We start from the raw sequence: 54,772 nt of genomic DNA on the forward strand, positions 1-54,772 counted from the left end.
GTACGCCGCAGACGCTGGACGACCTGCAGCAGCACCTGTGCCTGCCGTTTGTGATGCCGCGTACCGGGCGGCTGGCGCCGTGGGTGTTCCGCGACGGCGGGCGCGACGTGGACTGGCTGCCGCGTTCGTCCATCGAGACCTCCGACGATGTGCTGGGCGTGGTGTCGCTGGCCGAACAGGGCATCGGCATCTGCCAGAGCTATGCGTTCATCGTGCGCGAGCGGTTGCAGCGTGGGCAACTGGTGGAAGTGCTGCCACAGTTGCGCGGGCGGTCCAGGCCGTTCTCGGTGATCTATGCGCCGCATCGGCGGCAGTCGGCAGCGGCACGGGCGATGATTGAGTTGCTGGTGGGGAATGCGGCTGAGGATGGCATCGGTTGAAGCCGGGAGCCTTATTAATGGTGTCGGGTTTGAACCGCTTTTCGGGCTATGCGGCTGATCGCGCGCCGTTGCTTGGCGAGGCGGACTAAGAACTGTTGCAAAGCAGGCTGTCGCGCTATTCGCTTGTAGCGTGGGCGATTGCGCCAGTTTGAATCGCCATCAGCAAAGCAGTTGCGCGAATGCGTCTGCTGGCGTCGCGTGCTGCACGAGAGGTGCGTGCAACAATAGTTCTTCGCTTTCGGATTCCGCGTTTCCTTCGCGAATTTCTATTGGCATTCGAGGCGGCTGCGTAAACACCATGGCGCGCCACCGACAACGGGTGGCCCCGGGTCTGCAAACCCGTTTGATGCACGCGCAAGTTGTTTACGCTTGCCCGTCGGCACCGTCCTTAACCGGTGCCGGCGGGCAATCCGTCGGCCTTTCTGGCGGGCGGTGCGTGGGAGTCTTCGGACTCACCGGCCAATAGCGCTGCATCAACCGGTTTGCAGCCACGCATCGTCCGCCACCTCTTCACGGTGGCGCTGTTAAGCACAGCCACGGAAGCCGACGCCATGAACGAATCCGACACCTTCTCCTCGTACACCGTTGTTGAACCCATCAACGACGACACCTCACGACCCGACCTGAACTCCCTGCTCGGCATCCTCGAGCGCATGCGCGGCTGCGAGGGCGCCGATGGACTGCCCTGGCCGGAGAACGACGTGTCACCCGGCCGCCGCGTGAGCCTGGCGAGGAGCGAGCGCGCGATGGTGGGAGCGCTGACGGTGCTGGAGCTGCTGCACGCGGCGGACCGCTGCCGGGTGGCAGCGGAGCCGGAGCGGCATTTGGATGAGGGGGTGGTTGATGGGTTGTTTCTGGCTTGCCGGGGGTTGGTTGAGTGGGCATGTCATGAGGTTAGGCCGGAGTGAGGCCAATAGTCCTTCAAGATCAACTCACTCGCGGATAGAACAACAAGCGAAGGCTTCAAAATGCGATGCGCAAACACTGAATTTGCTCCAAGTTCGACTTCTAAGCGCCGGCAGACCTCACATACGCACATCAAGCCAGATGCAACGCAAGCACTTTAGTAACCAAGAGAAAAACTCAAAATGCACACCAATTCAAATGCAGATGCCGGGCACAACACTCGGTCGAACTTAAATACAACTAGTTAACCCAATTCTCGAGCCCACCAAAACTACCAACCAAACGCTTTACATTTGCATGTCCGATGGCACTCCCAACACTAGTGAGTGAAAGAGACTTCATTGCTGAATTTGACCACTTTTGGAATAGCACCTCAGTCGCCGGACGAATTCTCAACACCTTGGCCCGAACTTCCTCTTCAGTCATTAGATTCCGCTGATAGATTGATTTTACCCGATCAATAACATCCAGCGGAATACCCTGACGAGAAAGATCGGGCTCGATATCCGCGTATCGCATTACACCAACCTGATACTTACTTGCATCATTCAGGCAAGGAATGAAGATTCGCGAATCCACACCACCAGAGAAACCCATCTCTTCAATTTCATCGCGAGAAAGACCTGCAACAAACAATGCAGGGTAGTCCTTCAGGAGGATGCCCTCCACGGAAATCTCCATTAGCAAAGATGTTGATCCACACCCGGCAAATTCCAGATATGTGAACGAGGAATCGCTTACCGCCAGCGCCTCCACAAATGGAAGTATATATCTATCTAGATATGCCCCCAGTGCATTATCAGACTTAATTCCGACACTTTCTGTGTATCGAAGCACGAAGACCACTGCAAGATTTGCCAACTGACCTTCGGTCAGCTTGGGGGCAGTTGCCAACGATTCGTCCAAAACCAGCTGAAGGAGATCTCTCTGCTCCTGCTTTGATCGATCAACCAATAGATCAACAAGCAAATCAGCCAAATTTTCATCCCCGGCTCTAGCGTGCTCCTTTTGTACCGTGTAGAGAGCATGCTGGAAAGAAGGATCATTAGCTTGACTGAAGCCAGACGGATTCTCATTCATAAGTCTACTTATGAATTTCTCTGTTATGTATTCTGCCCGACGGGTAGCCTCCTCCCGGGCGACAGCTGAGAGTCGATAGAAGTTAGCCTCAAAAAGGTCGTGCGCCACCTGCCTAACGTCTTGATATGTCATTCCCTGCTGAAAATTGATATCCCTTCCCGCCTGAAGGGCAGTCGAATTTTCAGTCGACGTCTGACTCTGATCGTTACTGGTCATGATTTTCCCTCGCATGGCCTGAATTCAACTCACCGCTCACCTTGATATCGCGTCCCGCCTGAATCGCGACCCCGCCCTTGGAGGCCCGCTGCACTTGGGCCGGCCTCTCTTGCTCGCGACCTACCGGAGAAATCACTCGCGCCTTGCTTCGCATTCGCCGCACCATCTTCACGATGTACAAGAATACGCCTGCGGCAAATCCAAGAATTCCCGCTATGGCGGCCCCTACCTCCAGAACGTCTTTGATCGTCGTATCCACAATCCCTCCTTGATCATTCCATTCCATGCCAGAAGCCAACGTCAAGCTTCGTAGCTGCCCCCAGGCCCTGCACCTCACCGAGCATCCATTGCCGTCCATGATGCCCTTCCGACATGGCAATAGCGGCACCATGGCATCTACTCTTCGCAACGAAGCTGTGATTGCAACACTGGAAAGAGTTTACAGCCAGCCGAGCCCAGCCTTGCGCGCCTCGGTCAGCATACATCAGGGCACCATCACCCCCTCAGCGTCGAAAGTCTCCGAGTGCTTCGTCGGATACTTCGAGGCAGAATAGTTTATTGTGCACGTGAATTTCCATGTGAGACTAGGCGATTGCTGGTCCATGATGGAATTCATAAGCCACACGGTTGATCACTAAACGATTAATACTATCGACCTCCACCATTCCCTCTGCGATTGGATAGCCAAACAGAGCCAGATTGGGGACGCTCAATGACCGCTCATAAGCCTCGGCGCCGCTGAACCGACGGCGAGTTATTCCATAGACGGTCTGGAATGGTCTCTCACCGTGATAGTGACTACTAAAGTACGAGGGATACACCAGACCATCGTAGCCACCGTCCTTGGCTGCACGCGCAATCGCCCGCGCTGCGTCGTAGGCCCCCCTGCCGCCAAGAAAGAGCATATGGACCGCCATGTCGAGACTTTCGAACTCTGTCGCATCCTCCTCCAGAACTACCGTCAGGTCTAGGAGGCGCAGTTGACGTCGTGGATTAAGGGAGGCGACGAACAAGTCGTCCTCTATGGTGTAACGGCACTCATGCACGCACAAGTCGATCAAAGGAGAGGCATACATGACCGGCAATCCATCGGAACTTAGTCGTCCATCCTGCGGGACGTTTGAGGGTGGCGTGTCGTATTCGAGGGGATTGATAACTGAGCCGGGACTCTTCCGCACTCGATAGAACGTCTCATCCGTCCCGACCGTCCTTGTCGGGTACTCGGCCATGATCCGCTCAATGACGGCTGTACGCTTCCCGTCATCTAGTAGGGCTTTCAGTGGCTCAACCTCGCCAATCATCCACAGCCGAGGGCCATAATAGAAGAACCCCACTCCCAGCAGCCTCTCGAAAACTCCTATGTCATCCGTCAGCACAGCATCAATATCGATGCTGGTTTTCTGGTGTTCGTTCAACTGAATGGCAGGAGCTCCTCCAAAGTCATACTTGTGGAAGGATCCGTCGACGAAGAAGCGTTCGGCCAGGTAGGCCAGAGGCGCTCTGCCAAGTTTGATGCCATCCCCCCGTCCGCAATTGGGACATAATCCCACCTCCTCTCTGCCATATTGCATGGCATCGAGTATCAGGCCACGATTCTTGAAGCAGCGACTGCAGGCAATTGCAATTAGTTCTTCTGGAATCTCCGAAGATTCACTCACAATACCACTCCATATGGATTTGCAAGGGTAACCACATAACGACTAAGCCCGGCTAACCGACCGCAGCGATTACGACGAAGTATCCCCCCCCGGAACCGCCAATCGCAAGAAACAACCTCCTTATATGATATCCAGTGAATTCACAGCAGCGAAGGATCAATTCATAATTTATCTATCCGATCCATAACAAAATCTCCGTCCTGGTAGCCAGTGACCACGGACCAACCGGCAAACAATTCCCAAAGGAAGTTGGCCAGATACTCGACGTCCGAGTTTTCGGATCCATCTCGAAGAACTACAATCGCGCGGTTCAGCCTTTTGAGAAAAGCATAGACTTCGTCTTCGCCAACATCTATCGCGGCGAGCGTGTACTTCAGCTCCTCAGCCAAGATTCCCAATTCTACGACGATGGAGCTGACGTGCCCTGCCTCCAGACCATTCATAACGTCGTACCACTTCTCTCCACCGGACGGCCCGATGGCAGCGAAGTAGGCCCTAAATTTCTTGATGTCCGCAAGATCTTCAACCACCTTAGGGTCAGCAGCCCCATCGCTCGCGAACAGCAGTTGGTAAATACACTGCTCTTTGAATAGAGCATAGTGGTGCTGAAGGTTCTTTCGGATTCGCTTTCGTTTGGCATTTGCCGGCAACCAAACCACGAGCATATACATAATCTGACTGACGAGAACGCCAATCGCCATGTTGAAAACAATCTGATTTCCAACAGGAAACGACGTCAAGACGACCTCGATCCAAGTGCCCTGCAATGGACCGATCAATGGTTCCTCGCTGGCTTTAAACATCAACAGCGCACTGACGCCAAACAGGGCCCACAGCGTTCCTCCTAGCGCATGCACCCTTACGCACCTTGTGAAGGCTTGGCCTCGGCCTGAATGCCGTGGAGTCGAATTCATCCTTCTTCCTCCCTAATAACTCCAGCGCGGAACACCACCGACAGCGCAGCATTTGTTCAGTGTTGCGTCAGGCCTTTCAATTCGTCAACGGTATGAAGGAACGCGGAGGCAACACGCCATGATTACGCCATACCGATCACCCACTCACCGACCGGCCTGTCAGAAGATAATTCTCCCCCTAATCTAAGCCCCCCCCCCTCGTAGTTTCGGGCTACAACGCCAAAAGCTTGCCAAGTAATACATTCCAGCAAGCACCACGCTGATCCCGCACAGAAGATGATAGATGCTCCAAACAACAAGGGCGCCTCTCGGCGCCCTCGTTCTTTCAACTCATTCCCACTCAATAGTAGCCGGCGGCTTCCCCGAGATGTCATAAACCACCCGCGACACCCCCCGCAACTCATTGATGATCCGGTTGCTCACCGTACCCAGGAACTCATAGGGCAGATGCGCCCAATGCGCCGTCATGAAGTCAATCGTCTCCACGGCCCGCAGCGCAATCACCCACTCATAAGCCCTCGCGTCGCCCACCACGCCAACCGACTTCACCGGCAGGAACACGGCAAACGCCTGGCTGGTCTTGTCGTACAGGTCCGCCTTGCGCAGCTCATCAATGAAGATGGCATCGGCCTTGGCCAGCAGCTCGGCGTACTCGCGCTTCACTTCACCCAGGATACGCACGCCCAGGCCCGGGCCCGGGAACGGATGGCGGTAGACCATGGTGCGCGGCAGGCCCAGCTCAACGCCCAGGCGACGCACTTCGTCCTTGAACAGCTCGCGCAGCGGCTCCACCAGGCCCAGCTTCATGTGCTCCGGCAGGCCGCCCACGTTGTGGTGGCTCTTGATCACATGCGCCTTGCCGGTCTTGCTGCCGGCCGACTCGATCACGTCCGGGTAGATGGTGCCCTGCGCCAGCCACTTGGCGTTCTTCAGCTTGTTCGATTCTTCGTCGAAGATCTCAACGAACAGGTTGCCGATGATCTTGCGCTTGGCTTCCGGGTCGCTCACGCCTTCCAGCGCGGCGAAGTAACGGTCGGCGGCATTCACGCGCACCACCTTCACGCCCATGTGCTCGGCGAACATCGCCATCACCTGGTCGCCTTCCTGCCAGCGCAGCAGGCCGGTATCCACGAACACGCAGGTCAGCTTCTCGCCGATGGCCTTGTGCAGCAGCGCCGCCACCACGGACGAATCGACACCGCCGGACAGGCCCAGGATCACTTCGTCATCGCCCACCTGTTCGCGCACCCGGGCGATCTGATCGTCGATGATGTTGGCGGCGGTCCACAGGGTCTGGCAGCCACACACGTCCACCACGAAGCGGCGCAGCAGCGCCTGGCCCTGCAGGGTGTGGGTCACTTCCGGGTGGAACTGCACGCCGTACCAGCGCTTTTCTTCGTTGGCCATGGCGGCCACCGGAATGCGGTCGGTGGTGGCGGTGACGGTGAAGCCCGGGGGCGCAACGGAGACGTGGTCGCCGTGGCTCATCCAGACATTCAGCTTCGGCTCGCCGCCGTGGTCGCTCAGGCCCTTGAACAGCGCATCGGGGTTGATCACGTTCACTTCGGCGTGGCCGAATTCGCGCTGGTCAGCCGCTTCGGTGGCACCGCCCAGCTGCGCGGCCAGGGTCTGCATGCCGTAGCAGATGCCAAAGATCGGCAGGCCGCTGTCGAACACCTCCTGCGGCGCGGCCGGGGCGCCCGGCAGCGTGGTCGATTCCGGGCCACCGGACAGGATGATGCCCTTGGCGCCAAACGCGGCGATCTCGGCCGGGTTGTGGTCCCAGGCCCAGATTTCGCAGTAGACGCCCAGCTCGCGGATGCGGCGGGCGATCAGCTGCGTGTACTGCGCGCCGAAATCGAGGATCAGGATCTTGTCGTTATGGATGTTGGTCATGGCGCCCTGGCAATGCAGTAGGGAAAACGAAAACTTCGAATACTTTTTCAACAGCAGATAGAGAAAGAGGAACGGGAATCAGCTTCCTCGTTCCTCTTTGCCCGGCCCGCGTCAGGCGCGGTAGTTCGGCGGCTCTTTGGTGATGGTCACGTCGTGGACGTGGCTCTCACGCTGGCCGGCGCCGCTGATCTTCACGAACTTGGGCTTGCTGCGCATGTCTTCGATGGTGGCGCAGCCCACGTAGCCCATGGTGGCGCGCAGGCCGCCCATCAGCTGGTGGATGATGCCGCCCACCGGGCCGCGGTACGGCACGCGGCCTTCGATGCCTTCCGGCACCAGCTTGTCGGCGGTGGCGGCGTCCTGGAAGTAGCGGTCCTTCGAACCCTTTTCCATGGCGGCCAGCGAACCCATGCCGCGGTAGCTCTTGTACGAACGGCCCTGGTACAGCTCGGTCTCGCCCGGCGATTCCTCGGTACCGGCCAGCAGGCCACCGACCATGATGGTCGAGGCACCGGCGGCCAGCGCCTTGCCGATATCGCCCGAGTAGCGGATGCCACCGTCGGCGATCAGCGGGATGCGGTCCTGCAGCGCTTCGGCCACCAGGTCGATGGCGGTGACCTGCGGCACGCCAACGCCGGCGACGACGCGCGTGGTGCAGATCGAGCCCGGGCCGATGCCGACCTTCACCGCGTCCGCGCCGCTGTCCAGCAGCGCCAGTGCGGCTTCGCCGGTGCAGATGTTGCCACCGATGACCTGCACGTTCGGGAAGTTCTTCTTGACCCAGCTGACGCGGTCCAGCACGCCCTGCGAGTGGCCGTGCGCGGTATCGACCACGATCACGTCCACGCCGGCGGCGACCAGCGCTTCCACGCGGCGATCGGTGTCGCCACCCACGCCGACGGCAGCGCCGACCAGCAGGCGGGTCGACAGATCCTTGGCAGCGTTCGGGAAGTCGGTGTTCTTCTGGATGTCCTTGACGGTGATCAGGCCACGCAGTTCGAACGAATCGTTGACCACCAGCACCTTTTCGATGCGGTTGCGGTGCAGCAGCTGCAGCACTTCGTCAGACGCGGCGCCTTCCTTGACCGTGATCAGGCGATCCTTCTTGGTCATGATGTGGCGGACCGGATCATCCAGTTCGGTCTCGAAGCGCATATCGCGGTGGGTCACGATGCCGGCCAGCTGGCCGTCGCTGCCCACCACCGGCACGCCGGAGATGTTGTGCGCCTGGGTCAGGGCCAGCACGTCGCGGATGGTGGTTTCCGGACCGACAGTGATCGGGTCGCGGATGACACCGGCCTCGAACTTCTTGACCTTGGCCACTTCCGCGGCCTGCTGTTCCAGGCTGAGATTCTTGTGGATGATGCCCATGCCGCCGAGCTGTGCCATGGCGATGGCCAGGCGGGCTTCGGTGACGGTATCCATGGCTGCGGACAGGATCGGAAGCTTCAGCTTCAGGTCGCGAGTCAACCGCGTTTCGAGGTTGACGTCCTTGGGCAGGATGGTCGAGTGGGCGGGGACGAGCGAGACGTCGTCGTAAGTGAGTGCTTCAGCCTGGATGCGCAGCATCGGCATACCCGAGATGTGGGGAAGCGCGACATTTTACCCCTTTTTCGCGCCCTGTGGCAGGGGGTAGATGCGACGCAGTGTCGCGCGGGCGGCGATTGGTTCAGGGGGCCATCCGGGCCGGCGGCATACTGCCTTTGGTAGGTGCCAACCTTGGTTGGCACCTACCAGGAGCGAGTCATCGGCCTGCCTTTGGTGGGTGCGGACCGTTGGTCCGCACTACCCTTCAGACACCTGTGTCTCCTGCATTGTGCCGACCAACGGTCGGCACCCACCTTAAGAGGATCACTCGGGCCAGCCCTGGAGCGCCTTTGGTAGGTGCCAACTTTGGTTGGCACAAACAGCCAGAGGCCTTCACCCCACCTGGGGTCCAGGTGCCGGACGGATCGTGCCAACCAAGGTTGGCACCTACCAGGAGCGGGTCATCGGCCTACCCCGGCATTGTGCCGACCAACGGTCGGCACCCACCAACAGCAGATCTCCCCAATCGCAGGTCAGCTCAGCGCTTCCGCCGCTTCCAAGGTGTTCTGCATCAGCGTGGCCACGGTCATCGGGCCCACGCCACCCGGCACCGGGGTGATCCAGCTCGCCCGCTGGGCCGCAGCCTCAAACCCGACGTCGCCCACCAGCCGGCCGTCGTCCAACCGGTTGATGCCCACGTCGATCACCACCGCGCCCGGCTTCACCCATTCGCCCGGCACGATGCCCGGGCGGCCCACCGCCACCACCAGGATGTCGGCGTTGCGCACGGCCTGTTCCAGCACGTCCTTGGGGGTGAACTTGTGGCAACTGGTCACGGTGCAGCCGGCAATCAGCAGCTCCAGGCCCATCGGGCGGCCGACGTGGTTGCTCACGCCCACGATGGTGGCGTTGCGGCCGCGCACCGGCTGGTCGGTGTGGCCCAGCAGCGTGGTGATGCCGCGCGGCGTGCACGGGCGCAGGCCGAATTCACGCAGGGCCAGGTGGCCGACGTTCTCCGGGTGGAAACCGTCCACGTCCTTGCGCGGGTCGATGCGCTGGATCAGCCGGCGCGCGTCGGGGATGCCCGGCAGCGGCAGCTGGATCAGGATGCCGTTGATCTTCGGATCGGCGTTGAGCTGGTCGATCAGGTCGAGCAGCTCGGCCTCGGTGGTACCGGCCGGCAGATCGTAGTCGTGTGCTTCGATGCCGACCTTCTCGGCGGCACGGCGCTTGTTGCGCACGTACACCGTCGAGGCCGGGTCGCCACCGACCAGCACCACGGCCAAGCCCGGACGGCTGCCGCCAGCGGCCACGCGGGCGTCGACGCGCACCTTCAGGCTGTCGAGCAGGTCCTCGGCGATGCGGCGGCCATCAAGGATGCGGGCAGGATGCTGGGAGGCGGAATCGGTCATCGGGAGCGGGCGTGGGGCGGCGGGGACGCTATTGTCCCTGATTCAGGCCCCCTCGCCCACCGCCGCACGCCGGTAGTGCCGGCCGCTGGCCGGCAACTCCATGACGTCGGAACGTTTCCGTATCTGCCGGCCAGCGGCCGGCACGACCAACCGCCGGCTTCGGCAATTCCCCGCGCGGGTAGTGCCGGCCGCTGGCCGGCAACCTCATAACGTCGGAACGATTCCGTATCTGCCGGCCAGCGGCCGGCACTACCAACCACCGGCTTCGGCAATTCCCCTCACGGTAGTGCCGGCCGCTGGCCGGCAACTCCATGACGTCGGAACGTTTCCGTATCTGCCGGCCAGCGGCCGGCACTACCAACCTCCGGCTCCGGCAATTCCCCGCACGGTAGTGCCGGCCGCTGGCCGGCAACCTCCTGACGTCGGAACGCTTCCATATCTGCCGGCCAGCGGCCGGCACTACCAACCACCGGCTTCGGCAATTCCCCGCACGGTAGTGCCGGCCGCTGGCCGGCAACCCCATGACGTCGGAACGCTTCCGTATCTGCCGGCCAGCGGCCGGCACGACCAACCATCGGCTTCGGCAATTCCTCACACGGTAGTGCCGGCCGCTGGCCGGCAACCTCATGACGTCGGAACGTTTGCGCATCTGCCGGCCAGCGGCCGGCACTACCAACCGCCGGCTTCGGCAATTCCCGACCCGGGTAGTGCCGGCCGCTGGCCGGCAACCTCATGACGTCGGAACGATTCCGTATCTGCCGGCCAGCGGCCGGCACTACCGGGCTTTACTCTTCCTCTTCCGGCACGTCCTGCGGGTTCAACGTCTTGCTCGCCCGCTTCGGCGCGGTGAACGGCGTCGGCGTCGGTACGCCCTGGCCGGAGTTGCCAAACACCATCTTGGCGCCAGCATTCAGACCACCACCGGCAATTTCCAGCTCGAAGCGCTCGGCATCGCGGCGGCGGATCTGCTCGGCAATCTCGATCGCGTCGTCCTCATCCGCACCCAGCTCCACCAGCGCGGCCTGGCCGAACAACACCGCCGATTCAAACGTCTCGCGGATCTGGAAATCGACGCCGGCATGGATCAGCCGCAGCGAATGTTCGCGGTCGAACGAGCGCACCATCAGCTTGGCCTGCGGGAACTCGTGCGACACCAGTTCAACGATGCGGTCGGCGGCCTCGGCCTTGTCCACGCACACCGCAATCGCACGTGCGGTGGCCGCGCCCGAGGCATGCAGCACGTCCAGTCGCGTACCGTCGCCGTAGTAGATCTTGAAACCGAAGCGCGCCGCGCTCTGGATCATCTCCACATCGTTGTCGATGATGGTCACGTCCACGTCGCGCGCCAGCAGCGACTGGCTGGCGACCTGGCCGAAGCGGCCGAAGCCGATCAGCAGCACGCTGCCGGACAGACCCTCGGCCTCGTCCACGCCGTCCATGTTCACCGTCGGCTTCGGCGCCACGCGCTTGTAGAGCAGCACCACCAGCGGGGTCAGCGCCATCGACAGCACCACCACGGCGGTGAAGTTGGCATTGATCTCCAGGTTGATCACGCCGGCCGATGCGGCGGCAGAGAACAGCACGAAGGCGAACTCGCCGCCCTGCGCCATCAGCACGCCACGATCCAGCGCCTGCGCGTGGTCGCTGCCCATGATGCGCGCGACTACGTAGATGCACAGCGCCTTGGCTGCCATCAGCGCCAGCACCAGGCCGAGGATCAGCTGCCAGTTGCCAGCCACCACGCCCAGGTCCAGCGCCATGCCCACGCTGAGGAAGAACAGGCCGAGCAGGATGCCGCGGAACGGTTCGATGTCCGCTTCGATCTGGTGGCGGAAGGTCGATTCGCTCAGCAGCACGCCGGCCAGGAACGCGCCCATCGCCATCGACAGGCCGGACAGCTGCATCAGCAACGCCGCACCCAGCACCACCAGCAGCGCGGCGGCGGTCATCACCTCGCGCGCCTTCGATTCGGCCAGCACGCGGAACAGTGGGTTGAGCAGGAAGCGGCCGACCAGCACCAGGCCAACGATGGCGCCGACGCCGATCGCCACCGACAGCCAACGCGAACCCTCGCCATCGGCGCTGCCCGCGCTCGGGCCCATCCAGGCCACCAGCGCCAGCAGCGGCACGATCAGCAGGTCTTCGAACAGCAGGATGGAGACGATCTTCTGCCCCGACGGCAGCGCGATGTCACCGCGCTCGGCCAGCAACTGCATCACCACTGCGGTGGAGGTGAGCACGAAGCCGGTGGCACCGATGAAGGCCACCTGCCAGGGCAGGCCGAACAACTTGGCAATGCTGGTCAGCACCACCGCACAGGTAACGATCTGCAGCGTGCCCAGCCCGAAGATTTCCTTGCGGAGGCTCCACAGATGCGAGGGCCGCATTTCCAGGCCGATCACGAACAGGAACATCACCACGCCGAGCTCGGCGGTATGCAGGATCGCCTGCGGGTCTGAGAACCAGCCCAGCCCGAACGGTCCGATCGCCAGGCCAGCGGCGAAGTAGCCCAGCACCGAGCCCAGGCCGGCCCGGCGGAACAGGGGCACCATCACCACCGCCGCGCCCAACAGGGCGACGACTTTGACCAGCTCGCTGGTCGCTGCTTCTACCGCCATGCGGTGTGTTCCCCAAGATCCAGAATCGGGTTCAACAATAGAGCAATGCCGATGACGGCAATAGCACGCATGTTGCGCCGGATTGTCTTGGAGGTGGAACGATGCAGGGAGTGACCCCCGGCATCATCCCGAAACCATGCATTCGCGTCGGTGGGTGCCACCATGCACCCGCTTCGGTAGGTGCCAACCTTGGTTGGCACGAAAACGCCGACCAAGGTCGGCATCTACCAAGGCATTCCCCGGCCAGCCTCACCCACCCCGGCAGAACGCGGCGTAATCGATATACCCCGGGAATGGCACGTCCGGCGCGCACACCCGGCACTGCGGGTCCGGCCGGATGCCGGTCTCGCGGAAGCGCATGCCCAGCGCGTCGAAGCGCAGCAGCCGACCGACGAGTGGTTCACCGATGCCCAGCAGCAGCTTCAGCACCTCGGTCGCTTGCAGCACGCCGGCCAGGCCAGGCAGCACGCCCAGCACACCGGCCTCGGAACAGTTCGGCGCGAACTCCGGCGGCGGTGGCTCCGGGAACAGGCAGCGGTAGCACGGCGCCACGCCGCGCTGGCGGCCGGCGTCAAACACGCTTACCTGGCCATCGAAGCGCTCGATGGCGGCGTACACCATCGGTATCGCGTGCTTGATGCAGGCGTCGTTGAGCAGGTAGCGCAGCGGGAAGTTGTCCGAGCCGTCCAGCACCACGTCCACGCCGTCCAGCAACGCATCCACGTTCTCGGAGGTGACCCGCTCCGGCACCGCCTCGACCTCGATCGAGGGGTTGAGCGCCAGCAGCCGCTCACGCGCGGAATCGACCTTGAGCTGGCCCACGCTGGCTTCGGTATGCACGATCTGCCGGTGCAGGTTGCTGCGCTCCACGCGATCGTGATCGGCGAAGCGCAGGTGCCCTACCCCGGCGGCGGCCAGGTAGAACCCCGCCGGTGCGCCCAGCCCACCCGCGCCCAGCACCAGCACGCGCGACTGCTGCAGCCGGCGCTGGCCGGCCTCGCCCACCTGCGGCAACAGCAGGTGGCGCGAATAGCGGTCGTAGAAGTCGCGGTCGGCGGCGCTGGCCAGCGGCTGCACCAGCGGCAGCGACTGCTCGCGCCAGGCCACGGTACCGCCCGTCACGGAAGCGACGTTTGTGTAGCCGGCCTGCAGCAGGAACTGCGCGGCATCGGCCGAGCGCTTGCCGCTCTGGCAGATCAGCAGGATCTCCTGGTCGTGCCGCGGCAGGTGTGCGGCCGGGTCGGCCTGCAGTTCGCCCTTGGCCACGCCGCGCGCGCCCTCGGCCATCCCGCCGGCCCGCTCGTGCGCCTCGCGCACATCGATCAGCACCGCGCCATGGGCCAGGCGCTCGCGTGCCTGCGCGGGGGAAAGCTCTTGGATGCTCATGGCGGCATTATCGCGCAGACACCCTCGACGCGCCCTGCCCCGAACATGGCACCATGCGGGCGTTGCCCCTGCATCCCGGAACCGCTGCATGCGCTCTGCCACCGAATTCTGGCGTGACCCGCGCATGCCCTTCGTCGAAAGCCGACGGGCGTGCGACAGCCGCGCCTGCCATCGCCCGCACAGCCATGACACCTTCTCGATCGGCGCCGTGGACGCCGGCAGCAGCCTGTTCACCGGCGCTGCGGCAGGACCGCGCCTGCTGCAGCCCGGCAGTCTGGTCGGCGTACCCGCAGGCCGTGTGCACGCCTGCAACCCCCTGCCCGGCCAGGTCTGGAGCTACCAGATGCTGCATCTGGACCCGCGCTGGATGGCCGAGGTCCGCGCCGAGTATGACGACCTGCCCGAACCCGACTGGCAGCAGGAACCGATCCGGATTTCCAACCATCGCCCGCGCTACCAGCAGTACTGCCAGCTCAACGAGACGCTGTTCTCCGACGATCCAGTCAGCGTCAAGGAAGCGGCCCTGATCGCGTTCGTCGGCGATCTGGATGAACACGATGGTGTTGCCGTCGCCGGCCCGCTTGAAGATGCCGCGTTACAGCAGCGCTTGCAGCCGGTGATGGACGTTCTGCGCCAGCGGCTCGAACACACCCCGGCCCTGCAGGAGCTGGCATCGCTGGCAGGCATGAGCCGCTACCAGCTGATCCGCGCCTTCCGACGCGCCACGGGCCTGACCCCACACGCCTGGCAGATCGACCAGCGCATCCAGGAGGCCCGCCGGCGGCTGTGCGAAGGGCAGGCACTGGCCGTGGTCGCGCATGCGCTGGGCTTTGCCGACCAGAGCCATTTCCAGCGGGTCTTCAAGGCCCACGCCGGTGCGACCCCGGGCCAGTACCGGCGCTGAGCCTGCAATAACGTTCAATACCGTCGCGCGGCGCATCCCCAGACTGGCGCCCCAGCCAGCCGCCGCCGCCGGACCCGATGGAACAGTTCCTGGTCATCGCCACCGTACATTTTCTCGCCCTGCTCTCACCCGGCCCCGACTTCTTCCTCGTTGCACGCACCGCGATCACCTCGGGCTGGCGCACTGCCAGTGGCGCCTGCGCAGGCATCGCCGTCGGCAATGGCGTCTTCATCGTGGCCGCTTTCACCGGAATGGCCATGCTGCGCGCAGGCAGCGCAGGGTTCATTGCGGTGCAGTTGGCGGGCTGCGGGTTCCTGCTGTACCTCGGCACGTTGTTCCTGCGCCATGCGGGTTCGACGACGCTGCAGGCATCTGACGCTGCCCCAGGATCGCCAGCGGGTGGTGCCCACGGATGGTGGAAGGCGGCAGGGCTGGGCGCCCTGTCTGCGCTGCTGAACCCGAAGAATGCGCTGTTCTACGCGACGCTGGCGGCGATGCTCAACGGTCCGCAGGCCGCAACGAAGGTCTTCTATGGCGCGTGGATGTTCGGCATCGTCCTGCTATGGGATCTGCTGGTTGCCGCGCTGGTTGGCCACCCGTGGGTGCTGGGTCGATTCGCGCGTGCCCTGCCGTGGCTGGAACGGGCCGCAGGGCTGCTGATGATTGCGCTGGCGCTATGGATCGCCGTGTCGCTGTGGCTGGGCTGATGCCGGTAATTCGCGCCTGTCGCAATAGCGTTCAATACGGCGCGTCCAGCGCAGCCCACACTCGGCACTTTCTGTAGTTTGGTGGCAGGTTTTCGTGCAGCAGTTCTTCATCGTCGCGGTGCTGTACGGCTTCGCCATGCTCCTGCCTGCGTCGAATCACGCGAAGATCCTGCGCACCGCGATGGGCGCGGGCGGGCACGCCGCCATGGCCGCATCGTTCGGTATCGCCATCGGTGCGGGCACCATCTGCGCCACGGCCTTCGTTGCGGCGGGCATGCTGGGAAACCGCGGCCTGTGGACGCTGGCGATGGAGTGCGCGGGCTGCCTGCTGCTGCTGCGCCTGGCTGGCATGTGCCTGCGCGACGCCGGGCTGACCTCCCTCTCTCCGCTTTCCCTGCAGCTGCCCCGGGGCCTGAAGGCCCGCTCCCGTTGGCCGCACGCCGAGGCTGGATGCCTGTTGGCGCTCGCCAGCATCAACAACTGGACGCTGCAGTTCGCGGTTGCAGCCCTGGTCAGCGGCCTCGTTGCCGACATGGATACAAAGGCCGCCTACGTGGCCTGCCTGGGCGGCGTCGCGCTGTCGCTCGGCCTGCTGATGGCGTGGCTCGGCAGCCATCCGCGCTGGGCACAGGGGTGTTGCCGATTGCTTCCGTGGCTGGAGCATGCCGCGGGCCTGGTGATCGGCGCGGTGTCGGTGGCGTACCTGGCAGGGGTACTGGGTACCACCCTGGTCTGGGCAAGCCTCACGGGGCAGGCGCAGCTGCCCGAATCGATGATGGCCGCGCCCCGCAGCGCCCCATGCGCGTTGCCGCATTGCCGCGCTCGTCGCAACAGTTCGCCATGATCGAGGACTGTAGACGTAGGGGTAGTACCGGCCGCTGGCCGGCAACCTCGTGAACACGCCAGGCATCATCGGGTTGCCGGCCAGCGGCCGGCACGACCACAGACAAGAAAGGCGGCCCTGCGGCCGCCTTCCCGTGAATCACTTGCCCTTGACGTGCTTCATCAAGCGCCGCTTGGCCTTGACCTGCCGCTCGGTGAGGACGTTCTTCTTGCCCTCGTACGGGTTGGTACCCTCGCGGAAGATGAAGCTCACCGGCGTGCCGATCAGCTTGAAGCGCTTGCGGAAGAAGTTCTCCAGGTAGCGCTTGTACGACTCCTGCAGCTCCTTCAGGCGGGTGCCGTGCACGATGAAGGTCGGCGGGTTGGAACCGGCCGGGTGCACGTAGCGCAGCTTGGAGACGTGGCCGCGGATGGTCGGCGGCGGATTGGTCTCGTACGCCACTTCCAGCGCCTTGTTCACTTCGCTGGTGGTGAAGGTCTTGTTCGCCGATTCGTGCGCGCGGTGCACCGCACGGAACAGCTCGCGCAGGCCCGAGCCGTGCTTGGCCGAAATGCGCACCGATTCGGCCCAGGGCACGAAGCCCAGCTTCAGCGACAGCATGGTTTCAGCCTGTTCGCGCTGGTACTCGGTCAGGCCATCCCACTTGTTGATGGCGATCACCAGCGCGCGGCCGGCGTCGAGCACGGCACCGAGCACGGTGGCGTCCTGGTCGGTCACGCCTTCGGTGGCGTCCAGCATCAGCACGGCGACCTGGCACTGCTCGATCGACTGCATGGTCTTGACCACCGAGAACTTCTCGACGACCTCGTCCACGCGCGAACGGCGGCGCAGGCCGGCGGTATCGATCAGCCGGTACTCACGTCCATCGCGCTCCAGGTCCACCGCGATCGAGTCGCGGGTGGTGCCCGGCACGTCGGAGGCGATCATGCGCTCCTCGCCGAGGATGCGGTTGACCAGGGTCGACTTGCCCACGTTCGGACGTCCGACGAAGGCGATGCGGATACGGTTCGGATCGTTGTCCAGCTCTTCGCCGCTGCCTTCTTCCGGCAGGCGCTGGATCACTTCGTCCAGCAGGTCGTCCAGGCCCTGGCGATGCGCGGCCGAGACGGTCAGCATCTCGCCGAAGCCGTAACGGGCGAACTCCGAACGGACGCTGTCCTCGTCGGTGCCGTCGATCTTGTTGATCAGCAGCAGCGTCGGGCGCGACAGCTTGCGCAGCCAGGCCAGGATCTCGTCGTCCAGCGCCGAGGTGCCCTCGCGGGCGTCGACGACGAACAGGATCAGATCGGCTTCGGCCGCCGCAGCCCGGGCCTGGCGCGTGGTGGCACCCGCCAGGCCTTCGTCTTCCCCGGCAATACCGCCGGTATCCACGACGAGGAAATGGTTGTCCTCGTCGAGGCGGCAGACGCCGTAGTTGCGGTCACGGGTGACGCCGGGCTGGTCATGGACCAGCGCGTCGCGGGTGCGCGTAAGCGCATTGAAAATAGTCGACTTGCCGACATTCGGCCGTCCAACCAGGGCGACCAAAGGCAGCATCGCGATTACTCCAATTTTTAATTTGCCAACCGGAAGGCGGTCAGCTTGCCATCCACGTTCTGCACCAGCAGCACCCCGTCGACGACGACCGGCTGGGCCAGCAGGGCGTCACCGCCACTCTTCGCCCGTGCCGCCATCGCACCATCGGAGGTCTTCAACCAGTGCACGTATCCCTTGTAGTCGCCGACGACCACGTAATCACCGTGCAGCGCCGGGCCGGTCAGCGAACGACGCGCCAGCTCGGTCTGCGACCACATGGCAGCGCCGGTCGCCTTGTCCAGGCCGAACACGCCACCCTTGTTGTCGGTGACGAACACATTGCCCGACGACACCGCCACGCCACCTGCACCGCCATGGTCGCGCGCCCACAGCGGGCGACCGGTCGGGCCTTCGATGGCCATGGTCTGGTTCTTGAAGCTGCTCACGAAGAGGGTGTTGCCCTCCAGCACCGGAGCACCGTCGACATCGGCCATGCGGTCCAGCTCGGTACGGCCTTCGCCGTTGCCAAGGTTCTGTTCCCACAGGGTACGTCCATCCTGCATGGCCAGCGCGGCAACCGCGCCTTCGTCCTTGCCGATGAACAACACGCCCGGACCGGTGACCACCGGCGCGTTGCCGCGCACGGTCAGCGCCGGCAGTTCGCTCGGGTTGAACCACTTCTGCGTGCCGTTGCCGGCATCGAACGCGGTGACGCGGCCGTCGTTGCTGCGCACGAACACCAGGCCCTGGGCCACGGCCGGCGCGGCAATGACCTCACCCGGAACACGGGCGCGCCACTTCTCGCTGCCGTCATTGATGTCCAGGGCGATGACCTGGCCATCGAGCGTGCCGATCACGACCAGGTTCTCACCGACACCCGGGCCGCCGGACAGGCGCAGCTTCGGCTTCTTCTTTTCCTTCTGCGGCTCCCAGGTCCAGACCTTCTTGCCGGTCTGCAGGTCGATGGCGTGCACGCCGCCGGTGATCGCCGCAGCGAACACGTGGCCATTGGCAACGGCCGGGCCCTGGCGCACGCCGATGCGGCGCTCGCCCTTGCCGAGGTTGACCGACCAGGCCTTGTTGACCTTGACGCTCGGCTCGAACTTGACCAGCTCAGCCGGCTCCTGGGCCTTCTTCGCTGCCGCGTCCTTGCCGGCGAACCAGCCCTTCATGGTGCTGCAGCCGGTCAGGGCCATGCCCATCAGGAGCACGGTGGCGACGCGGGTGATCATGACCTTCTGACTCATCAAACCGACTCCGCAGGGGCGGCGACCGTGCCGCCGGCATCCATAACCTTGGTTTCCAGCAGGCGCCGCTGCGGCGCTGCCACGTCAAGCGACTTCAGCGCCTTCTCGTACTGTGCGCGGGCGTCATCGCGCTTGCCCTGCGCCATCAGCGCATCGCCATGGATTTCCAGGCTGCTGCTGTCGGTGGCGCTGCCTAGCAGCTTGATCGCCTCGTCGCTCTTGCCGGTGGCCACCAGCAGGCGGGCCACACGCTGGTCGACCACGCGCTGCAGGTCGCTTTCGACCTTCACGGCGCGCAGGGTGGCCAGCGCTTCTTCGTTCTTGCCGGCGTCGACCTGGGCCTTGGCCAGCTGCAGCGCCGCGAGGTCGCCATAGATGCTGGACGGGCCCGCTTCGAGCGCCTTCACTGCCTTGGCAGCGTCGTCGAGCTTGTTCTGCTGAAGACCGACCAGGGCCTTCTGGTATTCCACGTTGGCCGAGGCCAGCTTGCCGCCCTGATCCTTCTGGTACCACTGCCAGCCGGCAATGGCACCGATCGCGATGGCTACGCCACCGAGGATGCTGGCGCCATTCTTCCGCAGCCAGCTGCGGACGCGTTCACTTTGTTCGTGCTCGTCGAGCAGATCGTCGATCGCCATGCGTACTCTCGCCCCGCCCATCGGGAGGGACCATTGGGTTTAATCGAAGGTGGTGAAACCGCGCCTCAGTGCGAAACCGGGACTACGGAGCCTTCAGAGGATACCTGAAAGCGTGCCACGTTGGCTCGCTGGTAGGGGGTCAGATCGACGATAGCGCCGTTCTGCTGAACCTGGACCGCCGAGGCGTTGCCCAGGGTCACCCGGGTCACCTGGCCCGGCGTGAAGCTGCGGCTCTCGCCGGACTTGATCAGCGCCTTTTCGACCGTGGCGCCGTCCGGACCACCGATATCGACCCAGCTGTCGCCGCTGAACTGCATCTCCAGCGTATTGGCGGCTGCGGGCGCAGCGGGTGCCGAACGCGGCACCGGGGACAGCGAAGCGACATACGGGGTTGCGGCCGGCTTGCTGGCCGGGGCACTCGCGACTTCAGCCGGGGCTGCCGGCTCGACACCCGCAGCGGACGGGGCCACCGGCACAGCGGCCGGGATCGCGTCCAGCGAGGCCGTGTTCGGCGACGGCGTGGCACTGCCATCGAAATGGCCGCGGGTGGCGAACCACACCGGCACGGCCAGCACGGCGGTGATGCCGACGTACAGCACGCGCCGGCCGAGATTCTCGGCAATGCGGCGCGCACGCGGGGTATGGGTATGGCTGACCAGGGTGGGCGGCACGACAGGACCCACCTGGGCCTGCTCCAGCAGCTGGCTCACATCGACGTCGAGCAGGCGCGCGTAGCTGCGCAACTGGCCGCGCACGAAGACGGGCGCGCCCAGCTTCTGCCACTGCTCTTCCTCCAGCGACCTGACCACCTGGACCGGCATGCGCAGGCGCGAGCCGACATCCTCAAGGGTCAGTCCGGCCGCTTCACGGGCCTGGCGCAGGCGGGTGCCGCAGCCGGCCGCAGTCTCGAGAGCGCTCACAGTCTGGTCATCAATCACAATGCATCAACCCTGGAGTTAGGAGCCCGCTTCCTGCGGAAATTCCTGTCGAATGCGCTGAAGATAGCGGTCAGATGCCGCCCGATCACCCAGCCGCGCTTCGATTTGAGACGCAAGTTGTAACACGGAACGCGTTGCGGGTGCAGCCGCAATCCTACGTTCGGCGAAGGCCCGGGCCTCCATGTAGCGGCCCTGGCGGAAGCTGAGCTGGGCCATGGCCTCCAGCGCGACCGGGTTTCCCGGCAGCGCCGACAGCGCCGCGCGCAGGTCGCGCTCGGCACGCTCGAACTGGCCTGCATCCAGCGCACAGCTGCCGGCATTGGACTGCGCTTCGGCGACGGCGGGATTGCCCGGCGCCCGCTGGGCACGATCGAACCACACCAGCGATTCGGCCGCCTGGCCCTGCTGGCACAGCCAGGCACCATAGTTGTTGAGCACGTCGCCACGTTGCGGCGCCAGCTCGGCAGCCTTGCGGAAGTTCTCGCCGGCCTGCTGGCTGCGGCCGCGACGCTCGTCGATGCCCGCAAGCAGGACCAGGCCGTCGGGGGCCGTCGGCACCAGCTTCTGGGCTTCGCGCGCCTTGCGCTCGGCAGCATCGAGATTGCCGCCCTGGATGTCGCGGCCGGCCAGGGTCAGCAACTCCTGCCAGCGCACCTGCTGCCGCACCCCTTCCGGATCACGGACGGAGTAGACCGGCGCCTCGCTCGGGCCAAGCTTGGCCTTGGGATGGGATTTGCAGCCGCCGACCGCGAGGGCCAGCGTGCCTGCGAGCAGAACCAGCCAGAGGCGGTCAGGCCGCGGCATCGCTCCCCTTCCCCGCCTGCAGCGTCTTGTTGAACTCCGCCTGGCGGCGGGTGCGGTCCATCACCTGGCCCTTGAGCTGGCCACAGGCGGCGTCGATGTCGTCGCCACGGGTACGCCGGACCATGGTCAGCACGTTGCTGTCGAGCAGGATCTTCTGGAAGGCGCGGATGTGCGCCTCTTCCGAACGCTCGTAGCGGGTACCCGGGAACGGGTTGAAGGGGATCAGGTTGACCTTGCCCGAATCCTTGGCCTGCACCGCGTTGTCGAACTGGCGCATCAGGCGGGCCAGCTCGCGGGCATGCTCGGGCTTGTCGTTGATGCCCTTCATCAGGGTGTATTCGAAGGTGACCGATTCGCGGCGCTTGTTGGCGCGCAGGTAGCGTGCGCACGAGGCCATCAGCTCGGCGATCGGGTACTTCTTGTTGAGCGGCACCAGGGTCTCGCGCAGCGCGTCGTTCGGCGCATGCAGCGACACCGCCAGCGACACGTCGCTTTCGGCAGACAGGCGGTCGATCTGCGGCACCAGGCCGGAGGTCGACAGGGTCACGCGCTTGTTGGCCAGGCCGTAGCCAAGGTCGTCGCGCATCACGCTCATGGCGCGCACGACGTTGTCGAAATTCATCAGCGGCTCGCCCATGCCCATCATCACCACGTTGGTGAGGCGGCGCATCTGGTGCGGGACGTTGCCCAGGTGGCGCGCGGCAACCCACACCTGGCCGATGATCTCGGCGGTGGTCAGGTTGCGGTTGAAGCCCTGGGTAGCAGTGGAGCAGAACGTGCAGTTCAGGCCGCAACCGACCTGCGAGGACACGCACAGCGTGCCGCGGGTCTTGTCCGGGATGTACACGGTCTCGATGGCGTTCTTGCCATCCACGCCCATCGCCAGCAGCCACTTGTGGGTGCCGTCGGCGGAGGGCTTGTCGAACACGATGTTGGGAACCAGCACCTCGGCATGGGCCTGCAGCTTGGCGCGCAGGACCTTGCCGAGGTCGGTCATTTCATCGAAGTCGGTGACGTAGCGATGGTGGATCCACTTCATCACCTGATGGGCACGGAACTTCTTTTCGCCGAGAACCTCGACGAAGAACTTCTCCAGGCCCGCGCGATCGAGGTCGAGCAGGTTCTGCTTGCCAGCCGTGGGTGCCGACTTCGGCAGCGGCTGGATGGCGGGGGACTGTACGACCTCGTTCACGGCATTACTCTCAGCGCGAAACGACTTCGGTGGCGGCGAAGAAGTAGGCGATTTCAATCGCGGCATTCTCGACCGAGTCCGAGCCGTGGGCGGCGTTGGCATCGATGGATTCGGCGAAGTCGGCGCGGATGGTGCCCGGCGCGGCTTCCTTCGGGTTGGTGGCGCCCAGCAGGTCGCGGTGGGCCAGGACGGCGTTTTCGCCTTCCAGGGCCTGGATCATCACCGGGCCGGAGATCATGAACTCGACCAGCGCGTTGAAGAACGGACGCTCGCGGTGCACGGCGTAGAAACCTTCGGCTTCACGACGCGACAGCTGCTTGTACTTGGCGGCCACGACCTTCAGGCCGGCCTTCTCGAAGCGGGCGTAGATTTCGCCGATGACGTTCTTGGCAACGGCGTCCGGCTTGATGATCGAAAGGGTGCGCTCCAGCGCCATGGGATGTCTCCAATGGAATCGGGCCGCTGATGGCCCGAAGGGTAACATGAAAAAAACCCGCGTCGGGACGCGGGCTTAGCCTGATAAACGTAGGCGAATTGTAAAAGATAACGCGGCGGGGTGGTAGTGCCGGCCGCTGGCCGGCATTGGGCGCCATTCAACCTAGGAGCTGCCGGCCAGCCGCCGGCACTACCCCATTCACCGACCTGAGTGAAATCTGACCGGGTCGGCCGATTTTTGCTGCACTGCAAAATGCCATACGGTACCGTCTGGTCCTAGTATCAAACAATCGTTTGATTAAGGTCCGCCCACCGATGGCCAAGCCCGCCCACTTCTCGACCAAGGACCGGATTCTCGGCGCGGCCGAGGAGCTGTTCGCCCAGCACGGCTTCGCCGGCACTTCGCTGCGCCAGGTGACCAGCCAGGCCGACGTCAACATCGCCGCGGTCAACTACCACTTCGGCTCCAAGGAAAACCTGGTCAACGAGGTGTTCCGCCGCCGCATGGACGAGATGACCGGTGCCCGCCTGTCGCAGCTCGAGCGCGCCCGCGCCGAGCACCCGGGTGAACTGCGCCCGGTGCTGGCTGCCTTCGTCGAGCCGGCCCTGGCGCTGGCCCAGGACCGCCAGAACGGCGGCGCCTTCGTGCGCGTGATTGCCCGCGCCTACGCCGAGAAGAACGACAACCTGCGCAAGTTCCTGTCCGACCACTACGGCCACGTGCTGCGTGCGTTCGGCAAGGCCATCGGCGAGTGCGTGCCGGACCTGAGCAAGGAGGAGCTGTACTGGCGCCTCGACTTCCTGGCCGGCTCGCTGACCTATGCGATGGCCGACTTCGGGCTGATCAAGCGTCCCGCCGGTGTCACCGAAGCGGCGCATCGTGCCCATGCCGCCCACGAACTGATCCATTTCGCCGAAGCCGGGTTCCGCGCCGCCGCACGCGCCAGCGCCCTGCCCGCTTCCCTTTGATTCCACCCAGTAACTGCTGACCAACAAAGGCCCTACACCATGTCCAATTCCCTGCTAGTCCGCCGCGCCGCCGTGCTGGGTGCCGGCGTCATGGGTGCCCAGATCGCCGCCCACCTCACCAACGCTGGCGTCGACACCGTGCTGTTCGACCTGCCTGCCAAGGATGGTCCGGCCGATGGCATCGTGCTGAAGGCGATCGCCAACCTGGGCAAGCTGAGCCCGGCGCCGCTGGCCAGCAAGTCGCTGGCCGAAGCCATCACTCCGGCCAACTACGAGTCCGGCCTGGAGCAGCTGAAGGACTGCGACCTGATCATCGAGGCCATTGCCGAGCGCATGGACTGGAAGCAGGACCTGTACAAGAAGATCGCCCCGTTCGTGGTCGACCACGCGGTGCTGGCCTCCAACACCTCGGGCCTGGGCATCAACAAGCTGGCCGACGTGCTGCCCGAGCAGCTGCGCCACCGCTTCTGCGGCGTGCACTTCTTCAACCCGCCGCGCTACATGCACCTGGCCGAGCTGATCCCGGCCACCACCACCGATGCCGCCGTGCTGGAAGGACTGGAAGCATTCCTGGTCACCACCCTGGGCAAGGGCGTGGTGTACGCCAAGGACACCCCGAACTTCATCGGCAACCGCATCGGCGTGTTCTCGATCCTGTCCACCATCCACCACACCCAGCAGTTCGGCCTGGGCTTCGATGAAGTGGACGGCCTGACCGGCCCGCTGGTCGGTCGCCCGAAGTCGGCCACCTACCGCACCTCCGACGTGGTCGGCCTGGACACCATGGCCCACGTCATCAAGACCATGGGCGACACCCTGCCGAATGACCCGTGGCATGAATTCTTCAAGTCGCCGAAGTGGCTGGACGCGCTGATTTCCAAGGGCGCGCTGGGCCAGAAGACCGGCGCCGGCATCTTCCGCAAGGTCGGCAAGGACATCGTGGTACTGGACCTGGAGAAGCAGGACTACCGTCCGGCCGACCGCACCGCCGCACCGGAAGTGGTCGAGATCCTGAAGATCAAGAACCCGGCCGAGAAGTTCGCCAAGCTGCGCGAGAGCCAGCACCCGCAGGCGCAGTTCCTGTGGGCGACCTTCCGCGACCTGTTCCACTACAGCGCCTACCACCTGGCCGACATTGCCGAGACCGCGCGCGATGTCGACCTGGCCATCCGCTGGGGCTACGGCTGGTCGCTGGGCCCGTTCGAAACCTGGCAGGCCGCCGGCTGGAAGCAGGTCGCGCAGTGGATCGCCGATGACATCGTCGCCGGCAAGAGCATGAGCAATGCCCCGCTGCCGGATTGGGTCTTCGACGGCCGCGACGGCGTGCACGCCGCCGAGGGCAGCTACAGCCCGTCGCGCAACGCCAAGCTGCCGCGCTCGTCGCTGCCGGTGTACCAGCGCCAGCGTTTCCCGGATCCGCTGCTGGGCGAGAAGTTCGCGCCGGGCGAGACCGTGTTCGAGAACGACGGCCTGCGCATGTGGCACGACGGTGATGGCATCGCCGTGGTCAGCTTCAAGACCAAGATGAACACCGTGTCCGACCAGGTGCTGGACGGCCTGCAGGAATGCGTGAGCCGCGCCGAGAAGGACTTCCAGGGCCTGGTGATCTGGCAGCAGAAGGAACCCTTCTCCGCCGGTGCCGACCTGGCCGGTGCACTGGGCCTGCTGCAGGCCGGCAAGGTCGACCAGTTCGAGGAAATGGTCGCCAACTTCCAGCGCACCAGCCAGCGCATCAAGTACTCGCTGGTGCCGGTGGTGGCAGCGGTGCGTGGCCTGGCCCTGGGCGGCGGCTGCGAGTTCCAGATGCACAGCGCCAAGACCGTGGCCTTCCTGGAAAGCTACATCGGCCTGGTCGAGGCCGGTGTCGGCCTGCTGCCGGCCGGTGGCGGCCTGAAGGAACTGGCCGTGCGTGCCTCTCAGGCCGCAGGCCCGGGTGGCGACGTGTTCGCCGAACTGAAGAAGACCTTCGAGACCGTGGCGATGGCCAAGGTGTCCAACTCGGCGGTCAACGCCAAGGAACTGGGCCTGCTGCGCAGTACCGACAAGGTGGTGTTCAACAGCTACGAGGCCCTGCACATCGCCAAGGCCGAAGCCCGTGCACTGGCCGAAGCGGGCTACCGTCCGCCGCTGCCGGCACGCCGCATCCAGGTGGCCGGTGACGTGGGCATCGCCACCTTCAAGATGATGCTGGTCAACATGCTGGAAGGCCGTTTCATCAGCCCGTACGACTACGAGATCGCCGAACGCATCGCCACCGTGCTGTGCGGTGGCAAGGTCGACCGCGGCACCCTGGTGGACGAAGAGTGGCTGCTGACCCTGGAGCGCAAGCACTTCGTCGAACTGGCCCAGCAGGAAAAGACCCAGGCCCGCATCGCGCACATGCTGAAGACCGGCAAGCCGCTGCGTAACTGATTGATGGCGGGTGCCGACCCCTGGTTGGCACTCCTCTGCCTCTGGTGGGTGCCGACCGTTGGTCGGCACCCCGGCTAAAAAATTCGAGAGATCACTGCAATGACCAAGCAAATCCAGGACGCCTACATCGTCGCCGCCACCCGCACCCCGGTCGGCAAGGCGCCCAAGGGCATGTTCCGCAACACCCGCCCCGACGACATGCTTGCGCACGTGCTGCGCAGCGTCGTCGCCCAGGCCCCGGGCGTGGACGTCAACCGCATCGATGACGCGATCATCGGCTGCGCCATGCCGGAAGCCGAGCAGGGCATGAACGTGGCGCGCATCGGCGTGCTGCTGGCCGGCCTGCCCAACACCATCGCCGCACAGACCGTGAACCGCTTCTGCTCCTCCGGCCTGCAGGCCGTGGCGCAGGCCGCCGACGCGATCCGCCTGGGCAACGCCGACCTGATGCTGGCTGGTGGCACCGAGTCGATGTCGATGGTGCCGATGATGGGCAACAAGATCGCCATGGCGCCGAGCGTGTTCGACAACGACCACGTGGCCATCGCCTACGGCATGGGCATCACTGCCGAGAAGGTCGCCGAAGAGTGGAAGGTCTCGCGCGAAGACCAGGACGCCTTCGCCCTCGCCTCGCACCAGAAGGCCATGGCCGCGATCCAGAACGGCGAGTTCAAGGACGAGATCAGCCCGTACGAGATCGTCTCGCACCTGCCGGACCTGGCCGACGGCCAGCGCATCATCACCCGCAACAAGATCGCCGACACCGACGAAGGCCCGCGCCCGGATTCCTCGGCTGAAGGCCTGGCCAAGCTGCGCCCGGTGTTCCGCAACGGCCAGTTCGGCGGCACCGTCACCGCCGGCAACTCGTCGCAGATGAGCGATGGCGCCGGTGCCGTGCTGCTGGCCTCGGAACAGGCGATCAAGGACTACGGCCTGACCCCGCTGGCCCGTTTCGTCAGCTTCTCGGTGGCCGGCGTGCGCCCGGAAGTGATGGGCATCGGCCCGATCGCCGCGATCCCGAAGGCACTGAAGCAGGCCGGCCTGACCCAGGACCAGCTGGATTGGATCGAGCTCAACGAAGCGTTCGCCGCGCAGTCGCTGGCGGTGATCCGCGATTGCGGCCTGGACCCGAGCAAGGTCAACCCGCTGGGTGGCGCGATTGCCCTGGGCCACCCGCTGGGTGCGACCGGCGCGATCCGTACCGCCACCCTGCTGCACGGCCTGCGTCGTCGCCAGCAGAAGTACGGCATGGTGACGATGTGCATCGGCACCGGCATGGGCGCGGCGGGTATTTTCGAGGCGCTGTAAGGTTCAGAGCGTTGCCGGCTGGAGTGTCGGTTGGCTGTGGGGCCCGGGTGGGTGAGGCTGCCCGGGACACGCCGTAAACCCGTCCCTGGGGGCTTGGCAGCGGCATCCATGCCGCTGACAGTCCCGGTCAGCCTCACCCACCCGTGCCATCCATCATTCCGCGCGGCGGAGGGTTTAGCAAAAGCAAGGTCAAAAGCTGGAGTCAGAGCCCTTTGCTACGCAAAGGGATCTGACCCCAACAATCAAAAAAGGCAGCCATTGGCTGCCTTTTTTGCTTTTGCTCTTGCCCTTGATTCCGCCCTTCCCGTCCGCGCCCGCAGGAAACCTGACAGGCGGGACGGGTGGGCCGTTGCAGGACCGTTGGCGCCATGGATGGCGCCATCGAGCCCCCATGGACGGGTTTACGGCGTGTCCTGCAACGGCCCACCCGTCCCGCCCATCACGTGTCAATCAAGGCGCTGCACGGAGCGCTTGATAAACCTTACTCAGCCAACATCGCCGTCAGCTTCTCCCGCGCCGGCCCTGCCAGCTTCGGGTTGTCCAGCGCGAAGCGGATCGTCGCTTCCACCAGCCCCAGGTGCGTACCGCAGTCGAAACGAGTGCCCTCGAAACGGTAGGCATCCACCTCTTCGGTCTTCAGCAGCTGCGCGATCGCATCGGTCAGCTGGATCTCGCCGCCGGCACCGCTGCCGGTCTGCTCCAGCAGCTCGAAGATCTTCGGGCTCAGCACGTAGCGGCCGACCACGGCCAGGTCGCTCGGCGCGTCCTCCGGCTTCGGCTTCTCCACGATCTGCGAAATACGGCCCTTGCGGCCATCGAAGGCCTCGGTCGCGACGATGCCGTAACTGGCGGTCTTGTCGTGCGGCACATCTTCAACGGCAATGACGCTGGCGCCACTGGCTTCGTTGAGATCGGCCATCTGCTTCAGCGCACTGTCGCCGCGGTTCCAGATCAGGTCGTCCGGCAGCAGCACCGCGAACGGCTCGTCACCGATCACGGCCTTGGCACACAGCACCGCATGGCCCAGGCCCAGCGCCTCGGCCTGGGTCACGAAGATCGCGCGCACGCCATTGGGCAGCACGTGACGGATCAGCTCCAGCTGCTCCTGCTTGCCGGCGCGCTCGAGCTTCTGCTCCAGCTCGTAGGCCTTGTCGAAGTAGTCGGCGACCGCGTGCTTGTAGCGGTTGGTGATGAACACCAGCGTGTCACAGCCGGCCTCGATTGCTTCGTCCACTGCGTACTGGATCAGCGGCCGGTCAATGATCGGCAGCATCTCCTTCGGCACGGTCTTGGTTGCTGGCAAAAAACGCGTCCCCAAACCCGCTACGGGGAAAACTGCTTTGCGAATTCGCTTGCTCATTGGTGCCTGTTGGCCTCGCGTGCGGGAAAGGGCACGACTTTAGCGGATGAAATGTAAGCATCCTGTTCGATTGGCGAGAACTCGGGCATCGTCGCGAACAGGACTTCCTTGATGGTTTCGGTGTCGTAGCTGCACACCGCCTCGCGCAGGCGCGGGACGTTGCCCAGCACCAGATCGCGCGAGAACATGCGCACGCCGGCCTCGAGGACCTTCGGATGCGCGGTTGCGCGGTAGTCCTCGTCCGAATAGAACAGCGTCTCGTGCAGCTTCTCGCCCGGACGCAGGCCGGTATAGATGATCTGCACATCCTTGTACGGCTGCTTGCCCGCCAGACGGATCATCTGCTCGGCCAGCAGCCGGATCGGCACCGGCTCGCCCATGTCGAGCGTGTAGATCGCACCGTGCGAGGCCGAGGCCGCGGCCTGCAGGATCAACTGGCAGGCCTCAGGGATGGTCATGAAGTAGCGGGTGACTTCCGGATCGGTGACCGTGACCGGACCACCGCGCAGGATCTGCTCGCGGAACAGCGGCACCACGCTGCCGGCCGAGGCCAGCACGTTGCCGAAGCGCACGGTAACGAAACGGGTGTGCGTGGACTTCTGGTCCAGGCTCTGGCAGATCATCTCGGCATAGCGCTTGCTGGCACCCAGCGCGTTGACCGGATCGACCGCCTTGTCGGTGGAGATGAACACGAAATGCTCGACGCGCGCTTCCAGGCAGGCGCGGGCCACGTTCTCGGTCGCCAGGATGTTGTTGCGCACAGCTTCGCGCAGCTGCCGTTCCAGCACCGGTACATGCTTGTACGCTGCGGCATGGAACGCGGTGTCGACCGGATGCAGCGACAGCGCATGGCGGATCACCGCAGGATCGCCACAGTCGCCCAGCACCGCTTCGATCTCGATATCGGGGAAGCTGCGACGCAGCTCACCCTCGATGGTCAGCAGCAGCAGTTCGCTGATCTCCAGCAGGATGATGCGGCCGGCACCGTGGCGCGCGCACTGGCGGCACAGCTCCGAGCCGATCGAGCCACCGGCACCGGTAACCATCACGGTGCGACCGCCCAACCAGCCACGGATCAGGTTCCAGTCCGGGGTGATCGGCTTGCGGCCGAGCAGGTCCTCGATCGCCACTTCCTTCAGTTGGCCGGGCAGCGACTGCCCCTGCAGGATGTCGCTCAGCTTGGGCACGGTGCGGAACGGCACGCCGGTGCTTTCGCAGATGGCGACCACCCGCTGCATGCCTGCGGCATCCAGCGAGGGCATGGCGATCACCAGCAACTTGGCCGCAGTCTCGCGGACCACCGCCGGGGCATCATCGAGGCTGCCCAGGATCGGGAGGCCCTGCAGCTTGGCGCCGCGCAGGTGCGGTGCGTCGTCCAGCAGGCCGACCGGTTCGAAGTTGCCGGAGCGGCGCAGATCGCGGACCAGCGTCTCGGCGGCTTGCCCCGCACCGAGGATCAGCACGCGGCGCGCGCTCGAATCCGACTGCAGTGCCTGGTAATCCTTCCAGGCCCGGTACAGCAGGCGCGGCGCGCCCAGCAGCGCCGACAGTGCGAACGGATAGATCACCAGCACCGACATCGGCACGCCGTCGAAACGCTTCCACATCAGCACCAGCACGATGCCGACCAGGCCGATGAAGCTGGCCTTGAAGATGTTCAGCAGGTCGCTGACGCTGGCGAAACGCCACAGCCCGCGATACAGGCCCACGCGCCAGAACACCAGGCCCTGCAGCAGCAGCACCAGGGTGGTGTCGACATTCCAGAGCGGAAGCGAGGGCGCGTTGGGGAGGATCGAGTACCGCCCGGCGTGGAGCAGCTGCCAGCATGCCCAGACCATGAACAGGTCGTGGCAGACGATGGCCGAACGCGGCATCAGGCCGAGGATTCTGTCCCGCCAGGGTGAAGCCATAAGTCAGGTATTTCCTTGTCGGTGACGCAATCCATTGCGCAGGAGGATCCAGAGGACGCTCAGCGCGAGAAACCACGCGACCGCCAGGACAGCCTCCCACCTCGGCTGCAAATTGGAGCAGACATTAAGCACTGTAATACTGAACATGCCCAAAGCAAAGTACATCCCTGTCACCTGAGCGTGGCTGGCTCCTGCCTGCACCGCCCGCTGGTAGACGTGCTGGGTATGGGGTTCCATCCAGCGTTGTCCGGAGATGATGCGCGCCGCCAGTGTGAAGCCCGCGTCCACGAGGAACGCCGAAGCCGGCACCAGCAGCAGGATCCAGTTGATATCGGTACGCACCGCAGCGATCGCCAGGACGACGGCGACTGCATAGCCCAGCGCGCCACTTCCGACATCACCCATGAAGATCCGGGCCCGTGGGAAATTGAACGGCAGGAAGCCCAGGCAGGCCAGGCCCAGCGCCACCGCGGCCAGCGAATACGGCCACGGCAGCACCGGCGCCAGGCCCAGCGCAACAACAATGGCCTGGCTGGCGGCAATACCGTTGATGCCATCCATGAAGTTCCAGATGTTGATCAACGAGGCGGTGAATACCAGCACCAGCCCGGCCAGCAACCAGCTTCCACCATGCACCTTGACCAGGGCGGCCAGCAGCGCGGCGGCAATGAAGTGCACCAGCAGGCGGCGCATGGCCGGCAACGGCCGGTGGTCGTCCCACCAGCCGATGCCCGCCACCAGCACCAGGCCCAGGCTGGCCACCAGCAGGCTCGGTATCGATTCAGGCCAGACCCACATCGCTGCACCGGCGGTGACCAGCAGGCTGATGACGATGGCGATGCCACCACCGCGCGGCGTTGCCACGCTATGGCTGCGACGCTCGCCGGGGTGGTCCACCAGTTGCTGGCGCAGGGCATAACCCCGTGCCGCCCAGGTCAACCCCGCACTCAGCAGGGCCAGCCCCAGCAGCGCGCCCATCACGAGCCACGGCATGGATCAGAGCACCGCGTAGTTCAGCAGTGGCTTGACCGTGCCCCATTCCTTGCAGCTCGGGCACTGCCAGTGGTGGGTGCGTGCACCGAACCCGCAACGGGTGCAGCGGTAAGCGGGATTGCGCACCAGCAGCTGGTCGGTGATGTGCTTGAGGTCATGCAGGGTCGCCGTGGAATCGGCGCCCTCGGCCAGGGTCAGGTCGATCAGCGCCGATTCGCCACGCACCGACGGACGATCCTTGAGCTGGCGGCCAAGGTAGGCTCGGGCCGGAGCCACACCCTCCTGCTCTTCCATCAGCCGGGTCAGGGCCAGCACCGGGGCGATGCCACGGTAGTGCTCGGTCATTTCCGACAGGAACGCACGTGCGCCTGCCAGATCGCCCACCTTGCGATAGTTCTGCATCAGCGCCGGCAGCAGCTCCGGCAGGTACTCCGGATCGTTGCGCGCGGCGCGCTCGAAGGCGCGCACGGCCGCTTCCGGATTGCCGGCATCGGTTTCCAGGCGACCCTCAATGATGCCGGCACGCACCGACATCGCATCGGCCTGGTAGGCCCGGGCAATCGCTGCCCTCGCCTCTTCCAGCTTGCCGGCGCCGCGGAAACGTTCGGCCAGTTCGCACTCGAACTGCCCGATCAGCTTGCCCATCGGCTCGCCGGTGACGTCTTCGAAGCGGGTGGCGTTGTCGATCGCCTTTTCCCAGTCACGCTCAGCCTGGTAGATGCCGATCAGGTGCTTGAGCGCCTGCGGGGCGCGCTGGTCCAGCTGCGCCAGTTCGGTGAACACGGTCTCTGCACGGTCCAGCAGGCCGGACTTCATATAGTCCTCGCCCAGCGCCAGCAGGGCCTGCACGCGCTGCGCGTCGCTCAGGTCGTGGCGGTTGACCAGCCCCTGGTGCAGGCGGATGGCGCGGTCGACTTCACCGCGGCGGCGGAACAGGTGGCCCAGCGCGACCTGGGTCTCGAAGGTTTCCTTGTCCAGCTCGGCGATGTGCAGGAACAGTTCGATGGCCTTGTCCGGCTGCTCGTTGAGCAGGTAGTTCAGGCCACGGAAGTAGGTGCTGGACAGGCGGCTGACCTGGTTGTCACCGTGGCGCTGGCCACCGCGCCGGCCGATCACCCACCCGGCCAGTGCGGCCAGCGGAACGAACAGGAAAAACCAAAGCCACTCGGTGACGAAATCCATCTTCGATCAGCGTCCATCAAAAGATTGGGGGGAAACACCCGCGGCCGGCGTTGCCGCCACGGACTTGTTGGCACGGCGCAGCTGGCTGTAGAGCGGAATGACCACGCTCACCAGTACCAGGCCGGCACCGACCACGACACCCACCAGCAGTGCAGCGATCAGCGCCACGCCCACCGAGGTGTGCAATTGAGTGAAAAGCAGGTTGATCGACATCGCGGTCATGTTGACCGCACCAATGATCAGCCCAAGGATCAGGACCGCCAGCAGGACCAGCAGACGAAAGACCTTCATGCGACAGCTCCAGTGGCAGGAGTCCGTAGCTTATCCGACCCGCGGCTGGATTCGCACGCGGTGGCGCGACGGGGCTCAGGCCGGATCGGCGTCCAGCGGCAGCACACTGCTGACCCGCTCGCGCAGTTCCTTGCCCGGCTTGAAATGGGGGACGTGCTTGCCCGGCAGGGCAACCGATTCGCCGGTCTTCGGGTTGCGACCCAGGCGCGGCGGACGATAGTGCAGCGAGAAGCTGCCAAAACCACGGATTTCGATGCGATCCCCGGCGGACAGCGATCCGCCCATCATTTCCAGCAACGACTTCACCGCCAGATCGACATCATCGGCCTTCAGGTGCGCCTGGCGGCGCGCAAGGATTTCGATCAGTTCGGATTTGGTCATCACCGGCTCACATCAGGGGCATCTCAGCCTGAAACGGCCCGGGCAGAAGCCCGGGCCGTCCAGGAAACAACAAACAGCGTAAGGCCGATTACTCGGACTTGTTGCCGTTCAGCTGTGCACGCAGCAGCGCGCCCAGCTGGGTGGTGCCGCTGGAAGCCGAAGAGGACTGGTATTCCTCCAGCACTTCGCGCATTTCCGCGTCGTCCTTGGCCTTGATCGACAGCTGCAGGGTGCGGCCCTTGCGGTCCATGCCCACGAACTTGGCTTCGATCTTGTCGCCGACCTTCAGGTGCTGGGTGGCGTCGTCAACGCGCTCGTTGGCGATGTCGCGAGCCGAAACGTAACCCTCGATGCCGTCAGCCAGCTCGATGATCGCGCCCTTGGCGTCGACTTCCTTCACCACGCCTTCGACCTTGGAGCCCTTCGGATTGGCAGCCATGTACTGGCCGAACGGATCCTGCTCCAGCTGCTTCACGCCCAGGGAGATGCGCTCGCGCTCCGGATCGACAGCCAGGACGACGGCGTCCAGGGTATCGCCCTTCTTGAAGTTGCGAACGACGTCTTCGCCGGTGGTGTTCCAGCTGATGTCGGACAGGTGGACCAGGCCGTCGATGCCGCCGTCCAGGCCGATGAAGATGCCGAAGTCGGTGATCGACTTGATCTGGCCCGACACCTTGTCACCCTTCTTGTGGGTGGCAGCGAAGGTTTCCCACGGATTGGCGGCAACCTGCTTCATGCCCAGCGAGATACGGCGACGCTCTTCATCGACGTCCAGCACCATCACTTCGACTTCGTCACCAACCTGCACAACCTTGGACGGGTTGACGTTCTTGTTGGTCCAATCCATCTCGGAGACGTGCACCAGGCCTTCGACGCCCGGCTCGATCTCAACGAACGCACCGTAATCGGTGACGTTGGAGACCTTGCCGAAGACGCGGCTGTTGGCCGGGTAACGACGGCCGATGTTGTCCCACGGATCCTCGCCCAGCTGCTTCAGGCCCAGCGAAACGCGGTTGCGCTCGCGGTCGAACTTCAGCACGCGGACGTCCAGCTCGTCGCCGACGTTCACGACTTCCGACGGGTGACGCACGCGCTTCCACGCCATGTCGGTGATGTGCAGCAGGCCGTCGATGCCGCCCAGGTCCACGAACGCGCCGTAATCGGTCAGGTTCTTGACGACACCCTTCAGGATCGCGCCTTCCTGCAGCTTGTCCATCAGCTGCTCGCGCTCTTCCGAGTGCTCGCTTTCGACGACAGCGCGGCGCGAGACCACGACGTTGTTACGCTTGCGGTCCAGCTTGATGAGCTTGAACTCGAGTTCCTTGCCTTCCAGGTAGGCCGGATCGCGCACCGGGCGCACATCGACCAGGGAACCCGGCAGGAAGGCGCGGACATCCTTGATGTCCACGGTGAAACCACCCTTGACCTTGCCGCTGATGCGGCCGGTGATGGTTTCGTTCTTTTCCAACGCTTCTTCCAGCTCGTCCCACACCATCGCGCGCTTGGCCTTCTCGCGCGACAGGACGGTTTCGCCGAAGCCGTTCTCGATCGAGTCGAGGGCGACCTTGACGATGTCGCCTTCGGCGACGTCGATTTCGCCAGCGTCGTTACGGAACTGTTCGATCGGCACGATGCCTTCGGACTTCAGGCCAGCGTTGATCACCACGACGTCGCCGCGGACTTCAACAACGGTACCGCTGACGATGGCGCCCGGCTTCAGCTTGGCCAGGTTGGCCTGGCTGGCTTCAAACAGTTCGGCAAATGATTCGGTCATTAGATTTACTCTGTTGGACACATGGGTCGGTGGCGTCCCCTTCAGGGGAATGGCGACCGCCCGCCTGTTGGTCGACCCCGGAAACGCAGGTCGTGTGTAGTAGGAAAACCGCCACGCATCATTGCGCGACGGAGCTGGTACAGCACTGCTTTGCGCGACCACCACCGATGCAGCTGGCAGTGCTCCCGCGCGAACGGATCAGGCAGCCGGAACCGGAAGCAGATCCATCACTCGGGCAACGACATCATCGATGCCGATGCCTGTGGTGTCGATGAGGACAGCATCGTCTGCCGGCTTCAGGGGCGCCACGGTACGCTGGGCATCACGGGCGTCGCGGGCCATGATCTCGCGCAGGAGGTCATCAAAGTTAACAGAAACCCCCTTGTCTTTCAACTGCTTATGCCGGCGCTCGGCGCGCTCCTCGGCACTGGCGGTCAGGAAGACCTTGTAGGGGGCGTCCTTGAAGATCACCGTACCCATGTCGCGGCCATCGGCGACCAGGCCGGGCAGCTCCCTGAATGCGCGCTGGCGCTCCTTCAGGGCGGCCCGGACCTCAGGAATTGCGGCAATGGCCGAGGCCAGCGCGCCGGTGGTCTCCAGGCGCAGCTCGTCGGTGGCATCGGTGCCGTTGACCATGACCCGCATCGACTCGCCCTGTTCAACAAACTGAACATGGGTGTCGAAGGTGCAGCGCACCAGCGCCGAGGCGTCAGAGGTGTCGATGTCGGCCCAGCTCGCGGCCACGCCCACCGCGCGGTACAGCGCCCCCGAATCCAGGTAATGCCAGCCCATCCGGCGCGCGATGATGCGGCTGATGGTACCCTTGCCGGCCCCGGAAGGGCCGTCGATGGTCAGGACGGGAGCGAGTGGATTCATGGGGTTCCCAGAGCGTGTGAAGGGGTCATTCTAGCCCCTGCCAGACACCCCCAGCGGGATCTTTTGTGCAACCACTTGAAACCACGAGGAAAAGCCCGGTAGAATGGCGGGCTTGAACGAGCGTCAACTGCCGATTGTCTTTCGCATATCGCGGCCACGCTCCACCCGAACAACTACTGTTTACGCCGAGGTATGCCATGAAAGTCCTGTCCTCCCTGAAGTCGGCGAAGGCCCGTCACCGCGACTGCAAGGTCGTCCGTCGTCGCGGCAAGATCTTCGTCATCTGCAAGTCGAACCCGCGTTTCAAGGCGCGTCAGCGCTAAGCCCAACAGCCTTCACGGCTGCGGCTGGCCCTACGCGGGGCCGACCCGATGCAAGAAACCGCCTTCGGGCGGTTTTTTGTTTATGCGGCTTTTTCCTGCTGATTTTGCTGTAATCGCCTTTCTTGACCACTGGGGAGTAGATCGAGATGAAGCGTTACCTGTCCGCCCTGGCCGTGATGGCCACCCTGGCCGCCGCCACACCGGCGCTGGCCGATACCCTGCTTGTCGACCGCGCCCGCGAGAAGCCGGCCGGTGCCCTGCCCGTGCGCGGCCAGAGCATGCAGCAGGTACAGGCGCAGTTCGGCGCGCCGAGCGAACAGCTGCAGCCGCGTGGCGGGCAGAAGCGGCAATGGCCGACCATCAACCGCTGGGTGTACCCGCAGTTCACCGTCTACTTCGAGAAGCAGAAGGTGATCGACGTGGTGGCCAACCAGGCGGACCCGAACGAAATCGGCCCGAAACCGCCGATCCGTTGATCCCTTTACCCGCCGTGGGCGGGCCTGTGTAGCGAGACCATGAACCAGACCCTTCGTTTTCCTGCCGAGTGGGAAGCCCAGAGCGGCGTCCTGATTGCCTGGCCCACCGCCGACACCGACTGGGCCGACCGCCTGGGCCAGGTGGAAGAGACCTACATCGCCCTGGTCGCGGCCATCACCCGCTTCCAGCCGGTGCTGATCTGCGTGGCCGACGACGATGTGGAGACCTATGCCGAAATGCGGCTGCGCTCCAACCGCATCGACATGGACAAGGTCCACTTCACCACGGCCGCCTACGACGATACCTGGCTGCGCGACTCCGGCCCGATCACCCTGCGCCGTGCCGACGGCGGTTTCCAGCTGCTGGATTTCCGCTTCACCGGCTGGGGCGGCAAGTTCGACGCCACCCTGGATGACCAGCTGGTGGGCGTGCTGGACCACGCCGGCGTGTTCAACGACGCGCCGGTGCGCAGCATCCCGTTCGCGCTGGAAGGCGGCGGCATCGAGACCGATGGCGAAGGCACCCTGCTGACCACCTGGAAGTGCCTGCACGAGCGCCATCCGGACCGCGACCGCGCCAGCCTGAGCGCCGACCTGGCCGACTGGCTGCAGCAGGACCGCGTGCTGTGGCTGGACCACGGCTACCTGGAAGGCGACGACACCGACGCGCACATCGACACCCTCGCCCGCTTCGCCTCGGCCGACAGCATCGTCTACCAGGCCTGTGACGACGAGAGCGACTCGCACTTCGCCGAACTGCAGGCGATGGGCAACGAGCTGGCCGCACTGCGCACCAAGGATGGGCAGCCGTACCGCTTGTTCCCGCTGCCGTGGGCACAGCCGGTGATCGACGAAGGCCGCCGCCTGGCTGCGTCGTACGCCAACTACCTGATCGTCAATGGTGCGGTGCTGATGCCTGCCTATGGCGACCCGGCCGACGACCTGGCCCGCGATGTGCTGGCCCAGGCGCACCCGGGCCGCGAGATCGTGCAGGTGCCCTGCCGCTCGCTGATCTGGCAGAACGGCAGCCTGCACTGCATCACCATGCAGCTGCCGGAAGGGCTGTTGAAGGCATGACGGTAGTGCCGGCCGCTGGCCGGCAACCCCGCACTGCCTGATGGATCCACGGGATTGCCGGCCCGCGGCCGGCACTACCGATCGCAGCCATTCAGCGCGCGACACGCCGTCGCCGTCCATCCGCGCTAACATGCTGGTTTTCCCCCGCAGGAACGCCCCGCATGAACTCGCGCAGCCCCCTTACCGTCGCCCTGATCCAGGAGCGCAACCACGGTGATGCCGCCGCCAACCTGGCGGTGATCGAAGCACGCGTGGCCGAGGCGGCTGCGCAGGGTGCCAAGCTGGTGCTGCTGCAGGAACTGCATAACGGTCCGTACTTCTGCCAGCACGAATCGGTGGACGAATTCGACCTGGCCGAGCCGATTCCGGGCCCCAGCACCGAGCGCCTGGGCGCGCTGGCGAAGCAGCATGGCGTGGTGCTGGTCGGCTCGCTGTTCGAGCGCCGCGCCGCCGGCCTGTACCACAACACCGCCGTGGTGTTCGAGAAGGACGGCACGCTGCTCGGCAAGTACCGCAAGATGCATATTCCGGACGACCCGGGCTTCTACGAGAAGTTCTACTTCACCCCGGGCGACATCGGCTTCAAGCCGATCGATACCTCGGTGGGTCGCCTTGGCGTGCTGGTGTGCTGGGACCAGTGGTACCCGGAAGCGGCGCGCCTGATGGCGCTGGCCGGTGCCGAACTGCTGCTCTACCCGACCGCAATCGGCTGGGACCCGGACGACGTGCAGGACGAGAAGACCCGCCAGCGCGACGCCTGGGTGCTGAGCCACCGCGGCCACGCCGTGGCCAACGGCCTGCCGGTGCTGAGCTGCAACCGCGTCGGCCACGAGGCCTCGCCGCTGGGCGCCTCCGGCATCCAGTTCTGGGGCAACAGCCACGTGCTGGGCCCGCAGGGCGAGTTCCTGGCCGAAGCCGGCACCGATGCCACGGTTCTGCTGTGCGATGTCGACCTGCAGCGCAGCGAGCATGTGCGCCGCATCTGGCCGTTCCTGCGCGACCGCCGCATCGATGCCTACGGCGACCTGCTCAAGCGCTACATCGACTGAGCCGGAGTCCGCGCATGGCCGTCCTCATCCGTGATGCCGGTCCGGCCGACATCGCCGCGATCACCGCGATCTACGCGGTGGAAGTGACCGACTTCGTCAACACTTACGAGTACGACATCCCGGACGCGTCCGAGATGCTGCGCCGCATGCGCGACATCATCGACCGCGGCTTCCCCTACCTGGTCGCCGAGATTGACGGCCAGGTGGCCGGCTATGCCTACGCCAACACCTACCGCACCCGCGTTGCCTACCAGTGGACCGTGGAAAACTCGGTCTACGTCGATGCCGCGTTCCAGGGCAAGGGCGTCGGCACCGGCCTGCTGCAGGCGTTGATCGACGCCTGCGTGGCGCGTGGCTACCGGCAGATGGTGGCGGTGATCGGCGAACCGACCAATACCGCTTCAATCAAGCTGCACGAACGCTTCGGCTTCGAGCTGGTCGGCGTGTTCCGTGGCCTCGGCCGCAAGCATGGCCGCTGGCTGGATACCGTGCAGATGCAGCGCGCGCTCGGCGATGGCGCCGACACTGCACCTTCCAATGAATGAACCCATGACCGAAACCCTTCCCGAGACCGGCGACGACCTGTTCGCCGGCCAGCCGGTACGCGTTGTTGAACGCGACGGCGTGCGCTACACCCTGCTGGGCACCGCCCATGTCTCACGCGCCAGCGTCGAGGCGGTGGAGAAAGCCATCGACAGCGGTCGCTTCGACGCGGTGGCCGTTGAACTGGACCCGCAGCGCCTGCAGGCGCTGAGCGACCCGGACACGCTGGCCAAGCTCGACCTGGTCGAGGTGATCCGCAAGGGCCGCGTCGCCCTGTTCGCCGCCAACCTGGCACTGTCCGCCTATCAGCGCCGCCTGGCCGAACAGCTCGACATCGAGCCGGGCGCGGAACTGAAGCGCGCGGTGGAACTGGCGCGCGAACGCGACCTGCCGGTGCACCTGATCGACCGCGAGGTCGGCCTGACCTTCCGCCGCGCCTCACAGCGGTTGGGTTTCTTCGGCAAGCTGAAGCTGGTTGCCGGTCTCGGCGCCGGTCTGTTCTCGTCCGAGGAGGTGGGCGAGAATGAGATCGAGAAGCTCAAGCAGGGCGACATGCTGGAATCGAGCTTCGGCGAGTTCGCCAGCGAGAGCCCGGCACTGTACGAGACCATCATCGGCGAGCGCGACCGCTACATGGCCACGCGCCTGCGCGAGGAACACAACCCGCAGCAGCGTGAAGTGCTGGCGGTTGTCGGTGCGGGTCACCTGGCAGGCCTGGCGCGTTACCTGGAAACCGACACCGAGGCACCGGCACCGCTGCGCGCCGAGCTGGAGGCGGTGCCGAAGAAGCGCAACATTCCGTGGTTCACGCTGGGCATCCTGGCCATCGTGGCGACCGGCATCGGCGTGGGCTTCTACCGCGGCGGCCTCGGCGTGGGCACCGAACTGCTGGCGACCTGGGCGATGTATACCGGCGGCCTGGCGGGCCTGGGCTGCCTGCTGGCAGGCGGTCACCCGCTGAGCATCCTCACCGCGATCGCGGTGGCCCCGTTCAAGCCGTTCCGCCTGAGCATCCCGACCGGCGCGTTCTCGGCGCTGGTGGAAGCGCGCCTGCGCAAGCCGGCGTACGAAGACTTCCTGAAGCTGCGCGACGACGCGCAGAGCCTGAAGGGCTGGTACCGCAATCGGGTCACGCGCGTGGTGCTGACGTTCATGCTGACCAACATCGGCAGCATGCTCGGCCTGTGGCTGACCACCTTCAAGGTGTGGGGCAAGGTGGCGGGTTGATGGTTCCGTGTAGCGTCGAGCCAAGCTCGACTGCGCTCTGGTAGGTGCCAACCTTGGTTGGCACGCCATGCCCGGCAAAAAAAGGGGGAGGCCGCCCCACTACGACCGGCCTCCCCCACACCACAACACGTTGATGTGCATTACAGCCGGGCAGCGCCCGGCTCTACCATTTCCACTCCACGCGCGCGGCGGATCAACCGCGTCACGGCATTGCGCAGGTCATCCAGCACCGCATAGATCGTCGGCAGGAACAGCAGGCTGACCACCGTGGAGAACGCCAGGCCGCCGGCAATCGCGCGCGCCATCGGCGCGTACTCCGGGCCGTTGCCGAACATCTGCGTGTTGGTCAGCGAGATCGGCACCATCGCCAGGATCGCCGTGCCCATCGTCATCATGATCGGGCGCAATCGCTCGCGTGAGCCCTCCACCAGCGCCTGCGTGCGTCCCATGCCGCCGCGCCGCAGGTTGTTGATGTGCTCGATCATCACGATGCCGTTGTTCACCACCACGCCCATCAGCACCAGGATGCCGATGAAGGACATGATCCCGAACGAGGTGCCGGTGATCCAGAACAGCCAGAACACACCGAAGATCGAGAACAGCACGCCGCTCATGATCGCCGCCGGGAACAGCAGCGACTCGAACACCGCCGCCATCACCACGTAGATCATCACCAGCGCGATCAGCAGGTTGAACACCATCTGCTGCATCGCTTCGTCGTCGTTGCCGTAGTCGCCGCCATCGAAGGTGAAGCCATAGCCGGCCGGGAAATTCATCGGCTTGAGCACGGACTCCATCGCCTTGCGGCCATCCGGCGCGGTGACCTTCTCGGCCAGGTTGGCCTTGATGGTCAGCGTGGTCTGGCGGTTGGTGCGACCGATCTGGGTTGCCGATGAACCGACGTCAACGGTGACCAGGCTCAGCAGTGGCACGCTGCGACCGTCGCCGGTGCGCACGCTGAAGCCGGCCAGGTCTTCCGGGCTGCTCTGCTCGGCGCCAGCGAAGCGCACCCATACCGGTACTTCATTGTCGCCGCGGCGGAACTCGCGCATCGGCGCACCGCGCAGGGCCAGGCCGACGAAGCTGGCGACCTGCTCGGCATTGAAGCCGAATGCGGCGGCACGCTCACGGTCGACGCGCACCTTCAGCTCGCCGCCCTTCTCGCCGTTATCGATGCGCACGTCGCGCAGCTCGGCACGCTGGGCCAGCAGCGGCACCACTTCCTGGCCGATCTCCTGCAGCATCGAACTGGAGTCGCCCACCAGCTGCACCTGCACGCCCTGGTTGCCGCCACCGCCGCCATCACCGCCCTGGTTGCCAACGAAGTAGTCGGTGCGGGCCGACTTCGGCAGGCCCTTGCGCAGCTCTTCCTGCAGCGCCTTGATGTCCTTGGCGTACTTCTCGTCCAGGGTGACCACGGTCGAGCTGCCTTCCTGCTCGCTGTACCAGGAGTACACCTGCTTGACGTGCAGGCGCTCGCGGTTGGCGTCGATCCAGTTCTCCACGCGCGCCACTTCCTCGGACATCTGCCGATAGGTGTAGGCGCCCTTCCACATGTAGCCGATGAAGATGTCCTTGCCGCCATCCCCTCCGAACATGTCGACCTTGGTCAGCTTCATCGGCACCAGGCTGACCAGCACCACCAGCACGATGCCGAGCAGGCTCCAGCCGCGATGGTGCAGTGACCAGTCCAGCAGCCTGGCGTAGCGGCGCTGCAGCCGCGCGATCAGGCCGGTCTGCGAGTGCACCAGCTTGGGCGTGGCCATGCGCGCGGACAGCATCGGGATCAGGCTGACCGCGACCAGCCACGAGGCCAGCAGCGAGACCGAGATGGTGATCGCGATCTGCGCCATGAAGATGCTGATGTTGTTGGTCTCGCCAAACAGGTTCGGCACGAACACGATGCAGTGGCACAAGGTGCCAGCGCTGAGCGCGATGGCCACGTTGCGGGTGCCGATGATCGAGGCCAGGCGCGGCTGTCCCGGCATGCGCTCGCGCTCCTGGTAGATGCTCTCCACCACCACCACGGCGTTGTCGACCAGCATGCCCACCGCCAACAGCAGGCCCATCATGGTCAGGATGTTCAGCGTCACCCCGACGAAGTACATGAAACCCAGGGTGATGGTGAAGCAGATCGGAATGGCCAGGGTCACCATCAGCGTGGACGGCCAATGGCGCAGGAAGAAGAACAGCACCGTGATCGACAGGATCAGGCCGACCGCACCGGCCTCGGCCAGTTCCAGCAGCGAGGAGGTCACCGCCTTGCCCTGGTTGTCGATCACCTTGATCTGGACGTCGCGCATCGACGCTTCGGCACGGATCGCTTCAACCTCGGCCAGCGCCGCGCGCGATACCTCCACCAGATTGGCACTGCGCTCCTTGAAGATATCCAGCCCGACCGCCGGGTTGCCGTCCAGGCGGCGCCCGTAGTTCATCCGCGCCGGCTTCAGGCGCACGTCGGCGATGTCGCCCAGGCGCAGGCCCTTGGCGTTGATCACCAGGTCGCGCATTTCCTGCAGGTCGGTGATCTCGCCCACCGGCTGCACGCGCACGCGCTGGCCGTTGTCGTCGATCTGCCCGGCCGAGATCGAGAAGTTCAGCGTGCGCAGGCGGTCACTCAGCTCGTTGATGCTCAGCCCATGCGCGTTGAGCCGGTTCGGATCAATGGCGATCTCCACCTCGTTCGGCGGCGCGCCGGTAATGTCGACGCGGGCCACGCCGGGGATACGCTCGATGCGCCGCTTGAACTCGCGGTCGAGCATGTCGTAAGCGGTGGTCAGGTCGCTGGTGCTGGCCAGGCGCACCTTCAGCACCGGCTGGTCGCTGCTGGACCACTTGAACACGTTGTAGCGCTGCAGGTCGTCGGGCAGATCGCTGCGGATCGCGTCGATGCGTTCGCGTGCATCGGAGGCGGCGATGGCGATGTCGCGGTCCCAGTCGCTGAACTCGATGAAGATCAGCGCCGCCTCGGAGGTGGCCGACGAGCGCATGCGCTTGATGCCGGTCATCGTCGCCAGCGATTCCTCCACCGGGCGGATGATGGTCCGCTCCACTTCCTCCGGGGTTGAACCGGTGTACGGAATCTGCACGAACAGGAAGGGCGCGGAAATGTCCGGCAACGCTTCCAGCGGCAACCGGAACGAGGCGATCAGGCCGATCACCACCAGTGACACGAAGCACATGATGGTGGTGACCGGGCGGCGGATGGAGAACTCGGCAACACTCATGCCGGCTCCTCCGCACCCGCCGCGCTGCCTGCTGCGCCCGGCTCGATCTCGCCGGCGTGCTTGCGGCCACGCTCGCGGTAGTAGGCGTCACCACGGCGGTCCATCAGGTCATAGACCACCGGGATCACCAGCAGGGTCAGCAGGGTCGACACCAGCAGGCCACCGATCACGGTGATCGCCATCGGCGCGCGTACTTCGGCGCCCTCGCCCATCGCCACCGCCAGCGGCAGGAAGCCGAACAGCGTGCACAGCGTGGTCATGATGATCGGCCGCAGGCGCGAGCGTGCACCTTCCACCAGGGCCTCGTGCTTGGCCACGCCGGCCTCGCGCAGCTGGTTGACCTTGTCGATCAGGATGATCGCGTTCTTGGTGACCAGGCCGACCAGCAGGATCAGGCCGATGAACACCACCACCGAGATGGGCTTGCCGGTCAGCATCAGTGCCAGGATCGCGCCGACCAGCGCCAGCGGGATGGTGAACAGGATCACGAACGGATGCAGCAGCGATTCGAACTGCGAGGCCATCACCAGGTAGACCAGGAAGATCGCCAGGCCGAAGGCGAAGATCAGCGACTTCGCCGCCTGCGCCAGTTCCTCGCCCTGGCCACCGATGTGCAGGCCGACACCCGCGCCCAGCGGCTGTTCGGCCACCATCTGCTGCACTTCGCGCATGGCCGCGCCGAGGTCGATGTCGCGCAGGTTGGCCGAGACCACCGCAACGCGGGTCTGGTCGGCGCGATGGATCTCGCTGGGGCCAGTGGTGGCAACCACGTCGGCCACCGCATCCAGCGTGACCGGCCGGGAGCTGCCCGGATTGACGATCAACCGGCGGATGCTCTCCACGCTGGCGCGGTCGCCTTCCTGGGCACGCACCAGCACGTCGATCTTGCGGTCGCGGAAGCTGTAGCGGGTGGCCACGTCGCCACGCACCTTCTTCACCACCACGTCGGCGATCTGGCGGGTGGTCAGGCCCAGCGCACCGGCACGTTCCTGGTCGAAGCGGATCTGGATTTCCGGGAAGCCCTCTTCCACCGTGGACTTCACGTCGGCGTAGTGCGCATTGCCACGCAGCATCGCCGCCAGGCGCTGGCCAGCCACTTCCAGGGTCGCCATGTCCTGCCCGCGCAGCTCGATTTCCAGCGGCGTGGAGAAGCTGAACAACGCCGGCCGCGCGAAGTCGACCTGTGCCCCCGGATGCTGGCCCATGCTGTTGCGCAGGCGCTCGGTGATCTCGGCTTCAGTGCGTGCATTGCCACCGCCTTCCATCACTACGGTCAGCTTGCCGATGTTCTCGCCGCTCTCGGTCGGGCTGGCATCCAGGCGGGTGCCGCTGCCACTGACGCCGTACAGCGAGGCCACGCCTTCACCCTTGCCATGCGCCAGCTGCAGCTCACGCACCAGCGCATCGGTCTGCTTGAGCGGTGTGCCGGCCGGCAGCTTCACCGTCATCTCGAAACGGTCCTGCGCCAGCTGCGGGATCAGGTCGGCACCGAGCATCGGCACCAGCGCCATGGTCGCCACGAAGATGATCGTGGCCACGCCGAGCACCTTGCCCGGATGGGCCAGCGCGCTCGGCAACAGGCGCAGATAGCCGCGCTCGGCACCGGCGTAGGGCTTCATTGCCAGGTCGCTGGCCTTGCGCATCACCGGGCCGACCACTGCCACGACGCCCCGCCACGCACGTACGACCAGCCAGGCCAGCGCATAGAAGCTCCAGCGCGCGGTTGCGACGGCACCACGACGGCCCAGCGCCACCGGCTTCTGCCAGCGGTTCTGCGGCTGCCACGGTTCGTTCGGCGCCTCTTCCGGGAATGCCAGCGGCGGCCGGCCCTTCAGCGAGCTCAGCATCGGAATCAGCGTCATCGACACCAGCAGCGAGATCGCGATGGCGATCGCCACGGTCAATGCCTGGTCGCGGAACAGCTGGCCGGCGATGCCATCGACGAACACCAGCGGCAGGAACACGGCGATGGTGGTCAGGGTCGAGGCAACCACCGCCATGCTCACTTCGCGGGTACCGACGATCGCTGCCTGCAGGATGCCCAGGCCACGCTCGCGGGCCTTGGCAATGCTCTCCAGCACCACGATCGAGTCGTCCACCACCAGGCCGGTGGCCAATGCCAGGCCGCCCAGCGACATCACGTTCAAGCTGAGGCCGAGCTGGCCCATGAAGAAGAACGTGGCGATGATCGAGACCGGCAACGACAGGCTGATCACGAACGTGCTCCAGCCATCACGCAGGAACAGGAAGATGATCAGGATCGCCAGCAGGCCACCGATCACAGCATCCTTCTTGACGTCGGCGATGGCGTGCTCGATGAAGCGCGACTGGTCCTCGATGGTGGTCATCTCGACGTCGGACGGGAACGTGCCCTTGATCTGCTCCAGGCGCTTGCGCAGCGCTTCGGCGGTGGAAACCGTGTTGGCGTCGCCTTCCTTGTAGATGGCCAGTTCAACCGATTCCTTGCCGCCCAGGCGGATCACCGCTTCGCGTTCCTTGTAGCCCTGGCGAACGGTGGCCACGTCCTTCAGGCGCACCGGAACACCGTTGGCGACTACGCTGGAGCCACCACCGGACGATGCGCTCTGCGCCGCCGAAGCCGCCGCGATGGCTGCGGCCGAACCGGTCGACGCGGCGATGTTGAACATCTGCTGCAATGCCGAGTCGGCTGCACTTCCGTTCGAGCCCTGGGTGGTGACCAGCAGGTTGCGGATCTCCTCCAGGTCGGCGAACTGGTTGACGGTGCGCACCAGGAAGCGCTGCGACCCCTCCTCCAGGCGACCGCCGGAGATGTTGATGTTCTCGTCCTTCAGGCGCTTGATGACGGTGTCGATCGGCAGGTTCAGCTGTGCCAGCTTCTGCTGGTCGATGTCGACCTGGATTTCATCTTCCAGGCCGCCGCCGACCTTGACCGCTGCCACGCCGGCAACCGGCTCCAGCTTCTTCTTCAGGTCTTCATCGGCATAGCGGCGCAGGCCGGTCAGCTCGCGGACCGCATCGGCATCGCTGGTCGGCGCCACCTTGTTCGACAGCACCAGGCGCATGATCGGCTCGGTGGACGGATTGAAGCGCAGCAGCACCGGGGCCTTGGCCTCCAGTGGCAGGTTCAGCGCTTCCATCTTGTCACGCACCTCCAGGCTGGCCTGGTCCATGTTGGTGCCCCAGGCGAACTCCAGCACCACGTCGCTCTGGCCGGTGCGCGAGACCGACTTCAGCTTGCGCAGGTTCTTGACCACGCCGACCGCCTCTTCGACCGGCTGGGTGATCAGGGTTTCGATTTCGGTCGGCGCCGAACCGGTGTACTCGGTGCGCACGGTCAGCGTCGGGTAGCTCAGGTCGGGCAACAGGTTGACCTTGAGGTTGCCCAGCGCGATCAGGCCGAACAGCAGCAGGGTGACCGTGCACATGGCGATGGTCACGCGGCGGCGGGTGGCGAATTCCACCAGGCCGCCGCGCATGCCGGCGGCGGCGCCATCGCTCGCCGGCGAGGCACCGTGGTCGTGGCCCGGGGCGGTCATTGCTTGCTCCCGGCCTTGTCTGCCGGCTTGGCGGCCGCTGCGACCGTCTTCGCCTTTGCCTTCGGATCGGCGATCACCTGCACCGCGGTACCGTCGCGCAGCGCGACCTTGCCGGCGGTGACCACCTGATCACCGGCCGCCAGGCCATCACGGATCTCCACCCACGGGCCCTCGGCGTAACCCAGCTTGACCGGAACGCGTGCGACCTTGCCTTCGCGCACCCGGAACACCGCCGGCTCACCGTCGTCGAGCAGCGCCAGGCGCGGCACCACGAGCGCATCGGCACGCTGGTCGTAATCGATGCGGATGCGCCCGAACATGCCGGGCTGCAGCGCGTGCGCGGCGCCATCGAAGGCGCTGACCACGCGAAACGTGCCGCTGCCCGAATCCACCACGGGCGCGATGCGATCGACGGTGCCGGTGAAGCTCTGGCCCGGCAGCGCATCGGCGGCCAACGTCACCGGCTGGCCGGCACGCAGCGTGGCCAGCTCCCGTTCGGGCACGTTGAGGGTGGCTTCCAGGCGCGAGTTGTCGACGATGCGGAAGATCGGCGTGTTGATCTGCACGAAGTTGCCGGTCTTGATCGAGCGCGATGCGATCACGCCGGAGATCGGTGCCACCACCGTGGTGTAGGACAGTTCCAGCGTGGCCAGGCGGTACTGCGCACGGACGTTTTCCAGATCAAAGCGCAGCTGATCGACATCGGCAGCACTGACCATCTGCTGGCCAACCAGTTTCTGTGCACGCTGGTAGTTGTTTTCCAGCTTGCGCATCTGCGCTTCGCTCTGGGCTACGGCCAGGCGTGCGCGGTCCGGGTCCAGGCGCACCAGCGGCTGGCCGGCGGTGACCCGCTGGCCTTCCTCGACCAGCACCGCCAGCGCCACACCGGAGGTCTTGGCCACCACCTGCGACTCGGCGCGTGGTTCCAGCGCGGCGGTGCCTGTGTAACTGGCCGCGACCGCGCGATGGCTGGCCACGGCCACTTCGACCGGGACCGCATCGACCTTCTTCTCCTCCTTGGTCTCGGCGGCCTTGGCTTCGGAATTGGGCCCTGCGGCGCAACCGCCCAGCAACAGGGAGGTGGAGATCAGCAGTGCGGCAGCGCAGATTCCGCTGCGACGGCCGGACGGGAAGGTTGGGTGCGACATCGTCAGGTCCCTGGAGGATGCGTGGACAGGTGTGGTAGCAAAGTAATGCACCACTTCACGGCAACACCATATCCCAAAGGTCATGGTGTCTTCACGCCGCTGGTCGGCCCGACCCCATTTCAGCTAGATGAAACCTGAGGCTATACTCGGGGCGTTCCGTACCCCACGCCGGAACGACCAGACCCGAATCCCCGGAAACGACACCATGCGCCCGCAGCCGCTCGCCGCTTGTCTCGCTCTGGCCGTCCTCCTGCCCCTTGGGGCCGCCGCACAGCCCGCTCCTGCTCCTGCCACACCCGCTCCGGCCCCGGCTCCTGCCGCCGCGCCGGCGCCTGCCGCGCCCACCGGCAACTTCGACAATGGCCGCGTGCTGGCCTACACCTGCCAGGGGTGCCACGGCATCACCGGCTACAAGAACGCCTACCCCAGCTACCGGGTGCCGAAGATCGGCGGCCAGACCCAGCAGTACCTGGCCCAGGCCCTGACCGAGTACCGCCAGGGCAAGCGCCGGCATCCGACGATGCAGGCGCAGTCGATGAGTTTCAGCGAACAGGAGATCGCCGATCTCTCTGTTTACCTGTCCACCGTCAAGTAAGGCCCGCCCATGTCGAAAGCCGCGCATCCGCTGCGTCACGCCATCGCCCTGTCCGTTGCCCTGCTGCTGGCGGCCTGTTCACAGTCGCAGGTGGAAAACAGCGAGAAATCCGCCGCCGACCCGGGCCATGCCAGTGGCGAACACGGCTCTTCTTCTTCGGCTGGCCTGCCTGCAGGTCGCGAGGCCGCCGGTGAAGCCCGCGCCAAGGTGAAGGGCAAGGCCACCAACCAGAGCTGCATCGACTGCCACGGGGCCGATGGCAATGCGCCGATCGATCCGACCTATCCGAAGCTGGGTGGGCAGTACGGTGACTACCTGGCGCATGCGCTGCAGGCCTACCGCGCCGGTGACCGCCAGCACATGTTGATGACGCCACAGGCGAAGGACCTGAGTGATCAGGACATCGCCGATCTGGCGGCGTATTTCGGCAGCCGGCCGAGCCAGCTGCGGGATCTGCACGGGGTCAAATGACCGCAGGCCCCGGTGGGTGCGGATCGTTGATTGGTAGGTGCGGACCGTTGGTCCGTACGGAGGTGTAACCGGCTTCGGTGGGTGCGGACCTTGGTCCGCACTGATGCCACCATCCACGCATGGCGTGGATCTACTGATTCCCGACTCGATCAATCGGCGCACTGCTGGCGCCGACCGATACTCAGCCTTCCAGCTCTTCCCAGCGCGCGTAAGCGGCATCCAGCTCGGCCTGCACCTTCGCCAGCTGCTGGGTGTGCGCGGTCACTTCGGCGCTGCTGCGGGTGTAGAACGACGGGTCGTTCATCGCCGAGGTCAGGCCTTCGACATCGCCTTCCAGCTTCTCGATGGTCTTCGGCAGCTGCTCCAGTTCGCGCGCTTCCTTGTAGGCCAGCTTGCGCTTGGGTGCGGCCGGAGCTGCGGTAGCCGGGGTGGCCGGCGCAGCGGCCGCCGGCTTGGCGGCAGGGGCCGCGGCAGGCGCTGCGATGCTGGCCGCATAACGCTGCCAGTCGCTGTAGCCCCCTACGTACTCGCCGATCACGCCGTCGCCTTCCATCACCAGCGTGGAGGTCACCACGTTGTCGATGAAGTCACGGTCGTGGCTGACCAGCAGCAGCGTACCGGTGTACTCGCCCAGCAGCTCTTCCAGCAGCTCCAGCGTTTCCACGTCAAGGTCGTTGGTCGGTTCGTCCATCACCAGCAGGTTGGACGGCTGCGCGAACAGCTTGGCCAGCAGCAGGCGGTTGCGCTCGCCACCGGACAGGCGGGTAATCGGCGCACGCGCACGTTCCGGGGTGAACATGAAGTCCTGCAGATAGGCATGCACATGCTTGCGCTTGCCGTTGAACTCGAGGAAATCGCGGCCTTCGGCGACGTTCTCGATCGCGCTCCAGTCTTCGCGCAGCACCGCGCGGTACTGGTCGAAATACGCGATCTGCAGGTTGGTGCCGGCGTTGACTTCGCCCTTGGCCGGCTGCAGTTCGCCCAGCAGCAGCTTGAGCAGCGTGGTCTTGCCGCTGCCGTTGGGACCGATCAGACCGATGCGGTCGCCGCGCATGATGGTGGTGGTGAAATCGCGGACCATGGTGCGCTCGCCGAAGGCGAACGAAATGTCCTTGACGTCGATGACCTTCTTGCCGGAACTGACGCCCTGTGCGGCTTCCATCTTGACGTTGCCGCTGAGGTCGCGACGCTGCGAACGCTCCACGCGCATCGCCTTCAGGCGGCGCACGCGGCCTTCGTCGCGGGTGCGACGGGCCTTGATGCCCTGCCGGATCCAGACTTCTTCCTGCGCCAGCAGCTTGTCGAAGCGGGCGTTCTCCTGCGCCTGCGCGTTGAGGCGCTCTTCGCGGCGGCGCTCGTAGTTGGCCCAGTCGCCTGGCCAGCTGGTGACCTGGCCGCGGTCGATCTCGACGATGCGGGTGGCCAGGGCACGCAGGAAGCGACGGTCATGGGTGACGAACACCACGCTGCCGCTCCAGCCCTTCAGGAACGCTTCGAGCCAGTCGATGGCCTCGATGTCCAGGTGGTTGGTCGGTTCGTCCAGCAGCAGCACATCGGGGCTGGACACCAGCGCGCGGGCGAGCAGCACGCGGCGCTTCATGCCGCCGGACAGGCGGCCGAACTCGGCCTCGCCATCCAGGTCGAGCTTGGTCAGGGTTTCGCTGACGCGCTGGTCCAGGCCCCAGCCGTTGGCGGCATCGATCTTGGCCTGCACGTTGCCGAGGGCTTCGCCATCGAAGACTTCGGCATGGCTGAGGTGGTGGAATTCGGCCAGCCACTGGCCCAGCTCGCCAAGGCCGTCGGCGACGACGTCGAACACCGAGCCGGCCGCGCCGTGCGGCACTTCCTGCTCCAGGCGGGTGACGCGCACGCCCTGCTGCACGCGGACTTCGCCGTCATCGGGCTTGTGGTCGCCGGACAGCAGCTTGAGCAGGGTGGATTTGCCGGCGCCGTTGCGGCCGATCAGGGCGATGCGTTCGCCCGGCTCGATCGACAGTTCGGCCTTTTCCAGCAACAACGGGCCGCCGACGCTGAAGTCGACGTTCTGCAGAGTAATCAGAGGCATCCGGATATTGTACGGGTTGGGGGCGTCGGCCGGGTTGCACCCGGCACCCGCGGTAGTGCCGGCCGCTGGCCGGCAACTTCAACGGCAACGTCAAAAGCTGGTTTCCTGTGGGATGGCGGGATGGTTGGAATCGACTGGGGATCTGATGGCTTATTCCACGTCCCCCAGCAGCGCCTGCAACCCCGGCAGCCACTGCTTGCCGGGATGCCGTACCAGCCACAGCGTGCGCTGCAGGGCCGGCAGCGGGGTTTCGAGCACGCGCAGGCGGCCCAGGGCCAATGGCTCTTCCAGCGCGTGACGCGAAAGACAGGCCAGGCCGAGGCCGGCGATGGCGGCCTGCTTGATTGCTTCGGTATTGCCCAGCTGCAGGGTCTGGGCGAAGCCACGCAGGTGCGGCAGCAGCGCCTGTTCGACGGCTTCGCGGGTGCCGGAGCCGGGCTCGCGCAGCAGCCAGCGTGCGCGACGCAGTTCGTCCAGCGACCAGCTGGCGGGGGCATCGGCGGCAGCAACGATCACCAGTGGGTCCTGCTGCCAGGCGGTCATCTGCAGGCCGCGCTCGTGGCACGGGCCTTCGATCAGGCCGGCGTCCACGTCCAGGCGCTGCACGGCAGCGACCACGCCGGCACTGTTGTCGATGCGCAGGTCGACCTCGGCCTGCGGCGCCTGCCGCAGCAGTTCGGCGATGCGTGGCGGCAGCAGGTAATTGCCGATGGTGGTGCTGGCGGCCAGCACCAGCCGCAGCGGTGCCCCCTGCGATGGGTCGCCGCCGGCGGCCAGCTGCCGCTCCAGGTCGGCGGCGTTGACCAGCAAGGTGCGCGCCGGCTCCAGCAGTGCGCGGCCGTGCCCGTTCAGCGCCAGGCGGCGGCCGATGCGGTCGAACAGCGGGGTGCCGAAGTGCGCCTCCAGCTCCTGCAGGGCGGCGCTGCTGGCCGACTGCGAGAGCGCAATGGCCTGGCCGGCAGCGGTGGTGCTGCCATGGTCGGCGATGGCGACGAAGACCTGCAGCTGGCGCAAGGTCAGGCGCATGGCACTTACCTTCTTGATGGGTAGGTTTCACCCATATTATTCGTTTTACAGGTCATCGTTCCGGGCGCACGCTTGCCCCATCACTCCAGCCCTGCCCCTGCCATGAACGCCCCCGCTCTCTCCCCCTGGTCCCTGCCCGCCTTGCGCCAACGCTGGCAGCCGCGTCTGCCCGGCCTCGTGCTGGTAGGCCTGATCGCGGCGGCGTCGCTGTATCTGGCCGAGCTTCCGTGGCTCCAGGCGCACGGCTTGAGCGCGCTGACCGTGGCGATCGTCGCCGGCATCGTGGTCGGCAACACCTTCTACCCGCGGCTGGCACCGGGCAGCGCGGCCGGTGTCGGCTTTTCCAAGCACTGGCTGCTGCGCGCCGGCATCGTGCTGTACGGGTTGCGCCTGACCTTCCAGGACATCGGCCATGTCGGCGTCACTGGCGTGCTGATGGACGTGCTGGTGGTTGCCAGTACCTTCGGCCTCGCCTGCTGGCTGGGCGTGCGCGTGTTCAAGATGGAGCGCGAGGCAGCCATGCTGATCGGCGCTGGCAGCGCGATCTGCGGTGCGGCAGCGGTGATGGCCGCCGAGCCGGTGGTGCGTGGCCGCGCTGCGCATGTCACCGTCGCGGTCTCGACGGTGGTGGTGTTCGGCACGCTGGCGATGTTCCTGTACCCGGCGCTGTATGCGCTGGTGCAGTCGCACGGCTGGCTGGCGATGGACGCGCGGCAGTACGGCCTGTTCACCGGTGCGACGGTGCATGAAGTGGCACAGGTGGTGGCGGCCGGCCGTGCGGTCAACGAAGCGGCAGCTGACACGGCGGTGATCACCAAGATGGTGCGGGTGATGCTGCTGGCGCCGTTCCTGATCGCGCTGTCACTGTGGCTGGCCCGTGGCGGCAAGGCCAGCGCCGATGGCAGCAAGGCGCGCATCGTGGTGCCGTGGTTCGCGTTCGGTTTCGTGGCCGTGGCCGGTTTCAACTCGCTGCATCTGCTGCCGGCCGGCCTGCAGGCCGGGCTGGTGCAGCTGGACACGGTGCTGTTGGCGATGGCGATGGCCGCGCTGGGCCTGACCACCCACGTCTCGGCGCTGCGCCAGGCAGGCCTGAAGCCGCTGCTGCTGGCACTGATTCTGTTCGCCTGGCTGCTGTTCGGCGGCCTGGCAATCCACCAGGGTGTGCTGGCGGTGCTGGGCTGATCAGGAGCGTGCCGACCAGGGGCGGCACATACCAGTAGCAACTGTCTTGTCAGGGGCAGCCGAGGGCCACCTCGGCGTCTCGCTTACGGGCGTTGAGGATCACCAGCATTTTGCGCATGACCGCCACGAGCGCCACCTTGCTCGCTTTGCCCTTGGCCTTCAGGCCAGCGTA

General features: G+C 65.3%; 46 protein-coding genes and 1 pseudogene (1 of these 47 cut by a window edge). 17 read left to right on the plus strand and 30 right to left on the minus strand.

Annotated elements, in window-relative coordinates:
- Positions 1-380, plus strand: partial view of a LysR family transcriptional regulator gene (locus AC5P67_RS16205; RefSeq protein WP_329754699.1) — the end only. The gene continues 538 nt to the left of window position 1, outside the view; only the last 380 of its 918 coding nucleotides appear in the window; the start codon falls outside the window, past its left edge; the stop codon is at positions 378-380.
- 551 nt (positions 381-931) lie between these two features.
- Positions 932-1,288, plus strand: a complete 357-nt coding sequence (locus tag AC5P67_RS16210; protein ID WP_111105507.1) for a hypothetical protein — start codon at positions 932-934, stop codon at positions 1,286-1,288.
- Between the two features lie 238 nt (positions 1,289-1,526).
- Here the strand turns inward: AC5P67_RS16210 and AC5P67_RS16215 are convergent, their stop codons facing one another.
- The 9 genes from AC5P67_RS16215 to moeB all read right to left on the minus strand — a co-directional run bounded on the left by AC5P67_RS16215 (position 1,527) and on the right by moeB (position 13,993).
- Entirely contained in the window at positions 1,527-2,582 is a 1,056-nt protein-coding gene (locus AC5P67_RS16215; protein ID WP_146264683.1) for an LPO_1073/Vpar_1526 family protein, read from the minus strand.
- On the minus strand, positions 2,572-2,841 hold the full coding sequence (locus AC5P67_RS16220; protein ID WP_044570001.1) for a hypothetical protein: 270 nt from the start codon (positions 2,839-2,841) through the stop codon (positions 2,572-2,574). The genes AC5P67_RS16215 and AC5P67_RS16220 overlap by 11 nt, the downstream gene beginning before the upstream one ends.
- 325 nt (positions 2,842-3,166) lie before the next feature.
- A complete protein-coding gene (locus tag AC5P67_RS16225; RefSeq protein WP_012479960.1) occupies positions 3,167-4,240 on the minus strand; it encodes an RES family NAD+ phosphorylase in 1,074 nt (357 codons plus the stop codon).
- A gap of 161 nt (positions 4,241-4,401) precedes the next feature.
- On the minus strand, positions 4,402-5,097 hold the full coding sequence (locus AC5P67_RS16230) for a hypothetical protein (RefSeq protein WP_185695494.1): 696 nt from the start codon (positions 5,095-5,097) through the stop codon (positions 4,402-4,404).
- 387 nt (positions 5,098-5,484) lie between these two features.
- The gene (gene guaA / locus AC5P67_RS16235; protein ID WP_064238295.1) at positions 5,485-7,050 is read right to left on the minus strand and encodes a glutamine-hydrolyzing GMP synthase; all 1,566 of its coding nucleotides are present in this window, start codon (positions 7,048-7,050) and stop codon (positions 5,485-5,487) included.
- A gap of 111 nt (positions 7,051-7,161) precedes the next feature.
- Entirely contained in the window at positions 7,162-8,619 is a 1,458-nt protein-coding gene (guaB, locus tag AC5P67_RS16240; protein WP_005416248.1) for an IMP dehydrogenase, read from the minus strand.
- 491 nt (positions 8,620-9,110) lie between these two features.
- Positions 9,111-9,989 (minus strand): bifunctional methylenetetrahydrofolate dehydrogenase/methenyltetrahydrofolate cyclohydrolase FolD, encoded by an 879-nt coding sequence (gene folD / locus AC5P67_RS16245; RefSeq protein ID WP_005413112.1) that lies wholly within the window; start codon positions 9,987-9,989, stop codon positions 9,111-9,113.
- Positions 9,990-10,774: 785 nt separating this feature from the next.
- Positions 10,775-12,607 carry a monovalent cation:proton antiporter-2 (CPA2) family protein gene (locus AC5P67_RS16250; RefSeq protein WP_495214921.1) on the minus strand — a complete coding sequence of 611 codons (1,833 nt, stop codon included), beginning with the start codon at positions 12,605-12,607 and terminating at the stop codon, positions 10,775-10,777.
- 249 nt (positions 12,608-12,856) lie between these two features.
- On the minus strand, positions 12,857-13,993 hold the full coding sequence (gene moeB / locus AC5P67_RS16255) for a molybdopterin-synthase adenylyltransferase MoeB (RefSeq protein ID WP_062606290.1): 1,137 nt from the start codon (positions 13,991-13,993) through the stop codon (positions 12,857-12,859).
- Positions 13,994-14,081: 88 nt separating this feature from the next.
- Between moeB and AC5P67_RS16260 the strand changes: the two genes are divergently transcribed.
- The 3 genes from AC5P67_RS16260 (at position 14,082) to AC5P67_RS16270 (ending at position 16,448) form a co-directional block, all read left to right on the plus strand.
- Positions 14,082-14,897 (plus strand): AraC family transcriptional regulator, encoded by an 816-nt coding sequence (locus tag AC5P67_RS16260; protein ID WP_005409304.1) that lies wholly within the window; start codon positions 14,082-14,084, stop codon positions 14,895-14,897.
- A gap of 77 nt (positions 14,898-14,974) precedes the next feature.
- Positions 14,975-15,604: a LysE family translocator gene (locus tag AC5P67_RS16265; RefSeq protein ID WP_062606288.1), complete on the plus strand. Its 630-nt coding sequence runs from the start codon at positions 14,975-14,977 to the stop codon at positions 15,602-15,604.
- 94 nt (positions 15,605-15,698) lie between these two features.
- Positions 15,699-16,448, plus strand: a complete 750-nt coding sequence (locus AC5P67_RS16270; protein WP_114618668.1) for a lysine transporter LysE — start codon at positions 15,699-15,701, stop codon at positions 16,446-16,448.
- Between the two features lie 138 nt (positions 16,449-16,586).
- On the opposite strand, the gene der is transcribed toward AC5P67_RS16270, so the two are convergent.
- The 7 genes from der to ndk form a co-directional block, all read right to left on the minus strand.
- Positions 16,587-17,984 (minus strand): ribosome biogenesis GTPase Der, encoded by a 1,398-nt coding sequence (gene der, locus AC5P67_RS16275; RefSeq protein WP_005413118.1) that lies wholly within the window; start codon positions 17,982-17,984, stop codon positions 16,587-16,589.
- Positions 17,985-18,001: 17 nt separating this feature from the next.
- Positions 18,002-19,210, minus strand: a complete 1,209-nt coding sequence (gene bamB, locus AC5P67_RS16280) for an outer membrane protein assembly factor BamB (protein WP_005409300.1) — start codon at positions 19,208-19,210, stop codon at positions 18,002-18,004.
- Positions 19,210-19,848: a YfgM family protein gene (locus AC5P67_RS16285; protein ID WP_005409299.1), complete on the minus strand. Its 639-nt coding sequence runs from the start codon at positions 19,846-19,848 to the stop codon at positions 19,210-19,212. Before AC5P67_RS16285 ends, bamB begins: the two co-directional genes overlap by 1 nt.
- Positions 19,849-19,913: 65 nt before the next feature.
- Entirely contained in the window at positions 19,914-20,786 is an 873-nt protein-coding gene (locus AC5P67_RS16290) for a RodZ domain-containing protein (RefSeq protein WP_005409298.1), read from the minus strand.
- Positions 20,787-20,804: 18 nt separating this feature from the next.
- Positions 20,805-21,590, minus strand: a complete 786-nt coding sequence (locus AC5P67_RS16295; RefSeq protein ID WP_005409297.1) for a tetratricopeptide repeat protein — start codon at positions 21,588-21,590, stop codon at positions 20,805-20,807.
- Positions 21,577-22,782: a dual-specificity RNA methyltransferase RlmN gene (gene rlmN / locus AC5P67_RS16300; RefSeq protein WP_005409296.1), complete on the minus strand. Its 1,206-nt coding sequence runs from the start codon at positions 22,780-22,782 to the stop codon at positions 21,577-21,579. The genes AC5P67_RS16295 and rlmN overlap by 14 nt, the downstream gene beginning before the upstream one ends.
- A gap of 10 nt (positions 22,783-22,792) precedes the next feature.
- A complete protein-coding gene (gene ndk, locus AC5P67_RS16305) occupies positions 22,793-23,218 on the minus strand; it encodes a nucleoside-diphosphate kinase (RefSeq protein WP_005409295.1) in 426 nt (141 codons plus the stop codon).
- 314 nt (positions 23,219-23,532) lie between these two features.
- On the opposite strand from ndk, the gene AC5P67_RS16310 reads away from it, so the two are divergent.
- The 3 genes from AC5P67_RS16310 to AC5P67_RS16320 all read left to right on the plus strand — a co-directional run bounded on the left by AC5P67_RS16310 (position 23,533) and on the right by AC5P67_RS16320 (position 27,906).
- Positions 23,533-24,186 carry a TetR/AcrR family transcriptional regulator gene (locus AC5P67_RS16310; RefSeq protein ID WP_005409294.1) on the plus strand — a complete coding sequence of 218 codons (654 nt, stop codon included), beginning with the start codon at positions 23,533-23,535 and terminating at the stop codon, positions 24,184-24,186.
- 39 nt (positions 24,187-24,225) lie between these two features.
- A complete protein-coding gene (locus AC5P67_RS16315; protein ID WP_111193460.1) occupies positions 24,226-26,598 on the plus strand; it encodes a 3-hydroxyacyl-CoA dehydrogenase/enoyl-CoA hydratase family protein in 2,373 nt (790 codons plus the stop codon).
- Between the two features lie 99 nt (positions 26,599-26,697).
- Positions 26,698-27,906: an acetyl-CoA C-acyltransferase gene (locus tag AC5P67_RS16320; protein ID WP_005409292.1), complete on the plus strand. Its 1,209-nt coding sequence runs from the start codon at positions 26,698-26,700 to the stop codon at positions 27,904-27,906.
- 481 nt (positions 27,907-28,387) lie between these two features.
- On the opposite strand, the gene galU is transcribed toward AC5P67_RS16320, so the two are convergent.
- The 8 genes from galU to cmk all read right to left on the minus strand — a co-directional run bounded on the left by galU (position 28,388) and on the right by cmk (position 36,673).
- Complete coding sequence (galU, locus tag AC5P67_RS16325; RefSeq protein ID WP_005409291.1) at positions 28,388-29,266, minus strand: UTP--glucose-1-phosphate uridylyltransferase GalU; 879 nt, start codon at positions 29,264-29,266, stop codon at positions 28,388-28,390.
- Positions 29,263-31,176 carry a polysaccharide biosynthesis protein gene (locus tag AC5P67_RS16330; RefSeq protein WP_005413043.1) on the minus strand — a complete coding sequence of 638 codons (1,914 nt, stop codon included), beginning with the start codon at positions 31,174-31,176 and terminating at the stop codon, positions 29,263-29,265. Before AC5P67_RS16330 ends, galU begins: the two co-directional genes overlap by 4 nt.
- 3 nt (positions 31,177-31,179) lie before the next feature.
- The gene (locus AC5P67_RS16335) at positions 31,180-32,169 is read right to left on the minus strand and encodes an MraY family glycosyltransferase (RefSeq protein WP_495214926.1); all 990 of its coding nucleotides are present in this window, start codon (positions 32,167-32,169) and stop codon (positions 31,180-31,182) included.
- A 3-nt stretch (positions 32,170-32,172) separates the two neighbouring features.
- On the minus strand, positions 32,173-33,351 hold the full coding sequence (gene lapB, locus AC5P67_RS16340) for a lipopolysaccharide assembly protein LapB (protein ID WP_005409288.1): 1,179 nt from the start codon (positions 33,349-33,351) through the stop codon (positions 32,173-32,175).
- Between the two features lie 6 nt (positions 33,352-33,357).
- Positions 33,358-33,642 carry a lipopolysaccharide assembly protein LapA domain-containing protein gene (locus AC5P67_RS16345; RefSeq protein ID WP_005409287.1) on the minus strand — a complete coding sequence of 95 codons (285 nt, stop codon included), beginning with the start codon at positions 33,640-33,642 and terminating at the stop codon, positions 33,358-33,360.
- A gap of 75 nt (positions 33,643-33,717) precedes the next feature.
- Positions 33,718-34,023 carry an integration host factor subunit beta gene (locus AC5P67_RS16350; protein ID WP_005409286.1) on the minus strand — a complete coding sequence of 102 codons (306 nt, stop codon included), beginning with the start codon at positions 34,021-34,023 and terminating at the stop codon, positions 33,718-33,720.
- A gap of 88 nt (positions 34,024-34,111) precedes the next feature.
- Entirely contained in the window at positions 34,112-35,797 is a 1,686-nt protein-coding gene (rpsA, locus tag AC5P67_RS16355; protein WP_005409285.1) for a 30S ribosomal protein S1, read from the minus strand.
- Positions 35,798-35,995: 198 nt separating this feature from the next.
- A complete protein-coding gene (gene cmk / locus AC5P67_RS16360) occupies positions 35,996-36,673 on the minus strand; it encodes a (d)CMP kinase (protein ID WP_005409284.1) in 678 nt (225 codons plus the stop codon).
- A gap of 197 nt (positions 36,674-36,870) precedes the next feature.
- Between cmk and ykgO the strand changes: the two genes are divergently transcribed.
- From ykgO to AC5P67_RS16390, 6 genes are all read left to right on the plus strand, one after another.
- Entirely contained in the window at positions 36,871-36,996 is a 126-nt protein-coding gene (ykgO, locus tag AC5P67_RS16365; RefSeq protein WP_005409283.1) for a type B 50S ribosomal protein L36, read from the plus strand.
- 176 nt (positions 36,997-37,172) lie between these two features.
- On the plus strand, positions 37,173-37,472 hold the full coding sequence (locus AC5P67_RS16370) for a hypothetical protein (protein WP_227837998.1): 300 nt from the start codon (positions 37,173-37,175) through the stop codon (positions 37,470-37,472).
- Positions 37,473-37,511: 39 nt separating this feature from the next.
- Positions 37,512-38,549 carry an agmatine deiminase family protein gene (locus tag AC5P67_RS16375; protein ID WP_049397761.1) on the plus strand — a complete coding sequence of 346 codons (1,038 nt, stop codon included), beginning with the start codon at positions 37,512-37,514 and terminating at the stop codon, positions 38,547-38,549.
- 161 nt (positions 38,550-38,710) lie between these two features.
- Positions 38,711-39,598, plus strand: coding sequence for a carbon-nitrogen hydrolase (locus AC5P67_RS16380; protein ID WP_049397762.1), 888 nt, complete (start codon positions 38,711-38,713; stop codon positions 39,596-39,598).
- A gap of 14 nt (positions 39,599-39,612) precedes the next feature.
- Positions 39,613-40,143 (plus strand): GNAT family N-acetyltransferase, encoded by a 531-nt coding sequence (locus AC5P67_RS16385; protein ID WP_005409279.1) that lies wholly within the window; start codon positions 39,613-39,615, stop codon positions 40,141-40,143.
- A gap of 4 nt (positions 40,144-40,147) precedes the next feature.
- Complete coding sequence (locus AC5P67_RS16390; RefSeq protein ID WP_005409278.1) at positions 40,148-41,368, plus strand: TraB/GumN family protein; 1,221 nt, start codon at positions 40,148-40,150, stop codon at positions 41,366-41,368.
- A gap of 140 nt (positions 41,369-41,508) precedes the next feature.
- On the opposite strand, the gene AC5P67_RS16395 is transcribed toward AC5P67_RS16390, so the two are convergent.
- From AC5P67_RS16395 to AC5P67_RS16405, 3 genes are read right to left on the minus strand one after another with little or no spacing between them, the layout of a single operon-like run.
- On the minus strand, positions 41,509-44,595 hold the full coding sequence (locus AC5P67_RS16395; protein WP_024958283.1) for an efflux RND transporter permease subunit: 3,087 nt from the start codon (positions 44,593-44,595) through the stop codon (positions 41,509-41,511).
- The gene (locus tag AC5P67_RS16400; protein WP_162792548.1) at positions 44,592-48,113 is read right to left on the minus strand and encodes an efflux RND transporter permease subunit; all 3,522 of its coding nucleotides are present in this window, start codon (positions 48,111-48,113) and stop codon (positions 44,592-44,594) included. Before AC5P67_RS16400 ends, AC5P67_RS16395 begins: the two co-directional genes overlap by 4 nt.
- Positions 48,110-49,261 (minus strand): efflux RND transporter periplasmic adaptor subunit, encoded by a 1,152-nt coding sequence (locus AC5P67_RS16405; RefSeq protein ID WP_005413036.1) that lies wholly within the window; start codon positions 49,259-49,261, stop codon positions 48,110-48,112. Before AC5P67_RS16405 ends, AC5P67_RS16400 begins: the two co-directional genes overlap by 4 nt.
- Before the next feature lie 205 nt (positions 49,262-49,466).
- Between AC5P67_RS16405 and AC5P67_RS16410 the strand changes: the two genes are divergently transcribed.
- Both AC5P67_RS16410 and AC5P67_RS16415 read left to right on the plus strand, forming a co-directional pair.
- Positions 49,467-49,856 carry a c-type cytochrome gene (locus AC5P67_RS16410; protein WP_005413034.1) on the plus strand — a complete coding sequence of 130 codons (390 nt, stop codon included), beginning with the start codon at positions 49,467-49,469 and terminating at the stop codon, positions 49,854-49,856.
- Between the two features lie 9 nt (positions 49,857-49,865).
- Complete coding sequence (locus AC5P67_RS16415; protein WP_005409273.1) at positions 49,866-50,327, plus strand: c-type cytochrome; 462 nt, start codon at positions 49,866-49,868, stop codon at positions 50,325-50,327.
- 181 nt (positions 50,328-50,508) lie between these two features.
- Here AC5P67_RS16415 and AC5P67_RS16420 read toward each other — a convergent pair whose 3' ends face one another.
- Both AC5P67_RS16420 and AC5P67_RS16425 read right to left on the minus strand, forming a co-directional pair.
- Positions 50,509-52,392 (minus strand): ATP-binding cassette domain-containing protein, encoded by a 1,884-nt coding sequence (locus tag AC5P67_RS16420; RefSeq protein ID WP_005409272.1) that lies wholly within the window; start codon positions 52,390-52,392, stop codon positions 50,509-50,511.
- Positions 52,393-52,542: 150 nt separating this feature from the next.
- Positions 52,543-53,418, minus strand: a complete 876-nt coding sequence (locus AC5P67_RS16425; protein ID WP_099490225.1) for a LysR family transcriptional regulator — start codon at positions 53,416-53,418, stop codon at positions 52,543-52,545.
- Positions 53,419-53,520: 102 nt separating this feature from the next.
- On the opposite strand from AC5P67_RS16425, the gene AC5P67_RS16430 reads away from it, so the two are divergent.
- Positions 53,521-54,600: a YeiH family protein gene (locus tag AC5P67_RS16430; protein WP_012479937.1), complete on the plus strand. Its 1,080-nt coding sequence runs from the start codon at positions 53,521-53,523 to the stop codon at positions 54,598-54,600.
- 49 nt (positions 54,601-54,649) lie between these two features.
- Here AC5P67_RS16430 and AC5P67_RS16435 read toward each other — a convergent pair.
- Positions 54,650-54,772, minus strand: a pseudogene (locus AC5P67_RS16435) (IS110 family transposase); the annotation flags it as partial.

Source organism: Stenotrophomonas sp. YJH_SMC_21, from assembly GCF_059369555.1.

Coding starts and splice junctions, on each gene's coding strand:
- AC5P67_RS16210 (WP_111105507.1), top strand. CDS start 932: ATGAACGAATCCGACACCTTCTCCTCGTACACCGTTGTTGAACCCATC.
- AC5P67_RS16215 (WP_146264683.1), bottom strand. CDS start 2,582: ATGACCAGTAACGATCAGAGTCAGACGTCGACTGAAAATTCGACTGCC.
- guaA (WP_064238295.1), bottom strand. CDS start 7,050: ATGACCAACATCCATAACGACAAGATCCTGATCCTCGATTTCGGCGCG.
- guaB (WP_005416248.1), bottom strand. CDS start 8,619: ATGCTGCGCATCCAGGCTGAAGCACTCACTTACGACGACGTCTCGCTC.
- folD (WP_005413112.1), bottom strand. CDS start 9,989: ATGACCGATTCCGCCTCCCAGCATCCTGCCCGCATCCTTGATGGCCGC.
- AC5P67_RS16250 (WP_495214921.1), bottom strand. CDS start 12,607: ATGGCGGTAGAAGCAGCGACCAGCGAGCTGGTCAAAGTCGTCGCCCTG.
- moeB (WP_062606290.1), bottom strand. CDS start 13,993: ATGAGCATCCAAGAGCTTTCCCCCGCGCAGGCACGCGAGCGCCTGGCC.
- AC5P67_RS16260 (WP_005409304.1), top strand. CDS start 14,082: ATGCGCTCTGCCACCGAATTCTGGCGTGACCCGCGCATGCCCTTCGTC.
- AC5P67_RS16265 (WP_062606288.1), top strand. CDS start 14,975: ATGGAACAGTTCCTGGTCATCGCCACCGTACATTTTCTCGCCCTGCTC.
- der (WP_005413118.1), bottom strand. CDS start 17,984: ATGCTGCCTTTGGTCGCCCTGGTTGGACGGCCGAATGTCGGCAAGTCG.
- bamB (WP_005409300.1), bottom strand. CDS start 19,210: ATGAGTCAGAAGGTCATGATCACCCGCGTCGCCACCGTGCTCCTGATG.
- AC5P67_RS16285 (WP_005409299.1), bottom strand. CDS start 19,848: ATGGCGATCGACGATCTGCTCGACGAGCACGAACAAAGTGAACGCGTC.
- AC5P67_RS16295 (WP_005409297.1), bottom strand. CDS start 21,590: ATGCCGCGGCCTGACCGCCTCTGGCTGGTTCTGCTCGCAGGCACGCTG.
- ndk (WP_005409295.1), bottom strand. CDS start 23,218: ATGGCGCTGGAGCGCACCCTTTCGATCATCAAGCCGGACGCCGTTGCC.
- AC5P67_RS16310 (WP_005409294.1), top strand. CDS start 23,533: ATGGCCAAGCCCGCCCACTTCTCGACCAAGGACCGGATTCTCGGCGCG.
- AC5P67_RS16315 (WP_111193460.1), top strand. CDS start 24,226: ATGTCCAATTCCCTGCTAGTCCGCCGCGCCGCCGTGCTGGGTGCCGGC.
- AC5P67_RS16320 (WP_005409292.1), top strand. CDS start 26,698: ATGACCAAGCAAATCCAGGACGCCTACATCGTCGCCGCCACCCGCACC.
- galU (WP_005409291.1), bottom strand. CDS start 29,266: ATGAGCAAGCGAATTCGCAAAGCAGTTTTCCCCGTAGCGGGTTTGGGG.
- AC5P67_RS16330 (WP_005413043.1), bottom strand. CDS start 31,176: ATGGCTTCACCCTGGCGGGACAGAATCCTCGGCCTGATGCCGCGTTCG.
- AC5P67_RS16335 (WP_495214926.1), bottom strand. CDS start 32,169: ATGCCGTGGCTCGTGATGGGCGCGCTGCTGGGGCTGGCCCTGCTGAGT.
- lapB (WP_005409288.1), bottom strand. CDS start 33,351: ATGGATTTCGTCACCGAGTGGCTTTGGTTTTTCCTGTTCGTTCCGCTG.
- AC5P67_RS16345 (WP_005409287.1), bottom strand. CDS start 33,642: ATGAAGGTCTTTCGTCTGCTGGTCCTGCTGGCGGTCCTGATCCTTGGG.
- AC5P67_RS16350 (WP_005409286.1), bottom strand. CDS start 34,023: ATGACCAAATCCGAACTGATCGAAATCCTTGCGCGCCGCCAGGCGCAC.
- rpsA (WP_005409285.1), bottom strand. CDS start 35,797: ATGACCGAATCATTTGCCGAACTGTTTGAAGCCAGCCAGGCCAACCTG.
- cmk (WP_005409284.1), bottom strand. CDS start 36,673: ATGAATCCACTCGCTCCCGTCCTGACCATCGACGGCCCTTCCGGGGCC.
- ykgO (WP_005409283.1), top strand. CDS start 36,871: ATGAAAGTCCTGTCCTCCCTGAAGTCGGCGAAGGCCCGTCACCGCGAC.
- AC5P67_RS16370 (WP_227837998.1), top strand. CDS start 37,173: ATGGCCACCCTGGCCGCCGCCACACCGGCGCTGGCCGATACCCTGCTT.
- AC5P67_RS16375 (WP_049397761.1), top strand. CDS start 37,512: ATGAACCAGACCCTTCGTTTTCCTGCCGAGTGGGAAGCCCAGAGCGGC.
- AC5P67_RS16380 (WP_049397762.1), top strand. CDS start 38,711: ATGAACTCGCGCAGCCCCCTTACCGTCGCCCTGATCCAGGAGCGCAAC.
- AC5P67_RS16385 (WP_005409279.1), top strand. CDS start 39,613: ATGGCCGTCCTCATCCGTGATGCCGGTCCGGCCGACATCGCCGCGATC.
- AC5P67_RS16390 (WP_005409278.1), top strand. CDS start 40,148: ATGACCGAAACCCTTCCCGAGACCGGCGACGACCTGTTCGCCGGCCAG.
- AC5P67_RS16395 (WP_024958283.1), bottom strand. CDS start 44,595: ATGAGTGTTGCCGAGTTCTCCATCCGCCGCCCGGTCACCACCATCATG.
- AC5P67_RS16400 (WP_162792548.1), bottom strand. CDS start 48,113: ATGACCGCCCCGGGCCACGACCACGGTGCCTCGCCGGCGAGCGATGGC.
- AC5P67_RS16405 (WP_005413036.1), bottom strand. CDS start 49,261: ATGTCGCACCCAACCTTCCCGTCCGGCCGTCGCAGCGGAATCTGCGCT.
- AC5P67_RS16410 (WP_005413034.1), top strand. CDS start 49,467: ATGCGCCCGCAGCCGCTCGCCGCTTGTCTCGCTCTGGCCGTCCTCCTG.
- AC5P67_RS16415 (WP_005409273.1), top strand. CDS start 49,866: ATGTCGAAAGCCGCGCATCCGCTGCGTCACGCCATCGCCCTGTCCGTT.
- AC5P67_RS16420 (WP_005409272.1), bottom strand. CDS start 52,392: ATGCCTCTGATTACTCTGCAGAACGTCGACTTCAGCGTCGGCGGCCCG.
- AC5P67_RS16425 (WP_099490225.1), bottom strand. CDS start 53,418: ATGCGCCTGACCTTGCGCCAGCTGCAGGTCTTCGTCGCCATCGCCGAC.
- AC5P67_RS16430 (WP_012479937.1), top strand. CDS start 53,521: ATGAACGCCCCCGCTCTCTCCCCCTGGTCCCTGCCCGCCTTGCGCCAA.